The organism is Nonomuraea sp. NPDC051191 (genome assembly GCF_044455665.1).
GTDB lineage: Bacteria > Actinomycetota > Actinomycetes > Streptosporangiales > Streptosporangiaceae > Nonomuraea.
Genome location: NZ_JBITEZ010000030.1, coordinates 55180 through 112850 on the forward strand (window position 1 = coordinate 55180; position 57671 = coordinate 112850).

46 protein-coding genes (2 of these 46 only partly in view) are annotated in these 57671 nt (G+C 71.1%); 29 read left to right on the top strand and 17 right to left on the bottom strand.

Annotation, left to right across the window (positions count from 1 at the left end; translation table 11 throughout):
* On the bottom strand, positions 1–87 hold the 5' end (the start) of the coding sequence (locus tag ACIA8R_RS50060; protein ID WP_397045060.1) for an SDR family NAD(P)-dependent oxidoreductase. Its footprint begins 231 nt before the window's first position; the window shows 87 of its 318 coding nt (coding positions 1–87); the start codon lies at positions 85–87; its stop codon lies off the left edge, out of view.
* On the opposite strand from ACIA8R_RS50060, the gene ACIA8R_RS50065 reads away from it, so the two are divergent.
* Positions 75–650 (top strand): TetR/AcrR family transcriptional regulator, encoded by a 576-nt coding sequence (locus ACIA8R_RS50065; protein WP_397045062.1) that lies wholly within the window; start codon positions 75–77, stop codon positions 648–650. The two genes, ACIA8R_RS50060 and ACIA8R_RS50065, sit on opposite strands and share 13 nt — an antisense overlap.
* A 30-nt stretch (positions 651–680) precedes the next feature.
* Here ACIA8R_RS50065 and ACIA8R_RS50070 read toward each other — a convergent pair whose 3' ends face one another.
* The gene (locus ACIA8R_RS50070; RefSeq protein ID WP_397045063.1) at positions 681–2150 is read right to left on the bottom strand and encodes an SDR family oxidoreductase; all 1470 of its coding nucleotides are present in this window, start codon (positions 2148–2150) and stop codon (positions 681–683) included.
* A 157-nt stretch (positions 2151–2307) separates the two neighbouring features.
* Between ACIA8R_RS50070 and ACIA8R_RS50075 the strand changes: the two genes are divergently transcribed.
* The 4 genes from ACIA8R_RS50075 to ACIA8R_RS50090 all read left to right on the top strand — a co-directional run bounded on the left by ACIA8R_RS50075 (position 2308) and on the right by ACIA8R_RS50090 (position 6566).
* Entirely contained in the window at positions 2308–3558 is a 1251-nt protein-coding gene (locus ACIA8R_RS50075) for a cryptochrome/photolyase family protein (protein WP_397045065.1), read from the top strand.
* A gap of 61 nt (positions 3559–3619) precedes the next feature.
* The gene (locus ACIA8R_RS50080; protein ID WP_397045067.1) at positions 3620–4594 is read left to right on the top strand and encodes a helix-turn-helix domain-containing protein; all 975 of its coding nucleotides are present in this window, start codon (positions 3620–3622) and stop codon (positions 4592–4594) included.
* Positions 4595–4643: 49 nt separating this feature from the next.
* The gene (locus ACIA8R_RS50085) at positions 4644–5756 is read left to right on the top strand and encodes a polysaccharide deacetylase family protein (protein WP_397045069.1); all 1113 of its coding nucleotides are present in this window, start codon (positions 4644–4646) and stop codon (positions 5754–5756) included.
* A 120-nt stretch (positions 5757–5876) separates the two neighbouring features.
* Positions 5877–6566 (top strand): DUF4097 family beta strand repeat-containing protein, encoded by a 690-nt coding sequence (locus ACIA8R_RS50090; protein WP_397045071.1) that lies wholly within the window; start codon positions 5877–5879, stop codon positions 6564–6566.
* 15 nt (positions 6567–6581) lie between these two features.
* Here ACIA8R_RS50090 and ACIA8R_RS50095 read toward each other — a convergent pair whose 3' ends face one another.
* Positions 6582–7550, bottom strand: coding sequence for an AraC family transcriptional regulator (locus ACIA8R_RS50095; protein ID WP_397045073.1), 969 nt, complete (start codon positions 7548–7550; stop codon positions 6582–6584).
* A 71-nt stretch (positions 7551–7621) separates the two neighbouring features.
* Here ACIA8R_RS50095 and ACIA8R_RS50100 point away from each other — a divergent pair, with 71 nt between their 5' ends.
* Both ACIA8R_RS50100 and ACIA8R_RS50105 read left to right on the top strand, forming a co-directional pair.
* Entirely contained in the window at positions 7622–8467 is an 846-nt protein-coding gene (locus ACIA8R_RS50100) for an SDR family oxidoreductase (protein ID WP_397045075.1), read from the top strand.
* Positions 8464–8820, top strand: a complete 357-nt coding sequence (locus ACIA8R_RS50105; RefSeq protein WP_397045077.1) for a DUF4440 domain-containing protein — start codon at positions 8464–8466, stop codon at positions 8818–8820. Before ACIA8R_RS50100 ends, ACIA8R_RS50105 begins: the two co-directional genes overlap by 4 nt.
* Positions 8821–9012: 192 nt before the next feature.
* Here the strand turns inward: ACIA8R_RS50105 and ACIA8R_RS50110 are convergent, their stop codons facing one another.
* The 3 genes from ACIA8R_RS50110 to ACIA8R_RS50120 form a co-directional block, all read right to left on the bottom strand.
* Positions 9013–9510, bottom strand: a complete 498-nt coding sequence (locus ACIA8R_RS50110; RefSeq protein WP_364097057.1) for a hypothetical protein — start codon at positions 9508–9510, stop codon at positions 9013–9015.
* Between the two features lie 336 nt (positions 9511–9846).
* On the bottom strand, positions 9847–10389 hold the full coding sequence (locus ACIA8R_RS50115) for a dihydrofolate reductase family protein (RefSeq protein ID WP_397045079.1): 543 nt from the start codon (positions 10387–10389) through the stop codon (positions 9847–9849).
* Positions 10386–11171 carry an alpha/beta fold hydrolase gene (locus ACIA8R_RS50120; RefSeq protein WP_397045081.1) on the bottom strand — a complete coding sequence of 262 codons (786 nt, stop codon included), beginning with the start codon at positions 11169–11171 and terminating at the stop codon, positions 10386–10388. The genes ACIA8R_RS50115 and ACIA8R_RS50120 overlap by 4 nt, the downstream gene beginning before the upstream one ends.
* Before the next feature lie 134 nt (positions 11172–11305).
* Between ACIA8R_RS50120 and ACIA8R_RS50125 the strand changes: the two genes are divergently transcribed.
* Positions 11306–14116 carry an ATP-binding protein gene (locus ACIA8R_RS50125; RefSeq protein WP_397045083.1) on the top strand — a complete coding sequence of 937 codons (2811 nt, stop codon included), beginning with the start codon at positions 11306–11308 and terminating at the stop codon, positions 14114–14116.
* A 40-nt stretch (positions 14117–14156) separates the two neighbouring features.
* Here ACIA8R_RS50125 and ACIA8R_RS50130 read toward each other — a convergent pair whose 3' ends face one another.
* Entirely contained in the window at positions 14157–16136 is a 1980-nt protein-coding gene (locus tag ACIA8R_RS50130; protein ID WP_397045085.1) for a histidine kinase, read from the bottom strand.
* 162 nt (positions 16137–16298) lie between these two features.
* Between ACIA8R_RS50130 and ACIA8R_RS50135 the strand changes: the two genes are divergently transcribed.
* Positions 16299–17612, top strand: a complete 1314-nt coding sequence (locus tag ACIA8R_RS50135; protein WP_397045087.1) for a hypothetical protein — start codon at positions 16299–16301, stop codon at positions 17610–17612.
* Between the two features lie 28 nt (positions 17613–17640).
* Here ACIA8R_RS50135 and ACIA8R_RS50140 read toward each other — a convergent pair whose 3' ends face one another.
* On the bottom strand, positions 17641–18498 hold the full coding sequence (locus ACIA8R_RS50140) for a LysR family transcriptional regulator (RefSeq protein ID WP_364097039.1): 858 nt from the start codon (positions 18496–18498) through the stop codon (positions 17641–17643).
* Between the two features lie 59 nt (positions 18499–18557).
* Between ACIA8R_RS50140 and ACIA8R_RS50145 the strand changes: the two genes are divergently transcribed.
* The 5 genes from ACIA8R_RS50145 to ACIA8R_RS50165 all read left to right on the top strand — a co-directional run bounded on the left by ACIA8R_RS50145 (position 18558) and on the right by ACIA8R_RS50165 (position 29590).
* The gene (locus tag ACIA8R_RS50145; protein WP_397045089.1) at positions 18558–19376 is read left to right on the top strand and encodes an alpha/beta fold hydrolase; all 819 of its coding nucleotides are present in this window, start codon (positions 18558–18560) and stop codon (positions 19374–19376) included.
* Between the two features lie 251 nt (positions 19377–19627).
* Complete coding sequence (locus ACIA8R_RS50150; RefSeq protein WP_397045091.1) at positions 19628–20914, top strand: activator-dependent family glycosyltransferase; 1287 nt, start codon at positions 19628–19630, stop codon at positions 20912–20914.
* 18 nt (positions 20915–20932) lie between these two features.
* Positions 20933–26464 (top strand): type I polyketide synthase, encoded by a 5532-nt coding sequence (locus tag ACIA8R_RS50155; protein ID WP_397045093.1) that lies wholly within the window; start codon positions 20933–20935, stop codon positions 26462–26464.
* Positions 26465–26562: 98 nt separating this feature from the next.
* Entirely contained in the window at positions 26563–28095 is a 1533-nt protein-coding gene (locus ACIA8R_RS50160; protein WP_397045095.1) for an MFS transporter, read from the top strand.
* Positions 28096–28597: 502 nt separating this feature from the next.
* On the top strand, positions 28598–29590 hold the full coding sequence (locus tag ACIA8R_RS50165) for a cell cycle transcriptional regulator TrcR (RefSeq protein WP_357709621.1): 993 nt from the start codon (positions 28598–28600) through the stop codon (positions 29588–29590).
* Positions 29591–29619: 29 nt separating this feature from the next.
* Here ACIA8R_RS50165 and ACIA8R_RS50170 read toward each other — a convergent pair whose 3' ends face one another.
* The gene (locus tag ACIA8R_RS50170; RefSeq protein WP_364097025.1) at positions 29620–32319 is read right to left on the bottom strand and encodes an AAA family ATPase; all 2700 of its coding nucleotides are present in this window, start codon (positions 32317–32319) and stop codon (positions 29620–29622) included.
* An 808-nt stretch (positions 32320–33127) separates the two neighbouring features.
* On the opposite strand from ACIA8R_RS50170, the gene ACIA8R_RS50175 reads away from it, so the two are divergent.
* From ACIA8R_RS50175 to ACIA8R_RS50195, 5 genes are read left to right on the top strand one after another with little or no spacing between them, the layout of a single operon-like run.
* Positions 33128–34195: a phytanoyl-CoA dioxygenase family protein gene (locus tag ACIA8R_RS50175; RefSeq protein WP_364097022.1), complete on the top strand. Its 1068-nt coding sequence runs from the start codon at positions 33128–33130 to the stop codon at positions 34193–34195.
* The gene (locus ACIA8R_RS50180) at positions 34174–35487 is read left to right on the top strand and encodes a DUF6271 family protein (protein ID WP_364097019.1); all 1314 of its coding nucleotides are present in this window, start codon (positions 34174–34176) and stop codon (positions 35485–35487) included. The genes ACIA8R_RS50175 and ACIA8R_RS50180 overlap by 22 nt, the downstream gene beginning before the upstream one ends.
* A 17-nt stretch (positions 35488–35504) precedes the next feature.
* Positions 35505–36704 carry a type III PLP-dependent enzyme gene (locus tag ACIA8R_RS50185; protein ID WP_397045098.1) on the top strand — a complete coding sequence of 400 codons (1200 nt, stop codon included), beginning with the start codon at positions 35505–35507 and terminating at the stop codon, positions 36702–36704.
* Positions 36701–37237, top strand: coding sequence for a GNAT family N-acetyltransferase (locus ACIA8R_RS50190; protein WP_357709606.1), 537 nt, complete (start codon positions 36701–36703; stop codon positions 37235–37237). Before ACIA8R_RS50185 ends, ACIA8R_RS50190 begins: the two co-directional genes overlap by 4 nt.
* Entirely contained in the window at positions 37218–38402 is a 1185-nt protein-coding gene (locus ACIA8R_RS50195; RefSeq protein WP_357709603.1) for an MFS transporter, read from the top strand. The genes ACIA8R_RS50190 and ACIA8R_RS50195 overlap by 20 nt, the downstream gene beginning before the upstream one ends.
* Before the next feature lie 15 nt (positions 38403–38417).
* On the opposite strand, the gene ACIA8R_RS50200 is transcribed toward ACIA8R_RS50195, so the two are convergent.
* The 3 genes from ACIA8R_RS50200 to ACIA8R_RS50210 form a co-directional block, all read right to left on the bottom strand.
* Positions 38418–39251 carry a PIG-L deacetylase family protein gene (locus ACIA8R_RS50200; protein ID WP_397045101.1) on the bottom strand — a complete coding sequence of 278 codons (834 nt, stop codon included), beginning with the start codon at positions 39249–39251 and terminating at the stop codon, positions 38418–38420.
* A 66-nt stretch (positions 39252–39317) separates the two neighbouring features.
* Positions 39318–40370 (bottom strand): hypothetical protein, encoded by a 1053-nt coding sequence (locus tag ACIA8R_RS50205; protein WP_397045103.1) that lies wholly within the window; start codon positions 40368–40370, stop codon positions 39318–39320.
* 29 nt (positions 40371–40399) lie between these two features.
* The gene (locus ACIA8R_RS50210; RefSeq protein WP_397045105.1) at positions 40400–41161 is read right to left on the bottom strand and encodes an SDR family NAD(P)-dependent oxidoreductase; all 762 of its coding nucleotides are present in this window, start codon (positions 41159–41161) and stop codon (positions 40400–40402) included.
* 59 nt (positions 41162–41220) lie between these two features.
* Between ACIA8R_RS50210 and ACIA8R_RS50215 the strand changes: the two genes are divergently transcribed.
* Positions 41221–41874, top strand: a complete 654-nt coding sequence (locus tag ACIA8R_RS50215) for a flavoprotein (RefSeq protein WP_397045107.1) — start codon at positions 41221–41223, stop codon at positions 41872–41874.
* Here ACIA8R_RS50215 and ACIA8R_RS50220 read toward each other — a convergent pair.
* Positions 41856–42725: a hypothetical protein gene (locus tag ACIA8R_RS50220; RefSeq protein ID WP_397045109.1), complete on the bottom strand. Its 870-nt coding sequence runs from the start codon at positions 42723–42725 to the stop codon at positions 41856–41858. The two genes, ACIA8R_RS50215 and ACIA8R_RS50220, sit on opposite strands and share 19 nt — an antisense overlap.
* Positions 42726–42938: 213 nt before the next feature.
* Positions 42939–43073 (bottom strand): hypothetical protein, encoded by a 135-nt coding sequence (locus ACIA8R_RS50225; RefSeq protein ID WP_357709585.1) that lies wholly within the window; start codon positions 43071–43073, stop codon positions 42939–42941.
* Positions 43074–43612: 539 nt separating this feature from the next.
* Here ACIA8R_RS50225 and ACIA8R_RS50230 point away from each other — a divergent pair.
* The 4 genes from ACIA8R_RS50230 to ACIA8R_RS50245 all read left to right on the top strand — a co-directional run bounded on the left by ACIA8R_RS50230 (position 43613) and on the right by ACIA8R_RS50245 (position 50251).
* Positions 43613–44806: an ROK family protein gene (locus ACIA8R_RS50230; protein ID WP_397045125.1), complete on the top strand. Its 1194-nt coding sequence runs from the start codon at positions 43613–43615 to the stop codon at positions 44804–44806.
* A gap of 236 nt (positions 44807–45042) precedes the next feature.
* Entirely contained in the window at positions 45043–46644 is a 1602-nt protein-coding gene (locus tag ACIA8R_RS50235) for a hypothetical protein (protein ID WP_397045110.1), read from the top strand.
* A complete protein-coding gene (locus tag ACIA8R_RS50240) occupies positions 46641–48467 on the top strand; it encodes an ABC transporter ATP-binding protein (RefSeq protein ID WP_397045112.1) in 1827 nt (608 codons plus the stop codon). The genes ACIA8R_RS50235 and ACIA8R_RS50240 overlap by 4 nt, the downstream gene beginning before the upstream one ends.
* On the top strand, positions 48464–50251 hold the full coding sequence (locus ACIA8R_RS50245; RefSeq protein ID WP_397045114.1) for an ATP-binding cassette domain-containing protein: 1788 nt from the start codon (positions 48464–48466) through the stop codon (positions 50249–50251). Before ACIA8R_RS50240 ends, ACIA8R_RS50245 begins: the two co-directional genes overlap by 4 nt.
* A gap of 25 nt (positions 50252–50276) precedes the next feature.
* Here the strand turns inward: ACIA8R_RS50245 and ACIA8R_RS50250 are convergent, their stop codons facing one another.
* Positions 50277–52085 carry a glycosyltransferase gene (locus tag ACIA8R_RS50250; protein WP_364096988.1) on the bottom strand — a complete coding sequence of 603 codons (1809 nt, stop codon included), beginning with the start codon at positions 52083–52085 and terminating at the stop codon, positions 50277–50279.
* A gap of 379 nt (positions 52086–52464) precedes the next feature.
* Here ACIA8R_RS50250 and ACIA8R_RS50255 point away from each other — a divergent pair, with 379 nt between their 5' ends.
* The 5 genes from ACIA8R_RS50255 to ACIA8R_RS50275 are packed head-to-tail and all read left to right on the top strand — an operon-like array spanning position 52465 to position 55991.
* Entirely contained in the window at positions 52465–53427 is a 963-nt protein-coding gene (locus ACIA8R_RS50255; RefSeq protein ID WP_364096985.1) for a diiron oxygenase, read from the top strand.
* Entirely contained in the window at positions 53424–53951 is a 528-nt protein-coding gene (gene dcd / locus ACIA8R_RS50260; RefSeq protein WP_364096982.1) for a dCTP deaminase, read from the top strand. The genes ACIA8R_RS50255 and dcd overlap by 4 nt, the downstream gene beginning before the upstream one ends.
* Positions 53948–54472 carry a dCTP deaminase domain-containing protein gene (locus ACIA8R_RS50265; protein WP_397045117.1) on the top strand — a complete coding sequence of 175 codons (525 nt, stop codon included), beginning with the start codon at positions 53948–53950 and terminating at the stop codon, positions 54470–54472. The genes dcd and ACIA8R_RS50265 overlap by 4 nt, the downstream gene beginning before the upstream one ends.
* A complete protein-coding gene (locus ACIA8R_RS50270) occupies positions 54469–55560 on the top strand; it encodes a glycosyltransferase family 4 protein (protein WP_364096978.1) in 1092 nt (363 codons plus the stop codon). The genes ACIA8R_RS50265 and ACIA8R_RS50270 overlap by 4 nt, the downstream gene beginning before the upstream one ends.
* Positions 55557–55991: an HIT domain-containing protein gene (locus ACIA8R_RS50275; protein WP_357709554.1), complete on the top strand. Its 435-nt coding sequence runs from the start codon at positions 55557–55559 to the stop codon at positions 55989–55991. Before ACIA8R_RS50270 ends, ACIA8R_RS50275 begins: the two co-directional genes overlap by 4 nt.
* A 1-nt stretch (position 55992) precedes the next feature.
* On the opposite strand, the gene ACIA8R_RS50280 is transcribed toward ACIA8R_RS50275, so the two are convergent.
* The gene (locus ACIA8R_RS50280; protein ID WP_397045120.1) at positions 55993–57489 is read right to left on the bottom strand and encodes an AMP-binding protein; all 1497 of its coding nucleotides are present in this window, start codon (positions 57487–57489) and stop codon (positions 55993–55995) included.
* Positions 57490–57581: 92 nt separating this feature from the next.
* The coding region annotated (locus ACIA8R_RS50285; RefSeq protein WP_397045122.1) for a type I polyketide synthase crosses the window boundary (this coding region is incomplete at its 5' end): on the bottom strand, positions 57582–57671 show 90 of its 1331 nt. 1241 nt of the annotated region lie beyond the right edge of the window.

Sequence of the window (57671 nt, forward strand, 5' to 3'; positions counted from 1 at the left end):
GGACGCGGCCTCGATCCCCGCCTGCGCCAGGGCGGCCAGGTATCGGGCAGCCGTACCGAAACCGCTGCGGTCCGATGCCGCACGCAACCGCGACAAGCTGCTGGTCGCGGCCACGCAGGTGCTCGCCGAGGGCAGCCTCGACGCCCCCCCTGGAGCACATCGCCCGCCGCGCCGGCGTCAGCATCGGCACCCTCTACAACCACTTCCCCACCCGCGAGGCGCTGCTCGGCGCCGTCCTGCCCCAGCGGCTGGCCGCCCTCGACGAGATCATCACGGTGGCGCTGGCCGACCCCGACCCCTGGGCGGGATTCACCGGGTTCCTCGAAGGGCTGTTCACCCTGCACGCCGAGGACCACAGTCTCAACGACGCCCTGGCCGAGAGCTTCTCGCCCGCCACGGACATGAGCCAGGTGTGCCACCGGGGCTTCGGCGACGTCGAGCGCATCATCGAGCGGGCGAAGGTCTCCGGGCGGCTGCGCGCCGATTTCGGGCCGCAGGATCTGGTCACCCTCATCTGGGCGATGTCCCAGGTCATCCGGAAGTCCATGGGAACCGACCCGGGAGCGTGGCGCCGTCCGCTGTCGTTCTTCCTCGACGGCCTGCGGGCCGAAGCCGCGCATCCCCTTCCCGGCGAGCACCATCGTTCCTGAGCCCCGCGCGTTCCCACGGCCGGGCCGGCGTCAGGACGGCGATCGCTCGCCGCGGCGGGCCGCGGCGGCCACGTTGACCGGCATCCGGCCGAAGATCAGGCCGTGGAAGGGTGAGATCGCCCACCAGTACAGATGGCCGAGCAGGCCGTGCGGATGGAAGACGGCACGTTGGGTGTAGATCGTCCGGTCGCCGGAGCGGGTGACGCCGAGCTCCAGCCAGGCCAGTCCGGGCAGCCGCATCTCGGCGCGCAGCCGCAGCAGCCGTCCGGGAAGCACCTCCTCCACCCGCCAGAAGTCGATCGAGTCGCCCACCCGCAGCCGGGCCGGGTCGCGCCGGCCGCGCCGCAGCCCCACCCCGCCCACCAGCCGGTCGGCCAGGCCCCGCAACTGCCAGGCCACCGGCAGCGAGTACCAGCCGTTGTGGCCGCCGATGCCCTCGATCACCCGCCACAACGCCTCCGGGCTCGCCTGCACGGGCAGGCTGCGATCGTCCACGAACAGGCTGCCGCCCGCCCAGTCGGGATCGGTGGGCAGCGGATCGCTCGGCGCGCCCGGCGTGGACGCCGAGGACCAGCGCGTGGCGACGTCGGCCTCCTTGATCTTCTTCAGCGCCAGCGACACCGCCTGACGGAAGCCGATCAGCCCGCCCTCGGGGTCGGGCACGTGGTGGACGATGTCGTGCTCACCGCACACGGCCTCGTTGCGCAGCGACTCCACCAGCGGACGGGCGATGCTCACGGGGACCGGCGTGACCAGCCCCACCCACAGGCTCGACAGCCGGGGGGTGAGCAGCGGCACCGGAATGATCAACCTCGACGGCAGCCCGGCGACCGCGGCATAGCCGTGCATCATGTCGGCATATGTGAGGACGTCCGGCCCGCCGATGTCGAACCCCCGATTGACCGTCCCCGGCGCATCCGCCCACGCGACCAGATAGCGCAGCACGTCCCGCACCGCGATCGGCTGCGTACGGCTGCGCACCCAGCGCGGCGTCGTCATCACCGGCAGCCGCTCGGTCAGGTAGCGAAGCATCTCGAACGAGGCCGACCCCGACCCGATGATCACCGCGGCCCGCAGCACCACCGCCGGCACCGCGCCCCGCAGGAAGATCTCCCCCACCTCGGCCCGGGACGACAGGTGCGGCGAAAGCCGCTCGTCCGCCGTCAACCCGCCCAGATAGACGATCCGCCGCACGCCCGCCTCGGCCGCCGCCGTCGCGAACGTGCTCGCCGCCAGCCGGTCCCGCTCGGCGAACCGGCCACTCGTCCCCATCGCGTGGATCAGGTAGTACGCGACCTCCACCCCGTCCAGCGCCAGGCGCGTACGCCCGGCGTCCGTGGCGTCGGCCTCGACCGCCTCGACCTGTTCCGCCCAGGGCAGGTCGCGCAGGCGTCCGGCCGAGCGCACCATGCAGCGCACGTCATGACCGGCGGCCAGCAGCTCAGGCGCCAGCCGTCCGCCGATGTAACCCGTCGCCCCGGTGACCAGGCACAATGCCATGCCCACGCACCTTCCCCATCCCCCACGCCTCATGCTCGGGACGGCGGGGGCGATCCGTGCCCGGCGCGGCTGCTTGCCTCGTCCCGGAGGCGTCGGTCACGCTCCGCAGGCGTGCGGGCGCGGCCCGCGGGCATCTCTCGTCGCGAAGGAGCCATCGGTGGACACGGTGATCGTCCTGTTCAACAGGGACCTGCGGGTGCACGACCATCCGGCCCTGACGGCCGCCTGCGAGGGCGCCCGCGCCGTGCTCCCCCTGTTCGTGCTGGACGACGCCGTCCCCGCCGGGCGCCGCCGCGGCTTCCTGCTGGAGTGCCTGGCCGACCTGCGGGCGTCCTTGCGGGCACGCGGTGGAGACCTGATCGTCCGGCATGGCGACGTCGTGACCGAGACCATGAAGCTCGTCCAGGAAACCGGAGCCGAGGCGGTCTTCGCCAGTGCCGACGTCAGCCTGCTGGCCGGGCGCAGGCAGGACCGGTTGGCCCGCGAACGGATCTCGTACCAGCTCTTCCCCGGGGTCACGGTGGTGCCGCCCGGCGCGCTCACCCCGTCCGGGGGCGGGGATCATTACCGGGTCTTCACGCCGTACTGGCGCGCCTGGAGCCGGCACCGGAACCGTCCCCTGCTCGCGGCGCCTCGCCAGGTGCCGACGCCCCACGACCTCGGCGCCGGGCGGCTGCCGGTCCAGGCCCGGCCGGAACCCGTGCCCGGCGGCGAGAGCGCCGCCCGCGACCGTGCCCGGCGGTGGATCCGTCGTGACCTGGGGGGATACGCCGACGGCCACGACGACCTGGCCGGTGACCGTACGTCCCGGCTGAGCCCGTACCTGAGGTTCGGCTGCCTGTCCCCGCTGGAACTGGCCCACCTGGCCGCAGGCGGCGAGGCGTTCCTCCGCCAGCTGTGCTGGCGCGACTTCTACCACCAGGTCACGTACGCCTTCCCGCGGATCAACCGGGACGACTACCGCCCCCGCGGCCACCGCTGGCGCGACGACGAGGACGCGCTGCAGTCCTGGCGGGAGGGCATGACCGGGCTCCCCATCGTGGACGCCGGCATGCGCCAGCTCCTCGCCGAGGGCTGGATGCACAACCGGGCCCGCCTCATCGTGGCCTCCTACCTGGTCAAGATCCTCGGGATCGACTGGCGGGCCGGCGCCCGGCACTTCTTCGAGCTCCTCCTCGACGGCGACGTGGCCAACAACTCGGGCAACTGGCAGTGGATCGCCGGCACCGGCAACGACACGCGCCCCAACCGCGGCTTCAACCCGCTGCGCCAGGCCCAGCGATTCGACCCGGCGGGCGACTACGTACGCCGTTACGTCCCCGAGCTGGCCGGCGTGCCCGCCGCCCACGTCCATCAGCCGTGGCGGCTGGACGCTCCCCCGAGCGGCTACCCCCGTCCGATGCTCTGACCGTTCGCTGGCCTTTCCGCCCGAAATGGCCCCTGACACCTGCCCCCCGCACATCACGAGGTTGATCCTGCTCGCGGGCGGGGCCGCCGGGCTCGACCGGAGCAGGCTGACGCGCGTCCCCGGGCTGGCCGTGGCGGGTGAGGACGGCATCCGCCTGCCGTCCGCCTCGCTCGTACGGATCTGGCAGGAATGGGAGACGGCGTTGCGCGAGCGCGGCGGCGGCACGCTGCCGTGGAAGTTGTGGCAGCCCGGTTCGCTGGGGGTGTGGGACTACCTCTTCTCCACTGCCGACACCCTCGTCGACGCCTTCCGCGAGGGCGACCGGCACGCCGCCGCGATCACCGATCCGGCGGAGTCGTTCACCGTCACCGTCGACGGGGTCGGGCGGCTGACGGTCGACTTTCGCGGCGTCTTCGCCGGTCACCCGGTGTTTCCGATCATTTCCGAGTTCGCCACCGGGCTGATCCTGAACTCGGCGCGCTCCGCCGCCGGACGACCGTTGACCCCGGTGCGCGTGACGCTGCCCGGCGCGGCGCCGCGCCGCCACGACTACCTGATGGAGGCGTACGGCACGGCGCACCTGGAGTTCGGCGCCGAGCTCCCTTCGGTCACCTTCTCCGCGACCGACGCGCGCGCTCCCCTGCCGCGGGCGGACCCGGCCCTCGCCACGATCCTGCGCGACCACGCGCGCACCACGCTGGCCGGCGCCCGGCCGGTGCTGGGCTGGCTGGACCGGTTCCGCGTGGAGGTCGAGCTGAGCCTGCCCGACGGAGACCTCCCCGCCGTCGCCCACCGGCTGCGCATGGCGCCGCGCACCTTGCAGCGCCGTCTGCGTGAGGAGGGCACGAGCTGGCGCGAGGAGATCGAGCGGGTACGGCGCCAATGGGTGGAGCACCTGCTGCAGAACACCCGCATGACGGTGGAGTCGATCGCCGCGCGCACCGGCTACGCCGACCAGCGGGCGCTGCGCCGGGCGATCCATCGCTGGTACGGCCACGGCCCCGCAGCACTTAGGCGGGATATGTCCCCTTCCTGACGCCTTCGGTCCTCCTGCTGGACCTGGCGTGATCCGTACGGTCACCGGCATGAAGGTTCGCACCGAGCAGAAGGCCGGACGCCGGCAGTGGTTCGGGCTGGCCGTCCTGTTGCCGCCGACCATGCTGCTCACCGCGGACCTGGGCGTTCTGTGGCCGGCCACCCCCTTCGTGACCGCCGATCTGCGGCCGTCGAGCGCCGAGTTCCTCTGGATCATCGACATCTGCGGCTTCATGACCGCCGGTTACCTGCTGGCCCTGGCGGCGACCGGCCCACAATTCCCACCAGAACGAGGAAGAACCATGGAGAACGCACTGTACGCCTACGACCCGATCGTCGACCGGCCGCCCATCCGCTGGCCCGGGGACGCCAGGGTGGCCTTCTACGTCGGCCTGAACGTCGAGCACTTCCTGTTCGGCCGGCCGTCGACGAGCCTGAACGAGGCCACCTCGGCCCTGGTACCCGACCCGCTGAACCACGGCTGGCGCGACTACGGCCCCCGGGTGGGTTTCTGGCGGGTGACGGAATGCCTGGACCGCCACGGCGTCCGGGCCAGCGTCCTGCTCAACTCGTCCGTGTGTGACCACTACCCGCAGATCATCCAGGCCGGTACGGCCCGCGACTGGGCGTGGGTGGCACACGGGCGGACCAACTCGGTCCTGCCGTCCGGCATGTCCGAGGACGAGGAACGCGCCGAACTGGCCGCGATGGTCGCCACGATCGAAAAGGCGACCGGCCGCCGGCCGCGCGGCTGGATGGGCCCGGCGCTCAACGAGACCCTCCGGACCCCCGCCCTGCTGGCCGAGCTCGGCCTGAGCTACGTGCTCGACCGGACCTGCGACGACCAGCCGTTCCGGTTGAACGTGCCCGGGATGCTGAGCGTGCCGTACTCGGTGGAGGTCAACGACCTCGGCCTGTTCACTGCGCACGGGATGACAGGGCCGGACTTCCTGCAACTGGTGAAGGACCAGTTCGACCAGCTTTATGCGGACTCGGCCACGAGCGGGCGGGTCATGGCGCTGGCCCTGCACCCGTTCGTGATCGGCCAGGCCTTCCGCGCCAAGTATCTCGACCAGGCGCTGGCCTACATCGCCGGGCACCCCGGCGTGTGGCTGACCACCAGTGACGAGATCGCCGCCCACTATGCGAGCGGGGCGTCATGAGCGCAGGCAGGCGGCGGCGGGGGCGCGGCGGTGCTGGGACGGGTGGTCGGGCGCTCCTCCATGCCCATTGGGGGGTGTACCTCACTGTGCCGCGCTCCCCGGTCCAGCAGGATCGTCGGTATGAGGGCGACGGGAACGGCGGGCGGCCTGGTTCTGGCCGCGCTGGTACTGACCGGATGCGGGCTGCAGGGCATCACGAAGGCGGCCAACCAGGAGCAGGTCACCTACAAGGTGACGGAGAAGGTGGCCGGGCTCTCCCTGGTCGGCGGGGCGGGCGAGGTCAGGGTCAGCGAGACGTCCGGCGCCGCGGTCCGGGTCGTGGAGACCCACCGCTGGTCGGCCGGACGTCCGGTCGCCGAGCACAAGGTGGAAGGTGACACGCTCACCATGAGCTACAACTGTTCGGCGGCCACGGACAACTGCTCGGTCGACTACGTGATCGAGGTGCCGGAGGGGCTGCGGGTGGAGGTCGAGACCGGCTCGGGGGGTGTCGACCTGCGCGGGCTCGGCGGTCCGCTGAAGGTGAAGGTCGGCTCGGGCGACGTCTCGGCGACCGGGCTCACCGGCAGGGAGTTCACGGGGCAGACGGGCTCGGGGGACATCGCACTGACGTTCGCGAGCGCGCCGGACAAGGTCGGCGTGACGTCCGGCTCGGGGCACGCCAAGCTCACGCTTCCGGCGGAGCCGTACGACGTCGAGACCAGCACGAAATCCGGGGAGACGAACGTCACGGTGACCGACGATCCGAGCGCGTCCCGGAAGATCGTGGCCACGTCCGGGTCGGGCGACATCGAGGTCCTGCGCGGCTGACCCGGCCGGCGGGCGCTACCTCGGGTCGCGCGTCACGTCCGCCGTCCCGAGTGCGGTGTGCCGAGCCGAGCGGCGGCGGTAGTCGCCGGGGGTGGTCCCGTACTGCTGGCGGAAGGCCAGGTGGAAGCCGACCGTCGAGTGGTAGCCGACGCGCTCGCCGATGCGGCTGTGGGCGAGGGTGGTCTCGCTCAGCAGGCGTGCGGCCTCCTGCATGCGGCGGGCGGTCAGGTGCCGGATCGGCGCCTCGCCGACCAGTTCGCGGAAGGTCGCCGCGAACGCCGAGCGCGACATCCCGGCCTGGGCCGCCAGCGACTCCACCGTCCAGGGCTCGGCGAACCTCGTCTGCACGGCGTGCAGCGCCGCCCCGATCGCCGGGTGGCGCAACGCCCGCAGGACCGGCGAGCCCTCGGCCAGCTCGCCCACGGCGGCCCGCAACGCCAGGACGAAGACCAGCTCGAAGGCGCGCAGGGCGACCAGCGTCGCGCCGGGTTCGGCCAGGTCCCACTCGCCGGCCAGCCGTCCGAGGGTGCCGCCGAGCAGCCCGTGACCTTCCAGCGCGGCCCGGTCGAGCACCAGGACGGGTGGCAGCGCCCGGTAGATCGGCGAGATGGCGGCCCGGTCGTAGTGGAGCCCGCCGCACAGCAGGACGGTCCGCTCGCCGGGCCCGCCCAGCTCGACGGTGCTCACGCCGCCCTGCGGCCGCTCGGGCAGCACAGCCGCGAGCGGCACGGCGGGACGCCCCGGCCGGTCGCCCAGCCGGTGGGCGCTGCCGTGCGGGAAGACGGCCAGGTCCCCGGCGCGCAGCAGGACGGGCTCGGCGCCGGGCAGCTCGACGGCACAGGCACCCTCGTGCACGTAGTGCAGCAGCGCGCAGTCCTCGCTCTCGCCCGCGACGCCCCAGGGCGAACCAGCCTGCCAGCGGCTGTGGAAGACGCCCTCCAGCCGCAGCGGGGCCAGCAGAGCGCTCAGCAGGTCACCATCCACCGGACAATCCTTAAATAACCCGATATTTCGCTTTATCGAGCGTATCGCCGATTGGGTGAAGGCTGTCCGGCATGACCTTTCTTGTGATCGGCGCGGCAGGCGCCCAGGGCGGCGCGGTCGCGCGGCGGCTCGTCGCCGAGGGACACACGGTGCGCGGCCTGACCAGGAGCGGCCGAGTTCCGCACGGGGTGGAGCCGGTCGCCGGCGACCTCGGCGACGCCGAGGCGGTGAAGGCGGCCTTCGCCGGGGTGACGCACGCCTCGGTGACGCTCCCCATGGTCTACGAGCCGGACAGGGTGGCCGCCCACGTCCACCATGTGCGCGACGCCGCGCTGGCGGCCGGGGTGCGGCGGCTGGTGTTCAACACCGCCAACCGGTTGCCCGAGGCCACCACGCAGGTGGCGGCCTTCGAGACACGCCGGTGGGCGGTGCGGGCGCTGCGGTCGGCCGGGCTGCCGGTCGTGGTGTTGTGCCCGCCGGTCTACCTGGACAACCTGGCCGCGCCGTGGGTGGCGGGTCCGCTGGCGGCCGAGGGCGTGCTGCGCTACCCGCTGCCCGCCGACCTGCCGGTGCCCTGGCTTTCGCACGACGACCTGGCGGCCGCCACGCACGCCGCGCTCGTGCGTGACGATCTGGAGGGAGCCGTGCTCAGGCTCGGCGGGCCCGACGTGGTGACCGGCGACGAGCTGGCGGCCGCCTTCGGCGCCCGTTACGCCGCGCAGGATCCGGACGAGTTCGAGGCGGGCCTGACGATGGCGCTGGGCGCGCCGACGGCCGCCGTGGTGGCGGCCACCTACCGCTGGGCCGCCGCCGACCGCGACCTGTTCGCGGCCGACCCCGAGGTGGCCGACCTGCTGGGCCTCCGGCTGACGCCGCTGCGCACCTGGATCGCCGCCCAGCCCTGGGCGACCCGGTGAACGGCGTCGAGGCGGAGATCGTCCGCCACCACGAGGTCATCGAACGCTGGCTCACCGGTGCCGCCGCGCGGGGGGAGTTCGCCCGCTTCGCCGACGCCCACGCCCCCGGCTTCACGCTCATCACCCCCGACGGCCGGACGCTCCCCCGCGACCAGGTCCTCGCCGAGGTCGAGGCACTCCACGGCAGGGCACCCGGGCTGACCATCGAGATCCGCCACGTACGGATCGTCGCCTCCGACGGCGCCCTCGCGGTGGCCACCTACCAGGAGGTCCAGCCGGATCGGACCCGGCAGTCCACGGCGGTCCTCCAGGCCGCCACGTGGTTGCACCTGCACGAGACCTGGCTCCCGTGACGGCGTCGGTGACGGCACGCCCCTCCACGAAGGCCCTGCCGCCTCCTTCACCATCCCCAGAGACAAGATCGTCGGAGCGTGTTCGAGAAGATCAGCTTGAGGGGGTGGAGCCGTGACACTCGCATCAGCCCACCGAGCCGGTTGGCAGGCTGCGGACATGTTCGGGAGGCGCGGTGGTCGCAGCGTTGACCATCAGGAGACAGGGGCCTCCCTGACCGCGGCGGACAGCCAGACGATCAGCCCGGTGAGGGTCACGAGGGCGATGACGATCAGTGCAGGAAAGTACCAACCCGGAAAAAGCGGCCCGAGATCGGCATCGCCGGAAGGATAGAGCACGATCGCGTAAGTGCTCAGTACGGCCAGGGCGAGACTCATCAGGTAGACCACGCCGGTGGCCGTGCACAGCATGAGGCCGCCGGCGGTGGATCGGCGATCCAGCCGGCCGCCCAGTTCCGCGAGCACGGCCGCCTCGGCGGCGAGGACGAGGGCGATCGCGCCCACCCATCCCCTCGCCGATCCGATCGCCCCGCCCAGCCGGCCCGGCAGCAGGTCGTTCCAGCCCTCGTGCCCGGGGTCGAGCCCCGCCCGGGCGGCCGACTGGAGGGCGACCAGGGTCACTCCGGCGTACAGCAACGGCGCGGCCAGAGTGCACAGCAGAGCGGGCGAGCGTTTCAGGTGCCGCAGGTCCATGATCGATTAGACGGCCGGCTCACACCGAGCGTTCCACGACGCACGACCGCCAGGCACCTGAGACGGTTACCATCTCTGTCAGCCGCAGATGTGACGGGCCTGACGTCGGGCGGGTCCGGCACGGGTAAGACGACGGCAACCCCGTACAAGAACGCGGCCACGCGCGACACTCACGCCGCCACCGCCACAACGGCGACCGGAGCGTGCGGCGGTCTGAGGCGCCGTCGCCGCCCTGGCCCTTCTCTTGCTGGTCCTCGTTCTCGCGGCCTGTGATTGCGCCTCACGGTCCAGGCTGTCACAGACGCTGAGGCTGTCGGGCGCCCTGCCTTCGCCTTGTCAAGCGCCAGGGTGATAGATCAGGTGCAGGACGCCGGTGGGGAAGGTGGCCGAGTGGACCAGTCGCAGCGGGGTCGGACCGCTGCCGGCGAAGAGCCGCTCTCCATGACCGAGGACGACCGGGTGGATGAGGAGATGTAGTTCGTCGAGCAGGTTGTCGCGTAGCAGCGATCGCACCAGGGTCAGGCTGCCACTGATGGTGACGTGCCGGTCAGGCCCCTGCTTGAGGGCGGCGAGTTCGCCGGAGACCGGGCCGGGGATGACGGTGGTGTTCTGCCAGGCCGGTGAGGTCAGCGTGGTCGAGGCCACCAGCTTGGGCATCGAGTTGATCCGGTCGGCGAACGGCACCTCGCCCCCTCTGGCAGGCCACGAGGCGGCGAACACCTCGTAGGTCCTGCGTCCGAGCAGGAGGATGTCGGCTTCGTCGAGCTGGCCGGAGACGGCCGCGGCCATCTCCCCGTCGTAGTAGGGAAAGTGCCACTGCTCGGGGGCTTCCACGACACCGTCCAGCGACACGAACAGCTGCGAGACGATGGTGCTCACGCTGTGGCCTCGGTGAAGAACGCGGCGAGCGCGGGGGCGATGGCCTCGGGGGCCACGTTGTGAGGCTGCCCGGTGAGCGTGGCCCGCCGGACGTCCGGCAGCAGATCGGCCACGGCCTGCGCCGTGCTGCTGATCCACGGGATCGTCTCGCCGTCGATCACCAGGGTGGGGGCCGTGACGCCGGTCAGCCGATCGGCGGGCAGGGAGAAGTCGCCGGTGATGGTGGCGTCGTAGACGAGCGTGTGGGCCACGGCCTCCATCGCCGGCCAGCCCGGGAAGTCGCGCATCGGGGCCACGAACTCGGCCGGGATGCCGACCGCGGCGGTGAGGAACAGCTCGCACATGTCGCCCCGGCGGCCCTCGGCCAGCAGTGCCACGAGCTGCTCGCGGTAGTCGGCCGGCACCGGCGTACGGGTGCCGGGCAGGATGTAGGGAACCTCCCACACCGCCAGCCTGTCGACGGCGAGCCCGCGGGCGGCGGCCTCCAGGGCGATGATGCCACCGCCGGAGGTGCCGTACAGGTGCGCCGACCCGCCCGCCGCGGTGATGAGCGCCTCGATGTCCTCGTACTCGCGGTCGACCGCGTAGGGGGCGGTGTCACCGCTGTCGCCACGGCCGCGCCGGTCGTAGTTGTAGACGGTCAGGTCCTTGGCCAGCAGCTCGGCCAGGGGCGCGGTCGCGGATCGGTCGTTGGGGCCGGCGCCGATCAGGATCACCGCCGGGCCCTGCCCGATCCGGTCGTAGGCGATCGCGGTGCCGTCCTGCGAAATGACCTTGTCCATGTCGATTCCCTCGTGTTCGTGTTCGTCGCTTGCGTGATCAGAATGCTTCACGTGGCAGCTGTCCGACATCCGTGGACTCCACTGATTCGCCACTGAGAGATCCATGACGTCCACACGTACGTGATGATGTCCGAATGATCGCAAAGGTGTCCCAGCGCGAGGCCGAGGTGCTGGCGGCGGTGGCGGCGCGGCTGTCGAACGCGCAGATCGCGAACAGGTTGCGCATCTCCGTCCGCACGGTCGAGAGCCACGTCGCCTCGCTGCTGCGCAAGTACGGCGTGGCCGACCGGCAGGAGCTGGCTCAGCAGGCGGTGCAGGCCGGCGTGGACCGCGACATCCCGGACACGCCGCAACCCGGGATTCCCACCCCGATGACCTCGTTCGTCGGGCGCGCACGAGAACACGAGGCGGTCCTGGCGGCGTTCGGCGCCTCCCGGCTGGTCACCCTGCTGGGTCCTGGCGGCGCGGGCAAGAGCCGCCTCGCGGTGGAGATCTGCTCCACGTACCCGGCCGGCGGGGCGTTCGTGGATCTGGTTCCCGTACGGGACGGGTTCGTCGCGCAGGCGGCGGCCAAGGTGCTCGGGGTCAGTGAGCGCGCCCAGCAGCCGTTGGAGGACGCCGTCATCGAACGGCTTCGCCGTGATCGGGCGCTGCTCGTCCTCGACAACTGCGAGCACATGCTGGACACCGCTGCCGGCTTCGCCGCGCGAATGCTGGCAGCCTGTCCGGGCACCCGGATCCTCGTGACGAGCCGCGAGCGCCTCGGCGTGCCCGGCGAACGTACCGTGCCGATCGGCCCGTTGCCCCTGGCCTCCGACGCGGAGGCGCTCTTCCTCGACCGGGCCACCGCGGCCGATCCCGAGTTCGACGCCGACCCGGCCCTGCTGACGCAGATCTGCGCCCGGCTCGACGGCATTCCCCTGGCCATCGAACTCGCCGCGGCCCGCAGCGCCTCTCTGGGGCTTGCCGGGCTGCTCGTCGCGCTCGACGACACGCTGAGGCTGCTCACCGGAGGACGGGCCGCCGACCGGCGGCATCGGTCCCTGCGCGCGGTGCTCGAATGGAGTCACGACCTGCTCGACCAGGAGGAACAGGCGCTGTTCCGGCGATTATCGTTGTTCTGCGGCGGCTTCGACCTGGCCGCCGCGACGGCGCTCACCGCCGGCCGCCGACCCGGCGCCGTAAGCCATGTGCTGGGGCGACTCGTCGACAAGAGCCTCGTCGTACGCGCCCCGGGGACAGCGAGCCGATGGCGGCTCCTGCAGACCGTCAGAGCCTTCGCCGAGGACCTGTTACGAGACTCCGGCGAGTACGACGCGGCTCGGGAACTCCATCTGCTGTGGGCCGCCGGTACCGCGACGGCGATGCAGGAGCGGCTGATCGCCGCCAGACAGCACGCCGCCAGACAGCACGGCGCCGGGACGGCGGCGCCGATCGGAGACAGCCAGAAGGACGGCGCCGAGGTCTGGCGGCGGGAGTTCGACGAGGTCGCGGACGATCTGCGTGCGGCGCTGGCCGCCGCCCCGCCCGGACCGGGCGGGGCGGCGCACCGGCTGGCCCGCTCGCTGGGTCACCTCACCTTCGCCCGCCGGTTCCTGGCCGAGGCCCAAGGCCACTACCGACAGGCAGCCGAACGAGCGCCCGGCCCCGCCGAAGCGGCCAAGGACCTGCGGAACGCGGCCGACTGCTCCCTGGACAACATCTCCGGGCAGAACGTGTTCGACCTGCTGCTCGCCTCAGCGGCACAGGCCCATGCCGCGGGCGACAAGAACGGCCGCGCGGTCGCCCTGGCCCGTGCGGTGGAGACGGGCGCAAGGTTTCTCGCCTCCTTCCCCGAGGGCATTCCCGGCGAACGGCTACGCCGTGATCTCACGGAAGCCGCCGAGGCCGGAGACCCCGGCGACCCGGTCGTGGCGGCGGCCCTCGCCACGGCGGCAGCCTGGACCGAGCGGCCGGGCGCCTTCGACCCGGACCCGACCCTGGCCGCCCGCGCGCTCGACATCGCACGGACGACGCGCGACGCCGTGCTCATCAGCGCGGGGCTCGACGCGGTGACGACCGCCGCCGTGCGGGCCGGCCGGCATCGCGAGGCCCGGGGGTACACCGAGGAACGGCTGGCACTGCTGTCGGAGATGGACCGCGACGACCCGCGTTCGGCCATCGAGATCGTGGACACCCTGCACGTGGCCTGCACCGACGCGATCGTCGCGGGAGATCTGCCCGCGGCGATCAGCGCCGGTCGGCTCATGATGGCCGACGACCTCGTCGGAGACCACCCCTACATTTCGGCCAGCAGGCTGATCCCCGCGCTCGTCCTCACCGGAGACCTCGGCGCGGCCCTGCGCTACGGCGAACGGATGTGGGAGGGCTGGGAACGAGCCGGCCGCCCCCCGGCCGGATGGCTGCTGCCTTCCGTGTCGGCCATCGCGCTCGCCCACGGACTCCTCGACGACCGGGCGCGTTTCCGGCTCTGGCGTCACAGAGCCGGCGTGGTGGTCGACCACGCGCAGGCCGGGCATGCCCGGCTGACTTCCTTCGGCGCGTTCGTCGATGCCCGGGCCGCGCTGCACTACGGCGACCTGAGCGACGCCACCGCCCTGGTGGAGCGGGCTTTCGACTCGTTCTCGATGGGACGTTACGTGGCGTACGCGCAGGCGGCGGGAGCCGAGCTGGCCGTCGTCGCCGGGCTGCCCGACGCGCCGGACCGGCTCGCGGCCGCGCTCCTCACCGCCGGTGAGAACCACTGGGCCTCTGCATGCCTTGCTCGCGCCGGCGGCAGGCTCCACGCGGATCCGGGCGCGCTGGCGGCCTCCGTCGCCCAGTGGGAGGGTATCGACGCTCGGCTGGAACGAGCCCATACCCTCCTGCTGATCCCACATCGCGTCGAAGAGGGCCGCGCCGCCCTCGACGCACTGATGAGGAGTGCGGGCAGGAGAAACCGGTAAGTCGTCCGCTCCCACCCACGTGGGCGCTCGTACTCTGGATCTAGGCGGGGACCCAGGAGCGCGTCGGCACCGTCGCGGTCAGCTCGAACCACTCGCCGTCCCGGGCCAGGTCCAGCCGCCCGTCCAGCTCGGCCAGGCGCGTGGTCAGGTTGCCCATCCCGGCCGAGCCGCGGCGGATCGGCTTGGCCTGCGCGCCGTCGTTCCGTACGGCCAGGCGTATTTCGCCGTCGCGTTCCTTGGTGCTGATCGCGCAGTGGCGGGCGGAGCTGTGCCGCAGCACGTTGGTGACCGCCTCGCGCAGCACGGCACCGAGCGTGGTCTCCACCTCGGTGCCGAGCATGCCGTGACCGAGCTCCAGCGTGACCTCGATGCCCGCGGCCGCCAGCACCGAACGTGCCGATTCCGCCTCGCCCGCCAGCGACAGCCTCCCCCGCTCGCCGGAGACGGTCCGCAGGTCGCCCATGGCCTGCTCGGTCATGGCCAGCACGTCGTCCAGTTCGGCGCGGGCGCGTTCGGGTTCCAGCCGCCTGGCCAGCTCGCTCTTGAGCAGGATCGCCGCCAGCGTGTGCCCGAGCAGGTCGTGCAGGTCACGCGCGGCCCGCAGCCGCTCCTCCACCACCACCGACCTGGCCAGCCCGTCCTTGGCCGCGTTCAGCTCCCGGTCCAGCCGCGCCAGCGTGAACAGCCCGTAGATGACCAGCCCCGTCACGAGCGTGCTGACCGTGTAGTTCACCACCAGCGGGTACGGCAGGCCGATCACCAGCCCGGTGCCCCCCACCACCGCCATGACGGCGGCCACCAGCGGCACCGCCGCTCGCAGCCGCAGGGCCAGCAGCAGCGGCCCGGTCAGGAACCCGGTCGTCACCAGCCAGGCCTGCTCGAACACCGGGATCGGGGCGAGCGTCAGCACCCCCATGACGATCAGCGCGATCGGATGCCTGCCCTCGATCGAGCGCAGGTGGATGACGATGATGACGACCAGCAGAGGAAGGGGCCACCATGAGCCGGCCAGCAGCAACGCCTTGGCCGAGAACCCGACCAGCACCGCCGCGAGCACCGCCGTCGACAGCTTGCTGGACAGGGCGGGCGGGTCCGGCAGCGTGGTGCCGGGCAGCGCCACCTCCACGAAGACCTGGGCGTTGTCGTCGACGCCAGTGGTGAGCGTGCCACCGGCCGCCGCGACCTGGGCGGGGAGATCGGCCAGGAATTCGTCCGTGGCACTGGGAGTGCCGTCGTGGGCGATGCTCAGCCGGACGGTGCCGTCTTCTGTGGCGGACTCGATCACGCAGCGGGAGGCGGCGCGGCGCCGGACGATCTCGGTCACAGCCTCGCGCAGGACGGTGGCCAGCAGCGCGCCGGCCGGGCCGAGCGGTTCCGCGTGCCGCATCCGCACCTCGGTGGCGATGCCCGCGGCGATCAGCATGCCCTTGGCGGTGGTGAGTTCGGGGGCCAGCGACATCGCGCGGTAGCCGACGGCGGCCGCTCTGGCCTCGCTCAGCGAGTGCCGGGCCGATTCCACGTCAGGCGTGCCATTCCGGGCGCTGGCCGCGATCGTGTCGAGCGCGGCGCCCAGGCTGTGGTTGAGTTCCGCCGCGATGCGGAGCTGTTCCTCGGCCGCCGCGGTCATCGCCAGCGACAGGCGAGCGGCGGTCACTTCCTGGATCCGGTCCAGCATCGTGGCCAGGCCGTAGACGATCAGGGCGATCAGGACCATGCTGATCACCGGGTCGGCCGGTCCCAGCAGCAGCGCGCTGCCCGTCACCACGAGGGCGAGCGGCCAGGACCTGGTCAGCAGCAGGGAACCGGCGACGAAGCCGAGGATGCCGACCGAAGTGTCGAACACGAACACGGAACCGTAGGCGGCGGCGGCCTGCAGCGCGATCAACCACCAGGACCGGCGCCGGGTGAAGAGCACCTGTAAGCCGAGTACCGCCAGGGCCAGGGGTGACCCGGCTATCGCGTAGACGCCTGCTAACCCGGCCAGCACCAGAAGGACGGTCCACTTTGCCCACGTTTGCACCCACGTAGCCTACGAGCACCGTTGCCGCCGCCATCACCGCGAGGAGCACACCGGCGGCCAGGAAACTGGACCACTTCCACGATTGACGAGCATCGGGCACGTATCTGGGACGCGCCGGGCACTCTCCGGAGGGGCGGCCGCACACATCCCATGGAGGCGCCCATGCCCAGGATCGGGTTCGAATGGCAGTTCCAGCGTACTGAGCTGAGGTTTCTGAAGAATTCCAGGGACGGCTGGCAGGCCGAGGAAGCCCTGCCGTCCAAGGGACGGGTCTGCTACTGGCAGGACCCCGGGGTGGCCATCGAGTCCGACGGCGGCGACGTCGAGATCATCACCGACTCGGTGACGACGTGGGCGGCCCTGCGCCGTCAGCTCGTCTTCATCGGCGAGCTGCTGAGCCTGCTGACGAGCCGTTCACCCGACCCCGCCGCGCTTCCTGCCGCGTTCCTCCAGGCCGACGAGGAGGAGGCCGACACGGCGACCGGCCCCAGGCGATCGAGCAGGAGCCGGACGAGCAACAAGACGCAGGCCGTGCGGGTGGCCCAGGGGCACCTGAGGACCCACGACGACGTCCAGCAGACCGACGGCCTGCGCTTCGTGCCGGGCACCAACGTGGGCAACATCGTCACCGTCGCGCTGGCGGCGCCCATCAAGAGGTGCGAATTCGACTCCGCCGGCAACCCGGTGGTGACGACCGCCTGTGCCGCGGGCGACGTCCTGGCCTTGACCGCCGGTGGGAACCTCGTCCACGGAACGGTCCAGGCCACCATCGACGTGCCGCTGGTGCAGCTGCCCGACCGGCTGAGGGTGCTCGACTTCGATCCGAGCGAGCGGGTGCACGCATGGCTGGCGGGACGCCATCAGACGGACAACCTCATCGGGTTCGTCACGCTGATCCAGTACATGCTGTGGGTCTTCGCCCATCAGAAGCTCACCTCCGACGACGGGCCGAAGGCGGGCTTCGCGCTGCTGCCGCGTACGAACCTGCGCTCGGTCTACATGAACGCGCTGACCGAAGTGGAACGGTCCGCTTTCGACGCCATGGTCAACGCCCTGCCCGAGGACGAGCAGAATTCCCGGGTGTGCCCTCGGCCGTACGGTCTCGGCGGGCGGCACACGTGCGACAACCAGCTCACCCTCTTCTGGTGGCTGCGGTCGATCCAGGTCGGCGACCCCGGTCAGGGCGACGAGACGCTGGCCGTCCACATGAGCGGCGACGGCCCGCGCGGCGTCGCCTACGACGCGATGTCCCCGCCTCGCGGCTACCCCGCGCACGAGCCCTTCCCCGGGCGGCCGGCGGAATGGTTCACGTACTCCATGGGGCAGAAGACGACGCCGTACCGGGCCTCGCACGTGGTCGTGGAGTACCGGCAGACCGACCTCTTCGGCCTGAAGAACGGCATGGGAACGTACGAGCAGTTCGTCACCGCGGCGATGGACGCGGCCCGCAGCGCGGGTCTGGACGTGCCGGACTGACAACCTCCGCGCCCCGACGAAGGCCGGATCAGCCGGGTTCGGCCAGGTCGAGGAAGGCTCGTACGGCGGGCCCGCGGTCGCTCGGCGACACGACGGCCAGGGCGAGCGTCCGGGTGAGGCGTGGTTCGAGCGGCCTGGTGACGACCGGTCCGAGCTCGGCCGGCAGGCCGAGCTCGGGCACGATGCTGACGCCCAGGCCCGCGGCCACCATTTCGAGGATGGCCGACTGGCCGCCGGCCTCGTAGGCGACGTCCAGCTGGACGCCGGCCTGGCGTGCCGCTTCGGTGATGAGCGGGCGGCAGCCCGCCGTGGTGAGGATGAACGGCTGCCCGGCCAGGTCGGCGATGTGGACGCTCTCCTGCCCGGCCAGGCGATGGCCGTCCGGCACCACGGCGACCATCTCGTGGGTGCTGAGCGGGATCGTGTGCAGGCCGGGGGCGGGGAGCGTGACCACGCCGACCTCGGCCGCGCCCCCGCGCAGCCAGCCGCGGACGTCGTCGTCGGCCCCCTCGAACAGGCGCACCTGGACCTGGGGGTAGCGGTCGGTGAAGGTCCGCAGCCGGGGGGCGATGAGGGTGCCGGTGGCGCTGGGCAGGCTGGCCAGCCGGAGCGGCCCGGTGACCTCACCGGCGGCGGCCGCCACCTCCGCGCGGATCAGGTCGAAGTGGCGCAGAGCCTCGCGAGCCCGGAGATGGGCCCGCCGTCCGGCCTCGGTGAGGGCGATGCCGTCGGCGTGCCGGACGAACAGGGGGGCGCCGAGCTCACGTTCGAGGGCGGCGACGGCGCGGCTGACAGCGGGCTGGGACATGCCGATCAGATCCGCCGCCGCGGTGAAGCCGCCTTGCTCGGCGACCGCGATCAGCACTCGGAGCTGCGTCAACGTCATGGGGCCATACCCTAAACGATATTTGACCGGCGCTGCTCCATTCCCGCATGGTTATGGCCATGTCCACACGCATGACGATCGAGGTCGACGGCCGCATGGCCAGTTGTCTGACGGCGGGCGAGCACGGCCCGCAGGTCCTGTTGCTCCACGGCACCTACTGGAGCCGGGTCTGGCTGCCGGTGCTCGACGACCTGGCCGCGGCCGGGTTGCGGCCGGTCGCCGTCGACCTCCCCGGCCTGGGCCGCTCGGAGGGGGAGCTGACGCCGGAGACGGCCACCGTGCCCGCACTGGCCGCCTGGGTGGCGCGGTTCGCGGCGGCGCTCGGCATGGACGCGCCGGCGGGCGTGGCCGGCCACGACATCGGCGGTGCGATCGCCCAGCGGTTGCTGGTGGGCGGCGAACTGGCGGTGCCCCGGCTGGCGCTGGTGAACTCGGTGAGCTACGACTCCTGGCCGGTGCCCGGCGTGGCGCGCTACCGCGACCCCGCCGTGGTCGCCGCCACCACCGTGGAGGAGTTGCTCGCCGCCCGGCGCGTGGCCGTTTCCACCGCCCTGGCCCGGTCTGTCGCCGAAGGGGAGCTGGCCGACTATCTCGACCCGTGGCGCGAACCACGCGTGGCGCGGTCCTGGATGGCGCTGGCCGGCGCCGCCGACAGCCGCCACACCCTCGACCTCATGCCCGCCCTGCTCGCCTGCGACGCGCCGAAGCTGCTGGTGTGGGGCGAGGACGACACCTTCCAGAAGGTCGGCTACGCGCAGCGGTTCGCCGACGAGGTGCCGAACACCACGCTGGTGCGGGTCGCGAAGGCCGGTCACATCCCCATGGAGAACGATCCCGCGATGGTCGCCCGCACGCTGGCCGCGTTCTTCCTGGCTTGACGGTCCGCCGCTCGCCGCGCCGATGAAATCGAAGGGAAATCCCGTGCCTTCCGGCCGCCAATCATCGAACTAAAATGGCCGGCAGCGCATTACAGCGCGGCGTTTCAATGCCGCACCCCCTAGGGGAGCCGTAGGGGGGCCTTAGGGGGATATCGCTCCAGGTCTGGTGCATACCATGTCGGGTGAATCAGTGAGGGTTTGCGAAGCATGTCTGGATACTCCGCCGGCAGCTCCACGAAAGGACCCCGAATATGCGTGTGGTGATCACTCAAATCGCGGCGACCAGTCATCTTTGCCTGACCGCACCGATCGGATGGGCGCTCAAGGCGGCAGGGCACGACGTGGTGGTGGCCACACAGCCGGATCTCCTCAACGCGGTGAACAATATGGGGTTGACCGGCGTGGCGGTCGGCAAGGAGGCGAGGCTCGCCGAGCGTATGGCGAACCTGCAGCCGGAGGAGACCATTCACGGCACCGAATATGACATCACCGAGACCCGGCCCCACGTCCTCACCTATGAATACACGCGCGACACCCTCGCGGCGCTCGCCTCCCCGCTGTCGCTGGACCTCATGGTCGACGACACGATGTACGACGACCTTGTGGCCTTCTGCCGGCACTGGAGGCCCGACCTGGTCGTCTGGGACTCGGTCACCTTCTCCGGGCCGGTGGCGGCGACCGTGTGCGGCGCGGCGCACGTCCGGACGACCTGCGGCCTGGACCACTGGGCGCGCATGCGCGAACTGTTCCTGCGTCTGCGCAGGGATCGCCCCGGCGCCGAGGACGAGGACCCGGTCCGCGACTGGGTGGCCGCCAAGCTGGCGAAGTACGGCTGCGATTACGACGAGAGCGTCATTCTCGGGCACGCCACGCTCGATTCCGTCCCGTCCTGGCTGAGATATCCGACGGAGTCGGCTCACCTGCCCATGCGCTATGTCGCGCACAACAATCCCGGGGCATTCCCCTCCTGGCTGTCCGAGTCGATTCCGGATCGCCCCCGCGTCTGTCTCACCATGGGAGTCTCGCTGGAGGAAGTGTGGCGCGCCGGCGCCACCTTCGCGCTCAAGGACCTCTACGAGGCGATCGTGGACCTGAACGTCGAAGTCATCGTGCTGAGCGAACCGCCCTTCGGGGATTCCGTGACGGCGATCCCGGACAATATTAAATTCGCCGGATTCGTCCCGAACAATTTCCTGCTGAAGAGCTGCGCCGCGATCATTCATCATGGCGGCTGGGGAACCACGGCGACGGCGATACTGAACGGCGTACCGCAGATCATCATTCCGCATTCCGTCTACGACGCCCACCAATTGGCCGAGGGGGTCGCCACCCGCGGCGCGGGCGTGCATCTTCCGCCCGACCAGGTGAGTGCGGCGAGCCTTCGCCGGGAACTGCAGCGGGTCCTGGAGGAGCAGACGTTCGCCCGGAGCGCGGCGGAGATCCGTCAGGACATGCTCTCCATGCCCACTCCGCATGACATCGTCAAGGACCTTGATGATCTCGTGAGCCGTCATCGGCAGGCGACCCCCATGCGATGAGCGCGGAGGAGGCGGCAAATGGCTGACGAAGAAAAACTCCTCAAGTATCTGCGCCAGGTGGCCGAGGAACTCCAGCACGCCAACCAGCGCCTGCGTGAGCTCGACGCGAAGGAGCACGAACCGATCGCGATCGTGGGCATGGCCTGCCGGCTCCCCGGCGACGTCGGCTCTCCCGAGGACCTGTGGCGCCTGGTGAGCGAGGGCAGGCAGGGGGTCGGGCCTTTCCCGCAGGACCGGGGCTGGAGCCTCAGGACCACGATGGACGACTCCCCCGACGGCCTCCCCTACGTCCTGGAAGGCGGCTTCCTGCGGGACGCGGGAGGGTTCGACGCGGCGTTCTTCGGGATCTCCCCGAGGGAGGCGCTGGCCATGGATCCCCAGCAGCGGCTGCTGCTGGAGGTGTGCTGGGAGGCCCTGGAGCGGGCCGGGATCGACCCGCACACCCTGCGACGCACGGCGACCGGCGTGTTCGTCGGCGCGTTCGGCAACGATTACGGGATCGGCGGCGGCCCCTTCCCCGAGGGCACCGAAGGCTACCTGGGCACGGGGACGTCGAGCTCGGTGATGTCCGGGCGGGTGGCGTACACGCTGGGGCTGGAGGGGCCGGCTCTGACGGTGGACACCGCGTGCTCGTCCTCGCTGGTGGCGATGCACCTCGCGTGCGCGTCGCTGCGGCGCGGGGAGAGCAGGCTCGCGCTCGCCGGAGGCGTGACGATCCTCTCCACCACGCAGATCGTGGACATCGGACGCCAGCTCGGAGGATTGGCCCGAGACGGCCGCTGCAAGGCGTTCTCCGACGACGCCGACGGCACGATCTTCTCCGAGGGCGTCGGGATGGTGCTGCTGGAACGGCTGACCGACGCCCGCGCCAACGGGCATCCGGTGCTGGCGGTGGTGCGGGGATCGGCGGTCAACCAGGACGGCGCCAGCAACGGGCTGACCGCGCCCAACGGCCCGTCGCAGGAACGCGTCATCCGTCAGGCCCTGGCCGACGCCCGGCTGTCGGCGTCCGAGGTGGACGTGGTGGAGGCGCACGGCACGGGCACCGCGCTGGGCGACCCGATCGAGGCGCAGGCGCTGCTGGCCACCTACGGGCACGACGGCGACGCGGCGGAGCCGGTGTGGCTGGGATCGGTCAAGTCGAACATCGGGCACACCCAGGCGGCCGCCGGCGTCGCAGGTGTGATCAAGATGGTCATGGCCCTGCGGGAAGGCCACCTGCCGCGGACCCTGCACGTGTCGGCTCCCACCCACCACGTGGAGTGGGGCGACGGGCCCGTACGGCTGCTGGAGCAGGGCCGGCCCTGGCCGGACCGGGGCAGGCCGCGGCGGGCGGGAGTGTCGTCCTTCGGGGTCAGCGGCACCAACGCCCACCTGGTTCTCGAACAGGCCCCCGACCCCGATCCGCCCGCAGACTCCCACGCCTCCGGTGTCATGGTGCCAGGACGGGTGCCGTGGACAGTGCCGTGGACGGTGTCGGGCCGGGGCGAACGGGCCTTACGGGCTCAGGCCGGACGCCTGGCCGCCCACGTGCGCGAGCACGCGGAGCTGGAGCCGGAGCCGATCGGGCACGCCCTGGCGACCCGGCGTACGCACTGGGAGAACCGGGCGGTCGTGGTGGGCCGGGACCGGACGGAGCTGCTGGCGGGCCTGACGGCGCTGGCCGAGGGCCGCTCGCACGCGTCGGTCGTCGAGGGGGTCGCCGCCGGAGGGCGGCGCGACGCGGTGTTCGTCTTTCCCGGACAGGGTTCGCAGTGGGCCGGAATGAGCCTGGAGCTGCTGGAGGACAGCCCCGTGTTCGCCGCCCGCCTCCGCGACTGCTTCGCCGAGATCGAGAAGCTGGTCGACTGGAAACCGCTGGACGTGCTGCGCCAGGCCCCGGGCGCGCCGGATCTGGAGCGGATCGAGGTTCTGCAGCCCCTGACGTTCGCCATGATGGTGTCGCTGGCGGCGTTGTGGGAGTCGGTGGGGGTGCGCCCGGTGGCGGTGGTCGGCCACTCGCAGGGCGAGCTGGCCGCCGCGTGCGTGGCGGGGGCGTTGTCCCTGCCCGACGCCGTGCGCCTCATCGTGGGGCGGAGCCGCCTGTTCGCGGACCGGCTGGCAGGCCGGGGCGCCATCGCGGCGGTCGAGCTGGGCGAGCTCCGGGTACGTCAGGTCATCGCCGACTGGGGCGTCCCGGTGACCGTCAGCGCGACCAACAGCCCCACGGCCTCGGCCGTGTGCGGCAGCCCGCAGGCGCTGGCCGACTTCGTCTCCCGCTGCCGGGCCGCGCGCATCCAGGCCCGCTCGCTGACCTCGACGGTCCCGTCCCACTCCGCCGAGGTCGAGCCGCTGCGGCAGGAGTTCCTGGACCTCGTCGGGCCCCTGGCCGCCCACCCGGCCCGCGTGCCCTTCTACTCCACCGTCACCGCCGCGCCGATCGACGGCGCCGAGCTGACCGCCGAGTACTGGTACCGCAACGCGCGTGAACCGGTGCGGTTCCACCCTGTCATCCAGCGTCTGCTGGCCGACGGGCACCACACCTTCCTGGAGGTCAGCCCTCATCCCGTGCTCACCATGAGCGTCCAGCAGACCATCGAGCAGAGCGGCGCCGACGCTCGCGCGCACTCGTCGCTGCGCCGTCACGAGGGCGGCGGGCGCCGGTTCCTGCTGTCGATGGGTGAACTGCACGCCCATGGCACGTTCGTCGACTGGCCGGCCGTCCTGCCGCCCGATGGCGGCGTGGCCGACCTGCCGACCTACGCCTTCCGCCACCAGAGCTACTGGCTGCGGCCTTCCGCCGCGGCCAGGGCCGCGGACGACGACGGGTTCTGGTCCATGCTGCGGGACGCCTCCCCCGGCGACCTGGCCCGGCGCCTGGACGTGGACGCCTCCGCCGTGGACGCGGTCGTTCCCGCGCTGACCCGGCTGCGGCAGCGCCAGCGCGACGAGAGCGTGCTGCGACGCTGGCGCTACGAGATGGCCTGGCACCCGGTGCCCCCTTCTCCCGCCGGCGACCCGTCCGGCCTGGGCCGATGGCTCGTCGCCGTCACCGCCGGAACCGCGGGCGACCCGCTGCCCGGCCGGATCGCCGACGACCTGACCGCCCATGGCGCCCAGCTCGTCACCGTCGAGCTGGCCGACGCCGATCGCACGCGGCTCGCCGAGCAGATCCGGCACGCCTGCTCCGACGCCCCCGTGACCGGCGTGCTCTCCCTGCTCGGCCTCGACCAGGACGCACATCCGGAGTTCCCGCCCCTGACCCGCGGAGCGGCCGCGACCGTCACGCTGATGCAGGCCCTGTCCGACGCCGGCACGACCGCGCCCCTGTGGGTGGTGACCTCCGGGGCGGTGGCCGTCCACGCCTCCGACGAGGTGCGAGACCCGGGCCAGGCGTGGTTGTGGGGCCTGGGCACGGTCGCCGCCCTGGAACAGCCTGCCACGTGGGGCGGCCTCGTCGACGTGCCCGCCCTGCCCGACCCCGAGGACCTGGCGTGCCTGCGGGCGGCGATCGCCGGCGCCGGCGGCGAGGACCAGATCGCCGTCCGCGCCCATGCCGCCCACGCCCGCCGTATGATCCGCGCGCTGCCCGACGACCGGGACTCCGCTCCCTGGCGTCCGCACGGCACCGTCCTGATCACCGGCGGCACCGGGGGCATCGGGCGGCAGCTGGCCCGCCGGCTGGCCCTTCAGGGCGCCGACCACCTGATCCTGCTCAGCCGGCGCGGCCCCGACGCCGAAGGCGCCGGCGACCTCCAGGCAGAACTGGCCGCGACAGGCAGCACGGTGAGCGTCGTCGCCTGCGACATCACCGATCCCGACGCGCTGCGCGCCGCCCTGGACCGCCTGCCTCATCCGCTGACGGCCGTGATCCACACCGCCGGGGTCGCCGCGCCCGACCGCCTCATCACCGAGCAGACCCTGGCTGACGTCGCCCGCATCGCGGACCCGAAGGTCTCGGGCACGCTCGCCCTGCACGAGGTGCTGCGCGACCACTCCCCGGAGGTCGTCGTCCTGTTCTCCTCCGGCGCCGCCGTCTGGGGCCAGCACGGCCAGGCCCCCTACGCCGCCGCCAACGCCTTCCTGGACGCCTTCGCGGCGCACCGGCGCGCCGCCGGGCTGCCCGCCACGTCCATCGCCTGGGGCGCCTGGGGCGGCGGCGGCATGGTCGACGCCGCCGTCGGCGATCGGCTGGCCAGGATCGGCGTCCGGATCATGCCGCCCGACCTGGCCGCCGAGGCCCTCTCCCATGCCCTGGCCGCGCCCGATCGGCAGCACGTCGTCACCGACATCGAGTGGGACCGTTTCGCCCCCGCCTACTCCCTGTCGCGCCCCCGCCCTCTGGTGTCGGCCGTCCCTGAGTACGCGCAGGCCCTGGCGACCGACACCACCGCCGCCGCCGGCGCCCAGGACACCGACCTCCGCAGGAGACTCGACCCGCTGTCCCCCGCCGCACGGCAGGACGCCCTGGTCGCCCACATCCGGGCGGAGGCCGTGAAGATCCGCGGGCTGGCCGGTGTCGAAGCGGTGGGGCCGGACAAGAACTTCCTCGAAGTCGGCTTCGACTCGCTGGGTGCGGTGGAGCTGCGCAACGTCCTGAACCGGATCACCGGGCTGCGCCTGCCGGCCACCCTGGTCTTCGACCAGCGCACCCCCGCCAACCTGGCGCGCTATCTCCTGGCGGAGCTCTACGGGCAGGACGGTGCCGGTTCCGCCCTTAACGGCAACGGCTCACTCAGCACGCTGCTGCACGAGGCGACCGCCGGCGGCAAGCTGCACGAGGCGATCGCGATGCTGGAGGCCGTGGCGAAGCTGCGTCCCTCCTTCCGGGCCGGGGAAACGCCCGCCAAGGCCCCGGCGCCGCTGCTGCTGGCGTCCGGGCCCGAGTCGCCCCGGCTGTTCTGCTTCAGCACCCCGGTGGCGCTGGGAGGGGCGGCGCAGTTCGCGCGGCTGGCGGCCGGGTTCCAGGGCGTCCGCGATCTCTACGCGCTGCCCGTGCCGGGATTCGCGCCGGAGGAGCCGCTGCCCGACAGCGTGGACGCCGTGGTCCGCTTCTGGGCGCAGTGCGCGGCCGAGGCGGCCGGCGGGCGACCGTTCGCGCTGCTGGGCTACTGCGCCGGCGGGAACTTCGCCTATGCGGCGGCGGCCCACCTGGAGGGCATCGGCCTCCATCCGGAGGGGCTCGTGCTGCTGGACACGTTCCCCGATCTCACCGTCGTCGACGAGATAGGCGACGCGATGACGCAGGGCATGTTCGAGCGCGAGGATCGTTTCGGTCCGTTCACCGACGCCAGGATGGCCGCGATGGGCCGTTATTACCGCCTGACCAAGGAGCTCTTCGAGCACACCGGCCCGGCACCGGTCAAGACGCCGGTTCTCTGCCTCGCCCCCGACACTCCGCTGCCGTCGGGCCCCGACGGACAACGACGCCGGACAGGGCAGTGGCGGGCCACCTGGCCGGGCGAACACACCTTGTGCGAAGTCAGAGGTGACCATTTCACGGTTCTCGAAAGCGAGGCCCCGACCACGGCTGCGGCGATCGACGACTGGCTCAGGTCGCTGGGCGGGTAGCGACTTTCGGGCGGCTTTGTGATCTGATTCATGCGACGCCGCCACAGGCGCCCCTCACGACAGCGCTTCCCTGACATCACCGTGCTCGGAGACAAAACGTGAACGTCGTTGGCGAAGGCAAGAAGGCAGGAAAGCAGTGGGCCGGGCTGGCCGTCCTCATGCTGCCTTTGCTGATCACCTCCACCACCGTCACCGTCCTGTTCTTCGCGCTCCCGGCCATCGCGGCCGACCTGCGACTGAGCGGGGTCGAGCAGCTGTGGATCGTGGACATCTACACGTTCGCGCTGGCCGGGCTGCTGCTCCCCATGGGGAACCTGGGTGACCGGATCGGGCAGCGGCGCCTGCTGCTGGCCGGATCGGCGGTGCTGGGCATCACCTCGGCCGGCGCCGCCTTCGCCCCCAGCGCGGAGTTCCTCATCGTCGCGCGCGGGTTGCAGGGCCTTGCCGCGGCCAGCCTGATGCCGGGCACGCTCGCCCTGATCCGGGTCATGTTCACCGACACCCGCAAACGCCAGATGGCCATCGCGCTGTGGGCGGCCACGCTCTCCGTCGGCAGTGTGGTGGGCCCGATCGTCGGCGGCTGGATGCTGGAGAGGTTCTGGTGGGGATCCATCTTCCTCATCAACGTTCCCCTGGTCGCGCTGGTGCTGGTCGTCGGGCCGTTCCTGATTCCCGAGAGCCCCGATCTCGATGCGAGCAAGTCCTTCGACATCGCGAGCGGCACACTCTTCCTGCTGGCGGCCCTGCCGCTGGTCTACGCGATCAAGCAGCTCTCGTCCGGCGGGGACCTGCGCGCCTGTGTGGCCGGCGCCGCGGTGGGGTCGGTCTTCCTGACGCTCTTCCTGCGCCGGCAGCGGCGGCTGGCGGCGCCGATGGTGGATCTGAGCCTGTTCCGCAACGTCGGGTTCAGCCTCTCCCTGACCTCCGCGGCAGTGGCGATGTTCTCCCTCGTCGGGACGACGCTGTTCCTCACCCAGTACCTGATGCTGGTGCTGGACCTGCGGCCGGTCGTGGCGGGCCTGGCGACCTCGCCCGCGGCCGTCACCTCCATCCTGGGGGCCACGCTCGCCGCCCGCATCGCCCGGCAGGTCAGGCCGGGGTTCATCATCGGCCAGGGCATGCTCTCGATGGCGGTGGGGTTCCTGCAGGTCGTGCGGTTGGACGCGCAACCGGACCCGGTGACGCTCGTCGCGGCGACGGCGCTGCTGGGCTGGGGCATCGGCTCGGCCTCGGCGGTGACCTCCGACATGGTCGTCGCGCTGGCGCCGCGCTCCAAGGCCGGCGCCGTCTCGGGGACGTTCCAGTTCAGCACCGAGTTCGGAGCCGCGCTCGGCGCGGCCGTGCTGGGCAGCATCGGGCTGGCGGTCTATCGCAGCTCGCTGCTCGGGTCCGACCTGACGGGAATGCCGGAAGTGCCGCCGGCGGCGGTGCGGGAAACCCTCGGCGGCGCGTTGGCGACGGCGGAAAAGCTGTCCGGAGAATCCGGCGAGATTTTACGGGCCGCCGCGCGTGCGGCGTATGTCGACGGCATGCACATTGCCGCCGTCTCCAGCATGGCCATATCCGTGCTGGCGGGCGTTCTGGTCATCATCGGGCTGCGCCGGAAGAAGGCCGACTACGGGGCCCGGTGAAGCAGCGGAAAAGCCTGACGCATTTCGGCTCAACCAAAACTCCGGCGGGTCACGGACCTTCATATTGTGTAAGTCGCGTGTTTATTCCGCGGACATCGTCCTGACCACTGTTTACACCCCAAAGTAGGGTGTCAGTTATGTCGCGCGCCTTGGCACGGCAGGCCGCCGAAGAAAGTTCGGCGATTGACTGGGCAAATTGCGCGTCTTAACTATACTGATCGAATAGTCACCTCACATGGTTGGACCGGCCCGGGGAGCGGCCGACCTCCGCCTCGCTCTCCCCTGTGGCCGGCTTCCAGCCGGTGACGCGCCTACTCCACAGCGTCTTCATACGGGGAGGATTCGGCAAATGCATACGTTCGCCGAGAGGGTCGATTTCTGCTCCGAACGTGTGCAACGGATAGCGTTCGACCCTCTGGCGGCGTCGAGCGAGAACACCATCGCGACGTTGCAGGAAGGCGCAGAACCAGGCTCGCCGGCGGACACGGAACGTGAAATTCAGGTGACGCAGCAGACGGATCCGTTCCTCGGCAGCCTGTCGGAGGAGTCCGAGCTCGTCCCCGTCACCGTCCTGCGGCCGGGAGACTCGCCCAGGATCGCCGGCCAGGATCCGCTGCACGTGCGCGCGCTGGCCCAGCTCGACATCGAGTTGCCGTCGATCGTGGTCCATCGTCCCACCATGCGGGTCATCGACGGCATGCATCGGCTGAACGCGGTGCGCCTGCGTGGCGGCACCACGATCAGGGCCAGATTCTTCGACGGCAGCGACCACGACGCCTTCGTGCTGGCGGTGAAGCTGAACTCGGCGCACGGCCTGCCCCTGTCGCGGGCCGACCGCACGGCCGCGGCCGCTCGCATCCTCGTCTCCCACTCGGACTGGTCGGATCGGCTGGTGGCCAAGCTGAGCGGCCTGTCGCACACGACCGTCGCCTCCATCCGCAGGCGTTCAACTGGCAATTCCCAGCAGTTGAACGCCCGCACGGGTCGCGACGGGCGCACCCGTCCCCTGAGCACGTCGGAAGGGCGTCAGCTGGCCGGACGGCTGATGGCCGAGCGGCCCTCGGCCCCCCTCCGCGAGATCGCCGAGGCGGCGGGGATCGCGCTCGCCACGGCGAGGGACGTCCGCGAACGGGTGCGCCGCGGTGAGGACCCGGTCCCCGGCAAGCTGCGCGACGACGACGTCCAGCAGGCCGACCAGCCGCGCAAGGCGCCCCAGAGCGCGCCGCCGGAGGAGATCGCCACCGTGCTCGAACAGCTCAGACGCGACCCGTCGCTGCGGATGAGCGAGAGGGGACGCACGATCCTCCGCCTGCTGGACATCGCGCAGATGGCCTCACGGACGAGCGACTGGACCATGCTCAGCGACAGCGTGCCGCCGCACTGCGCGACCCGGCTGGCGCGGGTCGCGCGGGCGAGCGCCGAAGCCTGGCTGCACTTCGCCCAGGCGATCGAGAAGCGCGAGAACCCCGTCCCCGATCACAGGACCTCCGCCTGACCTCTCGACCGGCCCCGGGCGCATGCCCCCTACGAGCTGGAGAGCAGGAGCGGCAGGTCCTTGCGGCCCTTCACGTTGAGCTTCCGGTACGTGCTCGTGAGGTGCTGTTCGACCGTGCTGGCGGTGATGTGCATCCGGCTGGAGATCTCCCGATTGGTGTATCCCAGCGCCGCCATCAGGGCGACCCGGTGTTCCGACGGGGTCAAGGTGTTCTTCACGACGTTGAAGCTGTTCTCGGCGATCACTGACACCTCGTTCCTGACCGGCGCGGCCTTGCATTTCTTGGCGAGGCTGTCGGCCTCCCGGATCACCAGGCTGGCCTGGTCCGCCTCGCCCAGCACGGCGAGCGAGTAGCCGAGCTGCATCAGCGCGTTCACCAGCTGCACGTCGCGGCCGGCGTCCAGCAGGATGTCGATGGCCTGGCGCAGCAGCCGCGGCCGCCTGCTGACCTCCTCCGTCGAGGCCAGGACGGTCAACGACGCCGCCTTGATCCACGGCGTCTCGGCATGCCACCGGGAGCCGTGCTCGTCCAGCAGGGCGAGCGCGTAGGCGTTGTCCTTCAGCTCGACCGAGATCGCCGCCGCGTCCAGACGCCACGGGGACAGCAGCGGATTGTCCAGCCCCCAGTCGCACATCAGCTTGCCGCACTTCAGAATGTCGCGGCGGGCCGCGTCGGGCTGATCGATGCTGGCCAGGTATCTCGCCCGCGCCGTCAGGTAGTGCAGCCCGTACCTGGTCTGGAAGACGGACTTGGCGAGGGGGCGGTGGATGTAGCGCTCGACCTGGTCGGGCCTGCCCATCTGCCGGTTCGCCTCGATGAGGCTGGCCAGCGGCAGCGCCGCGCGGACGCCCAGGCAGTGGGCCGGCAACATCTGGAGGGAGTTCAGGGCGTGCTCGACCGCCAGCGGCAGGTCCTCCATGGTGATGGCGATGTGGGCGCGGAAGGCGGCGAGCGCGCTGATCCAGGTCGGCGCGCGATGTCGCTCGGCGCGGCCGTACAGGGCCTCGGCCCAGGCGTCGGCCTGCTCGGCCTGGTTGGTGTAGACGAGCGAGAACAGGGCCGACTCGACGGTCTCCACCATGCATTCGTCCAGCTGCACGGATTGCAGGATGCGTTCCGCCGTCTTCAGCGCCGTCTCGCCCTCTTCGTGCCGCAGGTTGCTCCTGAGCGCCACGACCGCGCGCTCGTGCAGGTCCTCGCCGTGCTGCGCCTGGGGGACGCCGGTCGGGTACGCCGGGTCGTGAGCCCCTCGCACCATCCGGAGCAGGGGCGGGTACGTGCTGGCCAGCCATGCGCTCGCCGATCGGTACCAGACGCCGACGCGCGCCTGACTCCCCTCCGACTCCTGGAACATCGCCCTCAGCCGCTCGTAGAGCTGCGCCGCCTCGGCCGTGCGGCCGTGCCAGAGCATGCACATGAGCAGCCAATGGATCTCGCTCTCCCGCAGCAGCTCGTCCTCGGCGGCCTGGAGGAGCAGCGGAGTGTGGCTGATGGCCCTGGCGGGGTTCAGCAGCCATTCGGCCTTGGCCAGCGACATCGTGATCGGTACGCGCTGGTCGCCGTCGCCGCACAGCTCGGCGGCCACCCGGAAGTACTTCACCGCGAGGTTGAACTCGTGGCTCGCCATGGCCTGGTCGGCGGCCTCGCGCAGGACGTCCAGCGCCCAGCCGGCGCGCTGGCCGCCGCCTTCGAGCAGGTACTCGGCCACCAGGCCGGCGTGGCAGCCGGCCGAGTACAGCACCTTCGCCGCCCGCCAGTGCAGATCCTGGGAGGCCGCGCGTTCGAGCGAGGCGAGGACGGCCGTCCTGGCGACGGGATGTCGGAACCGGGTCGACTCCAGCACGCCGACGGTCTCCAGCCACTGCAGGATGCGTTCGACCGTCGCGATCTCGATCTCCAGCATCTCGGCCAGCAGATGGGGCGTGGACGCGCTGCCCAGGACGGCGACTCCTTGAGCCGTTCTCAACGCCGTGGGCCCGCTGCGGTGCAGCAGCGTCCTCAGCGATCCGGCGAAGATGTCCCCGTCGACGTGCTGCCGTTGCTCGATCAGCGCGCGAATGAGCAGCGGATTTCCGCCGGTGAGCTGATGCATGTCGGCCACGAATTGTTCGTCCGATTTCCCTTCGGCGTCCTGGACGAGCATCTGGGAAGCGCCGGCCGGAGAAAGCGGGTTCAGCCGGACGCGCACACACAGCGGGTGGTACAGGAAATTGGTCTCCACCCGGCTGGCCACACCGGTCGCGTCCTCGTTCGCGGTCAACGCGAGGAAAATCCTGGCGTTGTGCATACGCCCCACGAAATGATGCAGGATTCGCAGCGACGGCGAATCCGCGTATTGCACGTCGTCCACCGCGATCAGCAAGGTCCGGTTCCGCGCATAACCGGCCATCGCATTCCACAACTCGTAGGCCAGGTCCAGCGAGCCCGACTCCTCGGCCTCGCCGCCGCCCCGCTGCGAGGTCGACCCCTCCGTCAGGCCCAGCAGGCGCAGCTCCTGGTAGAGCTGGTTGACCAGGCCGAACGGCACAGCGCGCTCGTCCCGCAGGCACGTGGCGCTGATGCAGGTGATGTCCGACTCCATCGCCAGGTCGTTCAGGGCGTGCAACAGGCGCGTCTTCCCGAAGCCCGTCGGAGCGACGATGAGAGCGAAATGCCCCCGTCTTTCGTCGCTCTCGGCCAAGGCATATTTGAGCAGTTCGACCTCGTACTCGCGTTCGATTAAATGCATGATTTCACACGCTCACCGCGAAATACGGGGGCGAATGAGGTACGTCAAGCGGAGTGCATAGTGCGCTGAGCGTCCCACGTGCAAGGTTGTCCCCCTTGATGGCAGTCCTTCATGCTCCACCGCCGAGCCGCAGCCAAGCCGACCCCGTCAACTCAAACACCAGATTGATATTTCAAGCTATCGCTCGCCTTGTCAACGGACCCGGTCACAATCCACAACACCGATCTTTAAAGATCTTGAACGGCTCCGCCTGCGGATTTCGGCCGATCGTGGACGCTCCCATCGGGTACGGCCGGGTCCTTGATATGGGCGAACGCGACGGTCGCGTGGACGTGCGGGCCGCGGCGGGCGGTGACAACCGGGACAGATCAGGGACGCCGGCCCGGGAAGCACCGACGAACCCCGACGCCCTGATCACACCCCGCGATCCAGCGTGTACCGTGTGCGCAACTTCCGTTCTCCCGCTCTTTCCTTATGTGCACCGATTTCCAAGAAGCCGGTGAATTGACAGGCCCACCCCGCCCGGCGACGGCGTCGGACGGCGCCGAAAGTCCGAGGGGCCGTCCCTGGCCGGATACACCCGTCCCGTGTAGGGGTGAGCACGGCACGTAGGGGTGTCCAGGACCTGGATGCGTAGTTAACTTTGCGCACGCACGAAATGCGCAGCAGCGACACCGGACAGCCGGAAACGAAAGCCGGCCGGCCGCTCCTCCGGTGGCGGAAGCGCCGAATTTCTCGAACAAGCGTCGAGGGCACGTCGTTCAACACGATTCGGTTCATAAGACGACGCACACCTTGGAGTCGCCACATGCCCGCGCCAGAAGAACAGCCGTACCGAGCCGTTTCGGAAATCGCGTACCTCAGCACGGACGGTGAGACATATGTCGCGCCCACGCCGCTGAAGGACCTCAAGAAATCCCTGCCGCTTCGTGTGCTCTCGGCCGAGGACTTCGCCTTCTGGCAGGCGAACGGCTATGTGGTGGTCAATCGGGCGATCACCACCGAGGCCGCCCTCCGCCTGCTGGGGTTCGCCTGGGACTTCCAGGGCCTCGACCCCGACAAGCCGGAGAGCTGGTACGCCTACCGGGAGTTCCGCTCGGACCTGGAACGGGACCTGTACGTCTACGGTTTCGTCGAGGCCTACCATCACCAGCTCATGTGGGACAGCCGCCAGACCCAGCGGGTGTACGACGCGTTCGTCGACGTGTGGGACTGCCCGGAGCTCTGGGTCACCCTCGACCGGCTCAACCTCAACCCGCCCAACGTCAAGAACCGTGACCGCAGGCTGGTCGCCCCCACGACCAGGGGGTTCGACATAGAGCTCCACTGGGACGTGGACTCCACCCGCAGCGTGCCGCCCCAGAGGGTCCAGGGGCTCATCGCGCTCACCGACACCGAGCAGTTGCTCGGCGGCTTCCACTGCATGCCGGACCTGTTCCGCCAGTTCGACGCGTGGAAGCTCGACCAGCCGGACGACCGCGACCCCTACCGGCCCAACGCCGACCGGAACAGGTTCCCCCTGGCCAGGCCCGAGCTCATGGCCGGCGACCTGCTGATCTGGGACGGCATGCTGGCACACGGTGTCGCGCCCAACCGCTCCCAGTGCGGCGTCCGGGCGGTCCAGTACCTGGCCATGATGCCCGCCCTGGAGTCGCACCACGCCCTGAGGACTTCCAGGGTGAAGTCCTGGCGGACCCTCAGCACGCCGGAATGGAACAGGACGCTGGTCGGCGACGCGACGTTGCACGAGTCGCTCAGGTACGGCCCGGCGAAGCTCAACGAGCTCGGCGAACGGCTGCTGGGGCTCACCTCTTGGACCGCGGGACCGGCTCTACGCTCGACTGGAGGAAGCGCATGCGCAGGAGGATCTGCCTGACCCTGCCCACCAACAGGGCCTGCACCGCCATGGTGTCGGCGCTGAGCCAGGAGGCCGCCCACGCGGCGGAGCACTTCGACGTGGACGTCCACGTGCTGATCCTGGACTCCTCCGGCCGGGAGGCCTTCGCGGAGCACGCACGAACCGTACGCGACACCCGCCAGGCGCCCGACGTGACCGTGCATCACCTGGACGAGGCGGAGCAGCGCGGTTTCCTACGGGAGATCATCCGCCGCTCCGAGCAGGCGCAGGCCGAACGTGTCCTCGCGCTCATGCTGCCCGAAGGGGTTTCGTACGGCTCCTGCACCAACAGGGCCTTCCTGATCGCCCGCGCGCTCGGGTGCGAGTCGGTCCACCGCCGGGACTCCGACAGCCGCTACCAGCTCCGGAACGGCCGGCCCGTCTTCCCCGTCCACCAGGAGCTCCTGTCCCTCGGGAAACGCACGTCCGACGCCGCGCGTCACGTGTCGCGGACGGCGCTGGAGCCCTGCCACGAGGACAGGCGGGTGGTGCTGGTCGGCGGCTCCTTCATCGGGGAGATGTCCGTGGACCTCGGTGAGATGCACCGGCTCCACCAGGGCCTCTACCACGACATCGTCGCCCTCTGGGCTCCCCTGACCTGGCCCGAGGAGAAGAAGCGCGAGCTGGTCGACGAGTCGTTCAAGGGCGCCGGGACGGAGGCGTTCACCCACGACCGGTCCGTCCTCGGCCGCGTCGATCCCATGCGGGTCGACATGTGCAACATCAGCTTCTTCCAGGTGCACGAACGTGTCCCGCTGCTGCCCGCGACCGACACCATCGGCAGCGACTACTTCCTGATCCACCTGGTCCACGCCGCGGGATTGCCGGGCGTCCTGCACAACCGCAACATCGTGAACTTCCACACCGGGGAACGGCGGACGGATTCCGGCTTCACGTCCTACCAGATGGCGTTCGTGAAGTTCCTCCTGTCGATGCTGTACCTGAACTGGATCTACACGAGGATGGGTGCGGCCGGCACGACGCTGCTCGACCAGGACGGCGCCGTCCGCGCCTCCCTCGTCGCCGAGCTCGTCCGGGAGTCCACCGCGCTGGACGTGTCGGAGAACGTGGCACGCCTTGACGTCCTAGAACGGTCCTTCCAGCGGCTCGGGGGCCGCTACGCCTCGATCGCCGACCGGCTGACCGGCCTCCGCCCGCGGTTGCTGGAGGAGGCCCGCCGGGACATGGAGGACTTCGCGCTGCTGATCGACTCCTGGGACGGGCTGATGCGGGCCGCCTCGACCGCCGGCTTCCACCAGCTGAGCCGGTAGCCGGAAGAGGAACCGTCATGCACGTCACGGCCCGCCTGCTGGCCGCACTGGAGGCCGCCACCGAGGACAGGTTCGTCTTCGATCTCCCGGGCATCGAGGAACGGTACGCGGCGCTGCTGCGCGAGCTGCCCGGCGTCTCGGTGCGATTCGCGATCAAGGCGTGCCCGGTCGCCGAGGTGCTGTCCTGCCTGGCGCGCAAGGGCTCCGGCTTCGACGCGGCGAGCCCCAACGAGGTGGCGCAGGCGATCGCGGCAGGCGCACCCCTCGACCGGATCCATTACGGCAACACCGTCAAGTCCGACCGGAACATCGCCGAGGCGTACCGGCTCGGCGTCCGGGACTTCGCCACCGACAGCGTGGAGGACGTGCGGGCGATCGCGGCCCACGCTCCCGGCGCCCGGGTGTTCTGCAGGCTGGCCACCGACGGCCGGGGCGCGATGTGGAGCCTGAGCGACAAGTTCGGCTGCTCGGCCGCCGACGTGCCCATCGTCATGGAGGCCGCGCTGACGGCGGGCCTGACCCCCGCGGGCCTCTCCCTCCACGTCGGCTCCCAGCAGATGACGGCCGAGGCGTGGATCAGCGCCCTGGCCGGTCTGGCGGACGTCCTCGCCGCCCTGAACCGGCGCGGGATCCCCCTCACCCGGGTCAACCTCGGCGGTGGACTGCCCGCGCTCGGCTACCTGGACCACGGGGGCGGGCCGCTGAATCCGCCGCTGGACAAGATGTTCGCGGTGATCCGGGAAGGGATGCAGCGGCTGCGGGAGATCTCGCACCACGCGCTGGACTTCGTCATGGAGCCGGGACGGCATCTGGTCGCCGACCACGGCGCCCTGCGAGCGCACGTGTGCCGGCTGTCCACACGACGCCGGGCCGACGGCGAGCGCCAGTACTGGCTGTACCTCAGCTGCGGCAAGTTCAACGGCTTGTACGAGATGGACGCGGTGCAGTACCCGATGATCTTTCCCACCCATCCCGGCAGGGACCACGTCCAGGCGATCGTCGCGGGCCCCACCTGCGACAACCACGACACGTTCAACGAGGGCCGCGTCACGGTCCCCGTGCCCAGGGCCGTCGCGTCGGGAGATCCGGTCTGGCTGCTGTCCTGCGGCGCCTACGCCACCAGCTACACGACGCAGGGCTTCAACGGCTTCAGCCCACTCCCCTATGTCTGCGTCGATCGCGAGCGCGACCTCCCGCCGGAAGGCGAGGGCAGATGAGCCAGGACGTGCGCATCAGGGGCATCTCCGACGGCGACTGGGACGACATCGCGGCTCTTGAGTCCGTCGTGTACGGCGACGCGGGCCTCTCGGAGGGCCGGGCCGCGCTCCGATCCCGGGCCGAGGTCTCGCCGGACACCTGCTTCCTCCTGGAGTGCGGGCGGAGGCCGGCCGGCTACGTGATCGCCCTGCCGTACCCGATGTTCCGCTTCCCGGACCTGACCAGGCCGGAGCGGGAACGTTTCCGTTCGGCCAACCTGCACCTGCACGACCTCGTCATCGCCGAGGACTTCCGCGGCAGGGGGCTGGCCCGGCTGCTCCTGCGCCACCTGAGCGCGCACGCGGAGCGGGCGGGGTTCGAACACATCTCCCTGGTCGCCGTCGAGGGCACGGAGCCCTTCTGGTCCGCGCAGGGATACGACGCCCATCGAGAGATCGCCGTCCCGAGCTGCTACGGCCGGCGTTCGAGGTACATGTCCACGCCGGTCACCGCAACGGGAGGGACTGAAACGCATGTCGCGTGCGCCCCATGACTTTCGACGGGCACAACTGGCCGTCGCCGCCCTGTTCTGCACGCTGGGGTTCCAGTACGCCACCTGGGCGGCCCGGCTGCCCGACATCAAGGCGCGGCTCGGGCTGAGCGAGGCCGAGGTGGGCCTGCTGCTGATGGCCTGCGGGGTCGGGGGCGTCCTGTCCTTCTCCCTCGTCCCGGTGCTGACCAAGCGTCTCGGGTCACGACGTCTGGCGCTGTTCTCGGCCCTGTACATGGGCGTCCTCCTGATCGCCCTGGCCGTGGCGCCGAACTACCCGACCGCGCTGGTCATCATGTGCGGTGACGGGATCGGCGCCGGCGCGTTGAACGTCGCCATGAACGCCCAGGGAGCCGCGCTCGAATCCCGCTTCCGGCGCACCACCATGAGCAGGCTGCACGCCACCTTCAGCGGCGGGGCCCTGCTCGGCGCGGTCCTCGCCTCGGGCGCCACCTCGCTGACGCCGGCCGTCCTCGTTCACTTCGTGCTGGCCGCCGCGCTCATCCTCCTGCTCACGACGTACGCCCGAAGGGGTCTCCTGGCCGACGCGCCCCCGCCCGAGGAGCCGGCACCGGCCAAGGCCCGCCGCGGGTTGCCCGTGCCGACCCGCCTCACCGTCTGGATGGGCTGCGCGATGGTGTTCGGCACCGTGACCGAGGCCTCCATCACCGACTGGTCGGCCCTGTACCTCAAGGACGTGGTCAGCGCGCCGCCGCAGCTGGTGCCCATGGGCGTGGCCGTGGCCTCGGTCACGATGGTGACGGCGCGCGTGTTCGCCGACGGCTGGCGCAGCCGGTGGGGCGACGGCCTCGTCGTCCGCGCCGGAAGCGTCCTGGCCGGCGTCGGGCTCGGGCTCGCCCTCCTGACCGGCGGGCTGATCCCCACCCTGCTCGGCTTCGCCTGCGTCGGGATCGGCATCGCGGCCGTGACGCCGTGCATCTACGTGGCCGCCGCGCGGCAGGGCACCGACGCCCTGGCCCTGGTGGCGTCCATGGGGACGACGGGGCTGCTGGCGGGGCCGCCGATCATCGGGTTCATCGCCGGCGCGAGCAGCCTGGTGTGGGGCATGGGAGCGGTCGTCGTCGCGGCCCTGCTGGTGTGCGTCTGCGCCACCTGGATCCGCTGGCCCGCCCCGGCGGTGGAGGGGACGAGCGCGCCCGCGCCCTGATCCGCTCCCGCCCGCTCAGCGGGGCCGGTCGTCGCGCTGTCGCAGCCACGGGGGCGGACGGTCCGTCCCCTCGGCCGCTCCGGCCGCCTCCGGCCAGAAGAGCTCCACGGCGACCCCGTCCCCGCGATCGACCGCGTGCTCGTGCAGCTGGGTCCGCCATCGGTCGTCGTGCCAGTGGAGCCTGAGCTGGGAACCGTACGCCTCCACGGCCCGCCACTTGTGCTCCCAGGCGGCCGGGGCGGCGGCGTACGGCCAGGCCGATCCCGCGATCCCCCGCCTCCTCGACCCCAGCATGTACGGCAGGTCCTCCCACAACATCGCGGGCAGCCCCGTCGCGCGGGCCGCCGCCAGGACCGCTCGCCGCGTCAGCCGGTGATCCACGTGTCCGCCGAAGCCCGCGCAGGTGACCAGCACGTGCGGAGCGGCGTCCCCTCGGCAGTGCTCGATGATCGCGTTCGCCAGGTCCGGACCCAGCCGTCCGTCCTCGGGCAGCCGGGAGTCGAACATCGAGCGCATGCCGTCACACAGCCACGACCCGTCCTCGCGTCTCCGGTAGACGGCGTCCGGGAAGGGCAGGTGACAGGTGGACGCGCCCACCGCCGCGGCCGCCGCCTCGTCCTCCGCCCGTCGCGTCGCCATCGCGTCCGCGCCCAGGCCGCTGGAGTCGTGGTACGCGCGGGCCACCGGTGACAGGAGGCTCGGCGCGTCCCCGGCGAATGCCGTGATGACCCGCACCTCGGCTCCCCGGCTCGTCCAGTCCGCGATGGAGGCGCCGATGGACAGGACCGCGTCGTCGAGGTGCGGCGAGACGACGGCAACCCTCGGTGGAGTGGCGTCCGCGTCAGGCATGGCCGCCGTTCCCTTCGACCGCGTCCGTGTCAGGCATGGCCGCCGTTCCCTTCGACCGCGTCCGTGTCAGGCATGGCCGGCCTCCCAGGCCCGGCGCACACCGTCGGCCATGGCGGTGCGCAGCGCCTGCGGAACGGCCTGGTCTCCGGCGGTCCGAAGGATCCCGGAGGAGGCCGACTCCAGGGATCGGGTCACCTCCGGCCCGGCGGGCGGACCGGACCGGGCGTGCGCGGCGGTTCGCGCGATCAGGCCCAGGCTGTAGCCGGTGAGCCACAGCCCGAAGAAGAGGTTCCGCTCCTTCTGCCCCAGTCCGGCGTGACCTTCGACGACGTCCTTGCCCTGGGAGATGACCGCCTGCGCGTCCACTCCATGCGACCTGAGTACGTGGAAGGCGTCCCGGCGCGCCCAACCTCCGTGGTCACCTCGCACCAGGCAGCGGGGGATGCCCCCGTCCATGGTGGACAGCACGGGAAGCACCGCCGGGGCGACGACGTGCCGGGACCAGCCCGTGCCCCGGGGGGCCGGGAGGAAGCAGGCGGCCCGGCGCTCCCCCATCGCGGCGTTGCCCCGCAGGCTCTCCCCGCCCAGGTGGTCCACCAGGTTGGGCACGAGCACCACCTGCGAGAGGCCCTTCTCGTCCAGGAAGTGACGGAGGGCGATGTCGTCCTCGGGGATGTCCGGCAGGCACCGGCCGGCGAACTCGCGGGCCGCGTCCGCGGGCAGCACCAGCGCCACGGTGGGGATGTAGTGATCGACGACCTGCGCGAAGGTGCTCCCGCCCAGGGCCGCCAGCCGGACGTTGTACGAGCTGTCGGACCCCCATTCGGTGAACAGGCAGATCGCGTCCCGAGGGCGCAGCCCGATCGCCTGCCGCACGAGCGGCAGGAATCCCGCGCACAACCGCGCGTCGTCCTGGACCACCAGGTGGTGGGTCGCGTCGGCGCGGGCCATGCCCCACGCGACCCGCGCGGTCCGCAGCGCCGACGACGGCCCTCCGGGGTCGGGATCGAGCGCGAGGGTGAAGCCCATCTCCGGATGGCGGGCGCGCAGGGCCAGCGCGTCCGCCCTTCTGCGCGGATGAGCCATGATGGTTGCCGACAGCACCACGTCCGCGGCCAAGGCCGCCCCCTTCCCGATCCACGCCGCCGTCAGACCGTGCTGCCCCCGTCCAGGACGAGTTCGTGACCGACGAAGAGCTCGGCCTGCGGCGACGCCAGCCACAGGGCCGCGCCCGCCACCTCGCCGGTGCGGCCGATCCGGCCGATCGGCAGCTCCCCGGCCGTCCGGGCATCCCGCTGCGCGTCCCCCTCGCCCGGGAGCCGGGACATGGCCGTGTCGATGGGGCCGGGCACGATGAGCGCGACGCGGATCCCGTCGGCGATGCATTCGAGGGCCGCCGTACGGGTCAGCGCGGCGATGCCCGCCTTCGTCGCGGCGTAGGCGCCCAGGCCGGGGATCGTCACCCGCGTGCCCACGACCGACCCGATGTTGATGACGACCCCGCCGTCGTGCGACCGCAGGTGCGCGATCTCGTGCTTCATCGACAGCCAGGTGCCGGTCAGATTGTTGTTCAGCACCGTCTGCCAGTCATTCTCCGGCAGGTCCGCCAGTTCGCCGCGTCCGTGCAGAATTCCCGCCGCGTTCACCGCGACGTGGAAACGCCCGAACTCGGCCGCCGCGCTTTTCACGGCACGGGCGACATCCGCCTCGGCGCTGATGTCGGCGCTCACTCCGGCGACCGGTTTTCCCTTTTCCCGGAACTGCGCCAGGGTCGTGGCGAGAGCCGATTCATCACGATCCACGATTATCACGCCGGCGCCCTCGTCGGCGAATGCCGCCGCGACCGCGCGGCCGATGCCGGACGCGCCTCCGGTCACGAGTACCGCCTGGCCCGCGTACCGCTCTCCCATCGATTCTCCTTCGACGACGTGTACCCTCACTGAAAAGTCCGCCGATCCGGGGAGAAGCCGTGACGGCTGATGCCGTGAATCCACGGGAAACGGCCGCGCCCACCCGGCCTCCCGCTTTCAGCTGCGCCAGGCTGCTGTTGATCGGCACGGGCTCCATCGGCGTGGCCAACCTGCCATTCTGGCTCAGCTGGCTGCGCGTCTCCTATCCGCGTCTCGATTGCCGGACCGTAGTGACGAGAAGTGCGGAGAAATTCGTCACGCGCGCCGCGCTCACCGCCCTTTCCGGCCGCGAGGCGCTGTCCGACCAGTGGTCCGACCAGGGGTCCGACGACGCGGAGACGGGCGCCCGGCACGTCGAATGGGCGCAATGGCCGGACGCCGTCATCGTGTGGCCGGCCACCTTTCAGTTTCTCGCGCGCCTGGCGCTGGGCCTGGCGGACACCCCGTCGCTGCTGGCTCTGCAATGCACCACTGTTCCCGTCGGTCTCGCGCTCTCCCTGCCTCCTGGCGGATGGGAGAGTCCCGCGCTGCGCGCCCATGTCCGAACGCTCACCGAACGCCCGAACGTCGTCGTCCTGCCTCCCCGGCCCGGCATCAGCCTGACCACCGACCACCGGGACGGCGGCGCCGCCGTGCCGCTCCCCACACTCGTCCGCTGCCTGGAGGAACGACTCGGCCGGCGACAGGCCGACCCTCAGGTCCCGCCGAGGTAGGCCAGGATGCGGGCCGCCACGTCGTCGGCGGTCGCCCACACCGGTTCGTCACCGGCCGGACGCGGCGCCCTGGCAGCCCTCATGTGCCGCCACAGGTCGTCCGGGCTCGCCCGGACGGTCACGCCCGTCGTCGCACCGGCGTCGGCGAGCAGCCGCAGGCGTCTGCGGGTGGCGTCGTTCAACACGCCCGCCTCCACCGTCACGACCGCGATGTCGCTCCGGCTCAGCTCGCAGACGGTGAACCCGGCGGCGTCCGCCACCACCACGTCCGCGGCGGAGAAGTACGGTTCCGGATCCTGTGTGACGCCCACCCAGGTGACGCCGCCGTGTGGGGAGGGATCACCGGCGTCGGGTCCGGCCAGGACGAAGAGGCGATCCCGCGGGCCGGCGTGCTTCCGCCACGCCTCCAGCGCGAGTGCCGCGATCTGACGGGCCTCCGGCCGATCCGTCATGCCGCCGAGGGTGACGACGGCCATGAACGCGTCCGGCGGGACCCCCAGGTCGTGGCGTGCCGAACTCCCGTCGTTCCCGAACCTGTTCACCAGCGGCCCGGTGAAGTGCACCGGCACCGTGATGTGCGGAAGCTCCTCGTGCGCGTCCCGGAAGTCCGGCACGACGATGGCCGTGGCCTTGTTCAGCAGGGCGTTGGCCCGCGGGCGTCCCCACTGGGAGAAGAACCAGTCCGTGATCAGCACGCAGGGCACGTCGAGCGCGTCCTTGCAGATCGGCAGCGCCCAGACCACCTCGTCGGCGATCACCAGGTCGGGCCGGCCGGCGCTCGTCAGGAACTCGAACACCCGCCGGCCCGCCGCGTGGGTCATGTCGGCGTCGTCCGGGATCCCGAGATCCACGAACGGGACACCGTGCAAGCCGTAATACCCGCAGCCCGAACCGGACGACGCCAGGCTGATGTCGGCGTCCGGCAGCATTCCGCGGACGGATTCCAGGATGCGCAGATCCCGCGCCGCGTGACCGAACCCGTGTCCTCGGGTCAGGAACACCACGCCGGGCCGCGAGGAGGGCGTTCCGCGTTCACCGCCTGAACGACGCACGGTCGGCGGACGTCAGCAGGCGTGGATGCCGGCGACCTCCATCGCCTCCAGATCGTCCTGTTTCATGATCTCTACCAGGTCATCCCATTTGCCGTCGATTGCCGCGAGCCAGGTGCTGTTCGGCTGCTCGTTCACGTTGAGCGTCATGAACTACCTCCACATCTGACCGACCTCATTGCGTCATGGATATCGACGGCCGCCACGCGCGAACAACCCCTGGATTCGTTACCACGCCCCCTGGGCGGCAAATTCGGCCAAGAACTCGCGCGGCCTTTGGACATTCCGTTGAATGGACGTTTGTGCGCGGCGGTCTCCGACAGAGATCAGCATAACGGCGGCCGGCAAAATGCGGCACCTACCGGTCTTACCGATCACGCCGTTATGCACCGGGGCCGGGGATCAGCCGTGAACGCCCGCCGGACCGGCCCGACCGGCGTTCAAGTGGCAAAAGTGGCCACTCGACGGCTTCCGGCCGCCGGCCGTCCGGGGCCCGACAGAACCGGCGCCGGAACCGGCGCTGCGCCGTGCACGAATCCCCGGGCACGGCCAGGTGATTGGGATAGAGTTCGAAGATCGCTTTCCTGAACGACTGGTGATCGTTTCCCGCCCCGGCCCCTTGGGGAAGATTCCATCCTGGAGATGGTCGCCTTGCTTCGGCCGACCGAGGGAGTGCTTTGCGGGGCAGGTTGGAACATATAAAGGCACAGCCCGGGCGTCCGCGTCTATTACGTGAGCTCAACGATCGTGCCGCGCTGAAGCTGCTGGGCTCGTCGGGAGCGATGACCCGGGCGCAGGTGAGCGAGATGACCGGGCTGTCGAAGGTGACGGCCAGCAACGTCCTGTCGCGCCTGGAGGATCGGGGCTTCCTCATCAAGGTCGGCGTGCAGGAGGGCGGACGAGGCCCCTCGGCGGCTCTCTACGGGCTCAACCCGTCCTGCGGCTACGTCGTCGGGATCGTGGTCTACCTGGACGCCACGACCGCCGTTCTCGCCGACATCTCGGGAGACGTGCTGGCGGAGACGGCGGTGGCGACCGACCCCACCGTCGATCCCACCAGGACGATCCAGTCGATCGTCACCTACCTTACGAAGGCCGCCCGGATCGACGTCGCCCAGGTCCAGGTGTGCGTGATCTCCCTCCCGGCCGTCATCGACCCGACGACCAGTCACATCCGCTTCTGCTATGACATGCCCGCCTGGCGGGGTGACGTGAACGAGCTCCTGCGCCAGAAGCTGCGGATGCCCATCACCATCGACAACGACGTCAATCTCGCCGCCATCGCCGAACGGGCACTGGGAACCGCGAGCGACGTCCGCAGCTTCATCCTGGTCTGGATCGGGCGCGGTCCCGGATCGGCCGCCATGGTGGGCGACCAGTTGTTGCGCGGGACGGTGGGCGCGGCCGGGGAGCTCGGCTGGATGCCCGTCCCCGGCGCGCCCCTGAGCGACGGCGAGTTCGACCGCAACCGCCACGAGGTGGGCGCCGCCTTCCAGTCACTGGTGGGCTGGCGGGCGGTCCAGAAGCTGGCCGCCGAGCACGGGATCGTGGCCGAGAGCGCCGCGGGGGCCGTCGCCGTGGCGGCCGGCACGGCGGCCGCCACGGCCGCGGGGGCCGCCTTCCTCGACGAGCTGGCGCAGCGGATCGCGCTCGGCGTCACCTCGATCTGCACCGTGCTCGATCCCGAGCTGGTGGTGCTGGGCAGCGACGTCGGCACCGCCGGAGGCGACGAGCTGGCCGGCCGCGTGCAGACGGCCGTGGCCGGGATGTGCCTGGCCCGTCCTCGGGTGGAGGCCAGCAGGATCCCGCACAATCCCGTCGTGCGTGGCGCCTTGCTCGTCGCGGTCGAGCAGGCACGCGAGCAGGTGTTCTTCGGCGGTTGAGCCCGGCGATGTAGACGTCCTGGTGACCGCTGTGGCAGATTGCCCTCTGACCGGTCGCCGAACCCCACGCCGAGCACCGCCTTCTCGGTCGCCCCCCGTCCGGAGCAGGCGCAGGCCGCGAGGACGGAAGCGGCCCGGAACGAGCGCCGCGCCGTCCACCCCGTCTTCGAGCTCGCCCGGCAGGCGCCGGGACCGGGTTCGTTCGGTCTTCCGGCTGAGCCCGTGAGGAGCTCCATGTGCTGAAGATCAGCCTCGCCGTCATGTACCACCCCAGCCGGACGCGCCGGGCCGAAGCCCTGGCCGAGCGGTGCGGGCCCCTCACACCGGTCCTCGTACGCGATCCGGACCCGGACGCCACCCCCAGCCCGCTGCGGACCGCGAAGCTCGCCTGGGCCGCCGCTCCCCCCGACGCGACCCATCACCTGGTCCTCCAGGACGACGCGGTGATCGCGCAGGACTTCGCCGCACAGCTGCGCTCCGTGGTCGCACAGCGCCCGGACCACGGGATCGCCCTGTACGTCAACCACGTCAGCCTGCGCAACTCCTACCGCGTACGGCGGGCGGCGGCCCTCGGCTCGTGCTGGGCGCCCGTGTCGCGGCACGAGTACACCCCCACCCTCGGGTTCGTGCTCCCGGCGCACCACGCGCGGGCCCTCGCGACGTATCTCCGGACGCTTCCCGACGAGTTCCGGGCCGACGACGAGGCCGTCACCGTCTTCTGCCGGAAGCAGGGCATACCGGTGACCGCCGCCGTCCCGAACCTGCTGGACCACGCGGACCTGCCGAGCATCGCCGGCAACGACAACCACGGTTCCCGGCACGCGACCGTGTTCGCGGACGCCCTGGAGCTGCCCGAGGGCTACTGGGACGACGGGACGGACGAGCCGCCGCCCGACGCGGGCGTCCCGCCGTTCACCGTGGACGTCTACGACTCCCGCTGCCTGATCCGCTTCACGAGGCCCGGCACCGGCGAGCCCGTCGACCATCTCTACGGCTGGTACTGGCGCGACTGGTGCCGCCTGCTGGACGTCGAGGCCGAACACGTCGTCGAGAGCTGGCGCGCGCACGCCGGCGACCGGGATCGGGTGAGCCTGGAGTTCTGGGCCGCCGGCTATCTCCTGGGAGCCGACGTCTCCCGCTTCCCCTCGAAGGACGGAAGGGACCGTCCGGCGTTGCGCGCGGCGGTGGCCTCGTGGGTCGAGTCCGGCGTGTCCCCTCAGGACGAGGTCGACGAACCAGGCAGAGCTGCCTTGATCGATACGTGCCTGGCGGGGTTCCGGGCGAGCAGCGCCGCCGCGGGCAGCGGTGAGCTGATCGGCAGGATGGCCAGGCGCGAGGCGGCGGTCGTCACGGCGGTGCCGCCCTGCGAGATCAGGATGGACGTCCTCAAGGCGGAGATCCTGTTCGACGTGCTTCCGTGCCCGTGGTGCCGGGCGGAGCCGCGCACGAGGATGCCGACGCGGTCGGTGATGCCGTACCGCGACGACTCCTCCCCGCTGCCCGTGCTGGCGCTCCTCAGCTGTGAGGAGATCTCCGCCAGGCACCTGCTGGCGCTGCGCGGCAGGCCCCCGGGGACGCGGCTGCGCACCCGCGCGGCCTTCTGGGCCGAGTACACCGCGAACGCGGCCGGCCCGCTCGGCGACGACGAGATCCGACGCGCACTCACCGCACTCGACGAGGACGAAAGCATGGATCGAGTACTGCCCGTCTCCAGCAGGCTCCCCGGCCTCGCCGAGAGCCTGCACTTCCTCACCGCTCACGTCTCCGGACCGCTCGTCGACCAGCTCAACCGCCGGTACCTGGGGGCGCGCCTGGCCGCGGTGAGAGACCTCCTGTGAGGTTCGGGAGAGCCACCGCCGACGCGGCCGCCATCCTGGAGCTCGCCCCCAAGGCCGGTGCCGGCCTGCTCGGGGCCTCGATCGGGCTCAACGTGCTGATCGGGGCGCTGCCTGCCGCGTTCATCCTCTGGACCGGCGTCATGTTCCAGCGCCTGGTGCAGGCCGACACCCAGGCCCTGGCCGTGGCCATCGGGCTGGCGATCGGCAGCTTCGTGCTCCAGCAGCTCCTCGTCCCCTTCCAGCTGGCCCTGGCCGAGATGGTGACGCGGCGCGTCGACGGCCGCTGCATCCGGCGCGTGATGCTGTCCGCGCTGGTGGACGCGCCCATGAGCGCCCTCGACGAGCAGAAGACGGCCAACAGGCTGGCGGACGCGCGGGACGGGTTCGACCGGGTGCAGCCGACCCCGGGGGACGCCGTCGCCGGAACCCTCGCGCTGATCGCCCGCTACACGCATCTGGCGACCGCCGCCGTGCTCATCGGCGTCGTGCTCGGGATCCTCCCCGGCGTCATCGCGACGGCCACCGCGATCGTCATCAGGACCGGCCAGCGCAGGTCGTTGGCGCGTTTCTCCGAGCTGTGGGACGGCCTGGCCGGCGAGCGGCGCATGGCGGTCTACCTCCGGGGCCTGCTGACCACCCCGCAGTGGGCCAAGGACATCCGGGTCCTGCGGATCCTGCCCTGGCTGCGGAACCGGCACGACGGCGACTCGGGCGGCTACCTGGCGCTGCTGTGGTCGGGCCGCCGGCGGATCTGCTTCGCGCCCTTCCTCAGGTATGCGCTGGTCGCGCTGGTCGGCGGCACCCTCACGATGGTCATCCTGGCCCGGGAGGCGGCGGGCGGCGGGTTGAGCCTGCTGGAGCTCTCTTTGGCGATCCAGGCCGCGCTCGTGCCGATCCGGTACGGCGTCTACTTCCCGGAGAGCGACGTCAAGACGCAGGTCGGGCTGCAGGCGTATCACGCGATGGTCGAGTTCGAGCGGGCCGCCGCCCGGGCCGCCGGCGTGCGGACGACGGCCCGGGCCGTCCTGGAGCCGCCGCGGCAGGCCATCCGGTTCGACGACGTGGTGTTCGGCTACGGCGAGAAGACCGTCCTGCGGGGGCTCGATCTGGAGATCCCCGTGGGGCGCTCGACGGCGGTGGTCGGCCTCAACGGCGCGGGCAAGACCACGCTGGTGAAACTGCTGGCGCGCTTCTACGACCCGGATGCCGGCCGGGTGCTCGTCGACGGCGTCGACCTGCGGGACATCGACCCTCGGGCATGGCAGCGATCGCTCTCGGTGATCTTCCAGGACTTCGTCAGGTACGAGCTCGGCGCGGCCGACAACATCGGCCTCGGCGCCCCCGACCTGATCCACGACGAGGCCGCGTTGCTGGCGGCGGCCGAGCGCGCGGGCGCGGGCGAGCTGCTGCGCTCCCTTCCCGGCGGGCTGTCCACCCCTCTGTCCAGGGCCTATTCCGGCGGCCGTGACCTGTCCGGCGGGGAGTGGCAGCGCATCTCGCTGGCCCGCGCGCTGCTGGCCGTCGACCGGGGTGCGTCCGTGCTCATTCTCGACGAACCGACCGCGCAGCTCGACGTCCGGGCCGAGGCCGAGTTCTACGACCGGTTCCTGACCTTGACCCAGGGCCTGACGACGGTCGTCATCTCGCACCGGTTCTCGACGGTCCGGCGTGCCGACCAGATCGTCGTCCTGGAGGGCGGCCAGGTCGTGGAGTGCGGCTCTCATGACGGCCTCATGCGGCTGGACGGCCGGTATGCCGGCCTCTTCCGCCTGCAGGCTCAGCGCTTCGGTGACCACGACCCCTCGCTGGAGGCGACCCGATGAGATCCCTGGTGCGCACGGCCGGGGCGCTGTTCGCCCTGTCCGCGCGAGCCGATCGTGGGCGGCTGACGCGGGCGGCGGTGCTGGTGCTCCTCGGCTACCTGTCCACGCCACTGATCGCTCTGACGCTCATGGCCTTCACCAACGCCGTGATCGGCGGGGATGTCGCGACGGCCACCTGGTTCGCGCTGGCCGTGAGCGTCCTGCTGGTCGTCGAGCTGATGGCCGTGCACTTCGCGCATCTGGCGTACTTCGAGGTCGGAGAGCTCGTCGAGATCGAGCTCAGCGCGCAGCTCGGCGAGCTCGTCCATGGCGTGCGGGGGCTCGACCACTTCGACGATCCGCAGGTGACGGGGTCCGTCGCGCTGATCCGTGAGGGGATCGCGCAGACCCGCGCGGGCATCGAGGCGCTCCTCCAGTTCTGCGGCCTGGCGCTCCAGGTCGCCGTCAGCGCCGTCGTGCTCGGGTGGCTGAACCCCTGGCTGATCCTGCTGCTGCCCGCCGCGCTGCCGCCGGTCCTGCTCGGCGGCCACGCGCAACGCCTGGTCGACGCGGCCAAGGAGCAGAGCAGCCAGAGCACGCGGCTGGCCGCGCATCTCCTGGCCGTCGCCACCTCGCCGGCCAGCGTCAAGGAAGTGCGGATCTTCGGGTCGGAGCGGGAACTTCTCGACCGGCAGGGCAGCAGCTGGTCGCGGGTGTCCGCCCTGCTGGCCCGAGCACAGCTCAAGAGCGCGCTGGTGCGCGCCCTGGCCCAGTTGCTGTTCGCCCTGGCCTACGGCGGGGCGATCGTCACCGTGATCTCCAGCGCGCTCGCCGGCCAGGCCGACCTCGGGCAGGTGGTGCTCGTGATCACACTCGCCGTGCAGGTCAGCGTGCAGGTCTCCAGCGCGCTCGCGTTGCTGGTCCTGCTCCAGACCAGCGGGCTCACCCAGGACCGGCTGGCCACGCTGCGCGCGAGGCTGGCCGGCCGGACGGAGACCCGGCCGGCCCGGCGCCCGCTCCCCCGCCGCCTGACGCGCGGCATCCGGCTGGAGAACGTGAGCTTCGCCTACCCGGGCACCGATCGCCTCGTCCTGCGGGACGTGACGCTCGACATCCCGCACGGCGGCACCGTGGGGGTCGTGGGCGAGAACGGGTCGGGCAAGAGCACCTTGATCAAGCTGTTGTGCGGCCTCTACGAGCCCACCGCGGGCAGAATCCTCATCGACGGCGTGGACCTGCGGGAGTTCTCCCCCGAACTGTGGCGAGCCCGTCTGGCCACGCATTTCCAGGACTTCGCCAGGTTCGAGCTGCGCCTGCGGGAGAACGTCGGCCTCGGCCGCCCGGACCTGATCCAGGACGACCAGGCGCTCACCGGAGCGCTGCGCCGAGTGGGCATCGAGGGCATCCTCGACACGGTGCCCGGCGGGCTCGACGGTCTCCTCGGCCACGGCTACGGCGACGGCGTCGGGCTCTCCGAGGGCCAGTGGCAGCGTCTGGGCCTGAGCCGGTGCCATCTGCGCGAGGATCCGCTGCTCCTGCTGCTCGACGAACCCGCGTCGGCGCTCGACGCGGCGGCCGAGCACGCGCTGTTCGAGCAGTACGCCGCGTCCTCCCGCGAGACCGCGCGGAAGTCGGGCACCATCACGATCTTCATGTCGCACCGGTTCTCGACCGTCCGGCTGGCCGACATGATCGTCGTCCTGCACCAGGGCAGGGCGGCGGAGACGGGTGACCACGCGGGTCTCATGGAAGCGGGCGGCCTGTACGCGGAGCTGTTCGGGCTGCAGGCCAGGCTCTACCGCTGACCTGGGCCGCGCGGCTCCCGGCAGGTCAACGGGCCGCCGGGGCCGGCTCCGACCTGGGCAGACCGTAGATGCGCGCCCAGCTCTCGCGGCTGGACAGCTCCGGCAACGCCCGCCGGTACCGCTCCCGGACGGCCGCGCCGTGCGTCAGGAGCCTGAACAGCACCTTGCCGCCGTGCGCGGCGAGGGAGAGCATGCGCCGCCGGTCGTACCGCCTGACCCGCATGCCTCGCTGGGAGGCGTCGGTCACGACCGCGACCCTGAAGAGCGCCACATGCCACCAGTACGCCTCGTCGTGCGGGATCGCGCCGAGCGCGTGTCGATGACGCCCGCACAGCCCGGCCACCATGCGCCTGATCGTCACCAGGCGCGGCCTCGGGCCGGCGTTGACGATGCGGAGCTCGTCGGAGGCGACGCCGGGCAGGCGGGTGGCCGGATGCGGCCTCGTCTCGGGGAAGGCCGCCCGCAGCTCGCGGACCTCGGACAGGGCGGTGACGCCGCCGTCGGCCAGGACCTCGGGTCCGGTCAGGAAGTCCTCGACGGCCTTCAGGAGCGTGGCGGCCAGGCCGTACCGCATGGACAGCAGGTGCTGGACCAGCTCGCCGCCGAGCTTGGTCAGCAGCCGGCGTCGGCCGAACCTGCCGTGCAGCGCCGAGATGATCAGGTAGTTGCGCAGCAGGAAGTAGCGGTTCAGCTCGTCCAGGTCCTTGGCCGCGAAGTCGGCGTGCCACAGGCCGGCGCCCGGCAGGGTGATCGTGGGGAAGCCGTACGCGCGGGCGCGGTAGGAGTACTCGGCGTCGTCCGCCTGGAAGAAGAACGGCAGCGGATACCCGATGCCGTCGACCACCTCGCGCGGGATCAGGCACGCCCACCAGCCGTTGGCGCCGGCGTCGAGCCGGCGTTCCTGCAGGGCGTCGTGGAGAAGATCCACGTCCTGCATGCCGTACGGCATCGGCAGGCCGGGCTGGAGCCCGTCGATGTCGCACTGCTGGGAGTCGGCGAGCAGGATCCCGGGATGGAAGAGGTTGAGCATCTGCCCGCCGACGATCATCGGGTGCGCCGTGTGGTCGCCGAACGCGGTGAGCCGGATGATCACGTCCGGCTCCAGCAGCACGTCGTCGTCCATGAACAGGGCGCTCATCGTCTCGGTCGCGGGGTCGCCCGCCAGCTCCACGAGACCGCGGGTGAAGCCGCCCGCCCCGCCCAGGTTGGCCTGGACGAGATAGTGCAGACGTTCGCCGAGCCGACGGGCGACCTCCTCGAAGCCCGCGCACTCCCCCAGCCGGTCGGCGCCGTGGTCGACGACGTACACCCTGCCGAGCGCCTCCAGCGCGGTCTCGTCGGAGGTCAGCGCGTTCAGGGTGGCCAGGCAGTCGAGGGGGCGATCGGTCGTGCAGATGACCAGCGCCGCCGGGCGTCGCGCGGGCGGCGTCCCGACCGTCCAGCGCAGGTGTTCCACGGTCAGCCGCTGGCCGGGGTCGGTCTCCAGGTCGGCCCATAGGGAGCCGCCGTCGACGAACCTGTCCAGCGGCGCGGCCAGCACGACGTCCCGCATTCCCGGCCGCACCGTGCAGGTGGCGACGACCCTGGCGGGCCCCTTCGTGTCGGAGGCGCCGATCGACAGGCGTCCCTCGCCGGACACCCGCGCTTCGACGCGGACCTCCGTCACGTCCGTCCAGCGTTGCCAGTAGCTCGCCGGGAACCGGCCGAAGTAGGTGTCGCCGGAGACCTTCGCGGACGGTCCCAGACTCAGCGTCGTGCGGGTTCGGGTGACGGGTCCGCGGACGACGGCGGCGTACAGGTCGGCGGCGACGACGTCCGAGGGGCCGGCGAACAACCCCCGCTGAACGAGCCGGCGGGCACCCGGAATCGAGCGGGTCGTCGAATCGCGGTTTTCATTTTGGCCACCTGATTGCGTCAACGCAACTCCCGCATGTCGCTCCCGCTCGAATACTCGCGAAACGATACACAGCCGCTTCTCGAAGGCACACCCCGACTTGACAGGTATTGCGGGCGCGAAGAGCATGGAGCACGCGTCGCGAACGCCGCGACAATTCATCGATATTCCGCCGTGCGGCCCTTCGGCGAGCTCGGCTCGCGGATTGTTCACATAGCAACAGGGGCTGAATAAATGCGCCCGGCACCATGTCCAGCAGCACCCCGGAACCAGCGCTAATCGTCCACGAAGAGGGCGGGCAGCCCAGGGAGAGGTCGACGTGACGACCCGAATCGATGAACTCGGCGCGATAAACCCCACCACGCTCCACCGCCTGGCCGCCGCCTGGCCGAGGCGGGCGACCATCCGTACGGACCTGAACAACGTGACTCACCCCGAGGCATATGATCCGGAACTGTTCGACTATCCCGTGTCGCTGTTGCCGTTCGGTGAGCATCCTGATTTCCTGGCGGCCGACGAGCACCGGCAAAGGCTGGTGAACACGCTGGCATGGCTGATGTGGAACGAACGCGTCATCGCCGCCGAGGAGTTCGTGGCCAATCCGACATTCGAGATGCTGGCCCATGGCGTCTTTCCCGGAGTGGAGAGCGACGCGGCCAGGGAATCGGTGCAGCAATCGCATGTCGACGAGGTGTGGCACACCTACATGCACATGCTCGCCATGCGCCGGACCCGGCAGGCGAGAAAGCTCACCGGCGAGCCCGAGCGGTACTCCCACGCGATCACCAACCGGACGCTGTACGCCCTGGAGGCGCAGGCCGGCGAGCGATGGGAGCGCGACCTGCTCTACCTGCTGTGGACGGCCGTCGGCGAGATCAGCGTCAACGCGTTCCTCGACCTCATGGCCTCGGACAAGACGATCCAGCCGATGCACGCGCTCGTCGCCCGGCTGCATTCGAGGGACGAGGCCGCGCACGGGCCGGTGATGCTGGAGATCATGCGCGATGTCTTCCGCAAGCTCGACAGGAAGCAGCAGGACCTCTTCATCAGGAACCTCCCGCAGGGGATCATCGCCTTCGGCGCCGAGGACTACGACATGTGGCCGCAGCTGCTGGAGTTCGCCGACATCCCGAAGGCCAGGGACATCATCGAGGACTGCCGGTCCCTTCCCGGCAACGACCTGCTCGTCACCGACTTCTCCGGCGTGCATCGGCTGGTGCGCGAGCTGGAGATCGAGGATCGCGTCGAGTTCGACTTCGCGACGAACCGGATCACGACGTGATCCTCACCGGCCCGGAGATCATCCAGGCGACCGGGGACGGGCGCATCGACATCTCGCCCTTCAGCCTCGACCAGGTCAATCCGAACAGCTACAACGTACGGCTCGGCGACACGTTGCTGACCTACCCGGACGTGGTCGTCGACGCCCATGAGGCCAATCGCACCCAGGCCGTCTCGATCGACGAGACGGGGTTCGTCCTCCAGCCCGACGAGCTCTACCTCGGGCACACCGTGGAGCGGGTCGGCTCCGACGTCTACGTCCCGCTGCTGTTCGGGCGCTCCTCCGTCGGGCGGCTCGGCCTCTTCGTGGAGATCACCGCCCCCATCGGGGACATCGGGTTCCACGGTCAGTGGACGCTCATGCTGTCCCCGGTCCGCCCGCTGCGCGTGTACCCCGGCATGAAGATCGGCCAGATCATGTTCTTCGTGTCCTGCGGTGAGATCGATCTCTACGCGGGCAAGTACCAGGCGGCCTCGGGCCCCCAGGCCTCCCGTTACTGGCACGACCGGATGGCTCCGCTGTGATCCTCACCGGGCAGGCGATCGCCGCCGCCGTGCGCTGCGGTGACATCGTCATCGAGCCGTTCGACGCCGGGCGCCTGTCCCCCAACGCCTACGACTGGCGGCTGGGCGACCGCATTCGGGTCTGCGACCGGGAGTTCGACGCCGCCGCCGTCACCACGTACGTGGAGGAGCCGATACCGCCCGAAGGCATGGTCCTGCGGCCGGAACGGCTCTACCTGGGGGTCACCTACGAGCGGACCTCCTCCGAACGCTACGCGCAGATGATCAACGGGAACCACACCGTGGGCGGGCTGGGCGTCTGGGTGCACGTCTCCGCGCCGCTGGGGCACGCCGGCCACTCCATCAACTGGACCCTTGAGATCCGCGTGGCCCGGCCGGTGCGCGTCTACCCGTACATGACGTTCGGTAAGATCATCTTTCTGGTGGCGCACGGGGCCACGGCCAGCTACCAGCACATGGGAACGAAGTACCGGCAGACCCGGGGGATCGACATCTCGCACCTGTACCAGGAGTTCCAGTGACCCAGGGCACGGCCGCCCGTGGCGGCGGTGCGATCCTGACCGGGCTGGACCTGCCGCACGGCAGCCCGGGCGGGAGCGTCGAACTGCTGCATGACCTCTATCTGGGGCCGGAGCCGCTCATCGCGGCCGACGTGTTCATGCTCGGCGACGATCCAGGCGCGCGGTCGCCCGTCCTGCTCGACGTCCCCGGCAAGCAGCTGGACGGTCCGGGGTTCTGGGCGTACGTCGGCGACCTGGCCGACGCGATCAGGAAACGGTTCCCGGCGGGCGAGCACGGCTTGTTGCACCTGCAACATCTGGCGTTCGGGGCGACGCCCGCACTACTGCGCGCGTTTCCCGATCTGCCGTCGGTCGCGCTGGTGCACGGGACGGATCTGCTGTTCGCCATGGACCATCCGAGTCAGGAGGCCGTTCTCCGCGAGGCCGTCGCCGCCGCTCACGCGATCGTGGTGCCCACGGCGGCCATGGCCGGGCTGCTCCCCTGCGACGGCTCCCGCGTCGTGCACATCCCGTGGGGCATTCCCGATCACCTGCTCACGGCCCCTCCCGAGCGCACGCCGTACGGAGGAGAGGAGTTCCGCGTGCTCTACGCGGGACGTCTCACGGACGAGAAGGGCGGGGCGCTCCTGGAAGCGGTCGCGGGCGTCGAGGGCGTTCGGTTGAGTGTCGCCGCACCTGTGGCGGAGTACCGGGCGTTGGAGCGCGTCACGGACATGTCCGGCGTGCGATACCTCGGCTGGCTGACCCGCCCGGAGCTGTGGCGGGCCTTCGCGCAGCAGGACCTGCTGGTCGTCCCCTCCACGAGGCTGGAGGCGTTCGGGCTGGTCGCCGTGGAGGCTCAGGCGTGCGGTCTTCCGGTGCTCCATCAGCCGGTCCCGGGGCTGGCGGAGGTGCTGGGCGACTCGGCTCTCACCTTCTCGGACCGCTCCGCGCTGCCGGAGGCCGTCATGCGGCTGGCGAAGGACGGCTCGGCCTTGGACGAGCTGCGTGCGGCCGGGTTCCGTAACGCGGCGCGGTTCCCGTTGTCGAGGACCGCGCGGGAGTTGCGGGAGCTGTCCGATCAGCTGCTGCGGAAGGCCGGCCGGTGACGAGTACCCTTTCCGGTGCCGGATGCGTCTTCTGTGACATCGCCGGCCGCCGCCTCCCGGCAGCCCTGTTGTACGAGGACGAGTCGACCATGGCCTTCCTCGACATCACCGCGGTGACGGAGGGCCACACCCTCGTCATCCCCAAAGCCCACGCAGCCGACATCTGGGACATCTCACCGGAGGACGCGGCGGCGGTGATGCGGACCGCCCACCGGATGGCCGCGCGCATCAAGCAGGTGCTCGCTCCCGACGGCATGACCCTCTTCCAGGCCAATCGCGCCGCCGGCTGGCAGGACGTCTTCCACTTCCATCTTCATCTCGTCCCCCGCGAAGACGCCGACCATCTGCACCGCCCCTGGTCGGCCGCACCCGTCAGCCTGGCTTCGCTGGAACCCGTACGCGCTCGCCTGGCCCTGCCGCCGCTTTCTTGATCTACTCCCGCCCCTCCTCCAGGAGCCGGGCGAGCTTCGTGCGCTCGTTCTTGCCGTTGAGCGTCAGCGGTAGGGCGGGCAGGACGCGGCAGAGCGCGGGCACCTTCGCGGACTCCAGCCGCTCCACCAGCTCGCGCAGGACGATGTGCGGCTCCAGATCGCCTTCGACGAGGAGCGCCAGATCGTGCCGGCCGTGTGGAGGCAGTGCCGCGGCGGCCCGGACGCCCGGGATGTCCAGCGCGGCGGCCTCGATCTCGGTGGTGCTCATCCGCGTTCCCCTGCGCTTGAACGTGTCGTCGCGCCGGCCCTCGAAGTAGAGGTAACCGTCCTCGTCGAGGTGCCCGTAGTCGCCGGTGTGCAGGCGCGTCCCGCCGGACCCGTCCGGCCGGTAGGTGCGGGCGGTCAGCGTGGGGGCGCGCCAGTAACCCGCCATCACGTTGGGCCCGATCACCACGATCTCCCCCGTCGTGCCGGGAGGGCACGGCGTGCCGTCCTCGCCGAGGATCAGCACGCGCGTTCCGGGCAGGGCGCGGCCGACCGAGTCGGGGCGTTCCCGGTCCAGCTCGGGCTCCATGATCGTGACCCGTTTGCATTCGGTGACGCCGTACATCCGCACCACGCGTGTGCCGGGGAAACACTCGCGCAGCCCGTCGATCGTGGCGGCGGGAAGCGCGGCGCCGGTGCTGGTGACCATGCGCACCGCCGACGCGGCGCCGGGAGCGCGCCTGCCGAGGGTGGCGAGCATGGAGCCCAGCGAAGGGACGACGGGCACGACGGTCGCGCCGCACTCCTGGATCCGCCTCAGCACCGTCAGGTCGGGCCCGTCGCCGGCCAGCACCAGCTCGGCGTTCCCGAGGGCGGACAGGAAGATCTGGTAGAGCCCGTAGTCGAAGGACATCGGCGACCGGCAGAAGACCACGTCGTCCGGCCCGTAGCCGAGCATCGCGTTGATGGCCGAGGCCGCGAACGTCACCTGCGCGTGCGGGCACACCACCGCCTTGGGCGCGGCCGTGCTGCCCGAGGTGTACATCAGGACGGCGACGTCCTGCGCCCGGACCTGCGCGGACTCGGCCGACCTGCCCTGGTCCGCGAGCGTCCGCACCTTCTGCCAGAGGTCGTCGATCTCGTACACCGGCAGGTCGGTGATCGCGCGCATGGCCTCCCCGTCCCCGATGACCAGCTTGGGCGCGGAGTCCTCCAGGACCGAGCGCAGGTGATACGCCTTCATCCCGGGATTCAGCGGCACGAAGACGGCGCCACGGCGGGAGGCGCCATAGAGCAGCGGGACCACCTCGCGCACGTTGGGCAGTCGCACGATGATCCGGTCACCCGGTTCCACACCCGCGTCCGCCAGCCAGGCGGCGACGGCGTGACTGAGCTCGGCCACCTGCCGGTAGCTCCAGCGGCCCTTCGCGTCGCGCACCGCGATGCCGTCGGGGTTCGCGGCCTCGGCGTCGTCCAGCAGATGGTGCACGAGCCGCGGCGCCGGAGGGGCCACCGTTGGATTCAAGCCGCTCACTACGACTCCCGCTTCTGCCGGATGGATGGTGCCGGGGTGCGGCCTCTGAGTGCCGACGGAGTCGTGAGACCTCACAGGCCCTCGTCGATCATCGTAAAGAGCTCGTCCGCATCGGCCGTACGCACATCGCCGTCCTTGTTCGCCTGGGGACGGCCTCCGCG

Excerpts from the sequence above, each read along its gene's own strand:
- ACIA8R_RS50195 (WP_357709603.1), top strand. The coding sequence starts at position 37,218 with ATGTCGCGTGCGCCCCATGACTTTCGACGGGCACAACTGGCCGTCGCC.
- ACIA8R_RS50135 (WP_397045087.1), top strand. The coding sequence starts at position 16,299 with ATGCCCAGGATCGGGTTCGAATGGCAGTTCCAGCGTACTGAGCTGAGG.
- ACIA8R_RS50125 (WP_397045083.1), top strand. The coding sequence starts at position 11,306 with ATGATCGCAAAGGTGTCCCAGCGCGAGGCCGAGGTGCTGGCGGCGGTG.
- ACIA8R_RS50170 (WP_364097025.1), bottom strand. The coding sequence starts at position 32,319 with ATGCATTTAATCGAACGCGAGTACGAGGTCGAACTGCTCAAATATGCC.
- ACIA8R_RS50150 (WP_397045091.1), top strand. The coding sequence starts at position 19,628 with ATGCGTGTGGTGATCACTCAAATCGCGGCGACCAGTCATCTTTGCCTG.
- ACIA8R_RS50100 (WP_397045075.1), top strand. The coding sequence starts at position 7,622 with ATGACCTTTCTTGTGATCGGCGCGGCAGGCGCCCAGGGCGGCGCGGTC.
- ACIA8R_RS50145 (WP_397045089.1), top strand. The coding sequence starts at position 18,558 with ATGTCCACACGCATGACGATCGAGGTCGACGGCCGCATGGCCAGTTGT.
- ACIA8R_RS50190 (WP_357709606.1), top strand. The coding sequence starts at position 36,701 with ATGAGCCAGGACGTGCGCATCAGGGGCATCTCCGACGGCGACTGGGAC.
- ACIA8R_RS50225 (WP_357709585.1), bottom strand. The coding sequence starts at position 43,073 with ATGACGCTCAACGTGAACGAGCAGCCGAACAGCACCTGGCTCGCGGCA.
- ACIA8R_RS50185 (WP_397045098.1), top strand. The coding sequence starts at position 35,505 with ATGCACGTCACGGCCCGCCTGCTGGCCGCACTGGAGGCCGCCACCGAG.
- ACIA8R_RS50245 (WP_397045114.1), top strand. The coding sequence starts at position 48,464 with ATGAGATCCCTGGTGCGCACGGCCGGGGCGCTGTTCGCCCTGTCCGCG.
- ACIA8R_RS50200 (WP_397045101.1), bottom strand. The coding sequence starts at position 39,251 with ATGCCTGACGCGGACGCCACTCCACCGAGGGTTGCCGTCGTCTCGCCG.
- ACIA8R_RS50140 (WP_364097039.1), bottom strand. The coding sequence starts at position 18,498 with ATGACGTTGACGCAGCTCCGAGTGCTGATCGCGGTCGCCGAGCAAGGC.
- ACIA8R_RS50065 (WP_397045062.1), top strand. The coding sequence starts at position 75 with ATGCCGCACGCAACCGCGACAAGCTGCTGGTCGCGGCCACGCAGGTGC.
- ACIA8R_RS50120 (WP_397045081.1), bottom strand. The coding sequence starts at position 11,171 with ATGGACAAGGTCATTTCGCAGGACGGCACCGCGATCGCCTACGACCGG.
- ACIA8R_RS50085 (WP_397045069.1), top strand. The coding sequence starts at position 4,644 with ATGAAGGTTCGCACCGAGCAGAAGGCCGGACGCCGGCAGTGGTTCGGG.
- ACIA8R_RS50110 (WP_364097057.1), bottom strand. The coding sequence starts at position 9,510 with ATGGACCTGCGGCACCTGAAACGCTCGCCCGCTCTGCTGTGCACTCTG.
- ACIA8R_RS50070 (WP_397045063.1), bottom strand. The coding sequence starts at position 2,150 with ATGGCATTGTGCCTGGTCACCGGGGCGACGGGTTACATCGGCGGACGG.
- ACIA8R_RS50210 (WP_397045105.1), bottom strand. The coding sequence starts at position 41,161 with ATGGGAGAGCGGTACGCGGGCCAGGCGGTACTCGTGACCGGAGGCGCG.
- ACIA8R_RS50175 (WP_364097022.1), top strand. The coding sequence starts at position 33,128 with ATGCCCGCGCCAGAAGAACAGCCGTACCGAGCCGTTTCGGAAATCGCG.
- ACIA8R_RS50155 (WP_397045093.1), top strand. The coding sequence starts at position 20,933 with ATGGCTGACGAAGAAAAACTCCTCAAGTATCTGCGCCAGGTGGCCGAG.
- ACIA8R_RS50090 (WP_397045071.1), top strand. The coding sequence starts at position 5,877 with ATGAGGGCGACGGGAACGGCGGGCGGCCTGGTTCTGGCCGCGCTGGTA.
- ACIA8R_RS50180 (WP_364097019.1), top strand. The coding sequence starts at position 34,174 with ATGCGCAGGAGGATCTGCCTGACCCTGCCCACCAACAGGGCCTGCACC.